The organism is Paucilactobacillus nenjiangensis (assembly GCF_005405445.1).
In the GTDB taxonomy this organism is placed as follows: domain Bacteria; phylum Bacillota; class Bacilli; order Lactobacillales; family Lactobacillaceae; genus Paucilactobacillus; species Paucilactobacillus nenjiangensis.
Genome location: NZ_BJEB01000004.1, coordinates 1 through 52,477 on the forward strand (window position 1 = coordinate 1; position 52,477 = coordinate 52,477).

The following is a 52,477-nucleotide window of genomic DNA, read 5'->3' on the forward strand; positions in this document are numbered from 1 at the left end:
AAATCTTGAGGGCAGTTTTATTTCTTGATATGGTTACGAGGAATGGAGCGTAGCGACATCCTCAGAGAGTTTTTTGTACAAATATTTTTAGAATTGGTTCTACAAGTCATTTTTATCCCGCTAAACCATCCTGGCGTAATTGTTCTGCATAGGCATTCAGCTTCCGCAGTCGATGATTTACTCCAGATTTAGAGATAGCCCCACTCGGAATCAATTCCCCTAGTTCTTTTAAACTGACTTCTTCATTTGCTAAACGAGTCTCTGCAATTTCGCGCAATTTAACTGGCAAACTGCCAAGACCTACTTTTGAATCAATTAATTTAATATTTTCAATCTGTTGGTTCGAAGCAGTGGCAATTTTGTCCATATTTGCTGTTTCACAATTAACCAGTCGATTCACGGAGTTGCGCATGTCGCGGACGATTCGAATATCTTCAAATTTCAACATTGCGTTCGTGGCACCAATTAAAGATAAGAAATCAGCAATTTTTTCTGCCTCTTTCAAATAAACAATGTAACCACTTCTCCGCGGTGTCGAACGCGCATTTAAGTCAAATTCATTCATCATATCAACCAACATGTTGTTATGTTCTTCATATAATGAATAAACCTCCAGATGATAACGTGATGTTTCTGGATTATTGACCGATCCACCTGCCAAAAATGCACCACGTAAATAAGAACGTACCATTCCTTCATCAGACAGCATCTCAACGGGAACTTGTTCTTTAATTTGTAAGCCTTGTAAAATCCCTAAGTCGTCCAAAACACTCTCAGCATCATTTCGAAGTCGGACAATATAGAGATTATTTTTTTTCAATTTCATTTTACGCCGAACCACTAATTCACTTTCAGCGTGATAAAAATCTTTCAGCAATTGATAAATACGTCGAGCAATTGCTGGATTTTCAGTTTGGATATTCAATACCAATTTGTGATTGGCAATATTTAACGAGCCGTTCATTCTAATCAACGCCATCAATTCTGCTTTAGCATTGTTCAAATGGACTTCTAAGCCAGTTAATTCTTTTTTCACTTCACTAGCGTATGACATTTTGTCACCTCCTACTTAGCTACAATTTTTAACCGCATGCAGCCGATTCATTAATTCAGCGACAACCATCTTACTGTCATGAAAGGCACCATTATCTTCTAATCGAAGAAAATCATTAGAAATTACACGGACATTTTGTTCTCGCAGACCCTGAAAGTCGTGTTGAACCTGTTTCGATAGTTCATTCCACTTATGATAATCCATGTAATCTTCAGGGACCTCCGTGGTATTCACTAAAATCGTATTGACGAAGTTTTGGCCCAAATGACGATTCAAAATGCGGACATGGTCTGCATCCGTCATTGCATCAGTTTCGCCCAATTGAGTCATAATATTGCAAATATAAATTACTTCGGCCTGTGTTTCACACACTGCCTTTCCGACATTCTCAATCATTAAGTTGGGTAAGATACTAGTAAATAAACTACCCGGTCCAATCACAATCTGATCTGCATTCATAATTGCATCAATCACTTCTTCGACAGCTTCAGCACTATGTCCATCACTATCATCAGAAGGGGTGACCCAGACGCGCTTAATCTTATTGTGCGCTGCCGTAATTTCGGATTCTCCCGCAACAAAACTACCATCCATAAACTCAGCGTTCAACACCAATGGTTCATTGGCCGCAGGGTAGACGTGACCATTCACGTGCATCATTTTTGACAATTCTTGAACCGCTTCAAACACCCCGGACTTCATTTCCGCCAGTGCCGCAATAATTAAATTACCAATCGCGTGGCCGGCAAAAAACGAATCTGAACTATCAAATCGATATTGAAAAATATCTAACGTCAATTGAGGCATATCTGACATTGATACCAAAACGTTGCGGATGTCCCCTGGTGGAACCACGTTAATGTAGTTTCTCAAAACGCCAGAAGACCCACCATCATCTGCGACCGTAACGACTGCAGTGATATCAACATTTTGATTTCGTAAACCCTTTAAAATAACAGGTAAACCTGTTCCTCCACCAATCACAACAACTTTAGGACGGTGAAACTTTTCTATTTTTGTCATGACCGATTACTAGATTCCTTTCTCTTTTCAATGTCGCGATTACTTAGATTGACTTGATATTTTTGTTTGATATCATTGGTTAATTTTGACGCGATTGCCACTGACCGATGTTGACCACCGGTACAACCAATCGCGATGGTTAGATTTTGTTTGCCTTCTTTTTCATATCCAGGCAAGGTGGTTTGAATTAAACTCAAAAATTGATCATAAAATTTATCTGCGTTAGGTTGGCTAAAAACATAATCACTGACCGATTGATCAAGACCAGTTAAATCTCGCAGTTCCTTAACGTAGTATGGATTGGGCAAGAATCTCACATCCATGACAATATCTGCATCTAACGGCAGCCCATATTTGAAACCAAACGACATAACTTCAACGTGAAAAGTGACCGCTTGATCTTCATTAAAATGGTCCATAATTCGCTGTCTGAACTCGCGCGGAGTTAGATTTGACGTATCAATCGTAACATCTGCTGCTAAACGAGTTTCAGCCAAGAGAGCCCGTTCCGTTTCAATCCCAACCAAAACTCTTCCTTGCGGTGCTAATGGATGTGATCGGCGCGTTTCCTTATAGCGAGAAACAATTTCTTCATCGGTGGAATCTAAGAACAGTAACTGCATATGCAAATCAGCTTGTTTGCGTAAATCATCAATGACTGGCATTAATAATGGATAAAAACCCTTTGATCTTAAATCAATGACCATCACAACTTTATTGACTTCACCCGCTTCTTTAATAATATCTAAGAAACGAACGACTAAATTAGGTAACATATTATCGACAACAAAGTATCCTAAATCTTCTAGGCTTTGAATTGCGACTGTCTTGCCAGCACCACTCATGCCGGTGACTAAAATAACTTCAAGTTTTTTATCCACAATCATTCCTCCGAATTCGCATTTCAATAATTGTAACATACCTGGTGTGTCTTTTTATATAGTTGGACTCAAAAAGCCGAGATTTTCATCTCGACTTCTCATTTATGCTTGCCAAAGTTGCTTGGCACGGTCAATATTTTGTTTGATTTGTTTAAACCCAGTCCCACCCAGTGAGTTCCGACGTTCTACCGCGACTTCACTTTGGAGATCATGATAGACATCTTCTTCAATTAATGGCGAAATTTTTTTATATTCAGCCAAAGGAATATCTTGCAAATTAGTTTCTGTTTCCAATCCCTTAAGCACTAACTTACCAACAATTGCATGAGCCTCACGAAAAGGAATTCCTTTACTAGCTAGATAATCAGCTAATTCAGTGGCATTTGAAAAATCATTCCGTGTGGCCTGTGCCATATGTTCCTTCTTAATAGTTGCAGTTGCCAACATCTGCGTGAAAATTTTAATACTAGGCATAACAGTCTTCACGGTATCAAAGACGCCTTCTTTATCTTCTTGCATATCCTTATTGTAGGCTAATGGCAAAGATTTCATGACCGTCAGTAAGCCCATTAAATCGCCATAGACACGGCCACTTTTACCACGAATTAATTCGGCCATATCAGCGTTTTTCTTTTGGGGCATGATAGAACTCCCAGTTGAAAATTGATCTGATAATTCCAAATAATTAAACTCATAAGAACACCACAAAATGATTTCTTCACAGAAACGAGAGAAGTGCATCATCATGATTGACGCATTACTCAAGAATTCTAGCGCAAAGTCACGATCTGATACTGCGTCCAAACTATTATGATAGACATCCCCAAACCCGAGTTCTTGCGCACTAAATTCACGGTCAATCGGGAAAGTCGTTCCTGCCAAGGCAGCTGCCCCTAATGGCAAAATATCTGTATGCTTCATATTGAATTCAAATCTTTCAATATCACGTTGGAACATATCGAAGTATGCTAACAGATAATGTGCATATGAGATAGGTTGCGCATGTTGCAAATGCGTATAACCCGGCATAATCGTTTCCACGTTAGCTTCCGCCATGTCAATCAACACCTTTTGGAGAGCCTTTAACTCTTCAATGACTGCTGGTATCTGTTGCTTAACATACAAATGAAAATCGGTAGCTACCTGATCATTTCGACTACGGGCAGTATGCAGTTTACCTGCGACTGGTCCAATTTGTTCAGCTAAAATGGCTTCTAGATTCATATGGATATCTTCATTTTGAATCGTGAATTCCAATTCACCTGCTGCCAATTGCTTTTGTAAACTTTCCAATCCTGCCACGATAGCATCAGCATCTGCTGCTGGCAAAATCTCAGTTTTCTTCAGCATTTTTACATGTGCCAAAGAGCCCTCTAAATCTTGCTTTGCTAATTGTTGGTCAAACGGAATTGATGCGCCAAATTGATCGACCCATTGTTCAGTTGATTCGGCAAACCGGCCGCCCCATAGTTTCTTAGTGCTCATTATTGAATCCCATCTTTCTCTTTCGCCACTTTATCTTGGACTTGTGAATAAACCGTCGTTGGTAGTCCCCATAACTTGATGAAGCCAACTGCTGCTTGTTGATCAAATTCGTCAGCTGATGTGTAAGTTGCTAGGTTCTTATTGTAAAGTGAGTTAGCTGATTTACGTCCTTGTGTAATGACATTACCCTTGAATAACTTCAAACGAACAGTTCCATTGACTACTTCTTGCGTTGATGCCAAGAATGCTTTCATTGCGTCCATCAATGGTGAGAACCACAAAGCGTTATAGATTGTATCAGCTAATTTCTGTTCAATGATTGGCTTGAAATGAGCTAAATCACGTTCAAAGGTCAAATCTTCGAGGTCCTTATGTGCATGCATTAATACTGCAGCTGCAGGTGCTTCGTAAACTTCACGAGATTTAATTCCAACCAAACGGTTTTCGATATGGTCGATTCGACCAATTCCATGTTTGCCGGCAATCTTTTCAAGTTTTTGAATTAATGCTGCGACACTCATCTTAGTATCGTTTAAAGCAACTGGAACACCTTTTTTAAATTCAATGGTAATGATTTCAGGTTCATTAGGTGTTTTAGCAATTGGTGTCGTGATATCAAAAGCATCTTCTGGAGCTGATTCCCAAGGATCTTCGAGCACTCCGGCTTCATTGGCACGTCCCCAAAGGTTTTGGTCAATTGAATATGGACTATCCAAATCTATAGGAATTGGAACATTGTGTTCCTTAGCGTATTCAATTTCTTCTTCACGTGACCAGTGCCAATCACGAATTGGTGCTTCAATCGTCATTTCTGGTGCTAAAGCTTTGATAGCAACTTCAAAACGAACTTGGTCATTTCCTTTACCGGTACAACCATGAGCAATGGCTGTAGCACCTTTTTCCTTTGCAATTTCTACTAGTTTTTTCGAAATTAAAGGACGTGAAAGAGCTGACAACAAAGGATAGATTCCTTCATACAATGCGTGTCCTTGTAAGGCTACCATGACATAGTCACTGGCAAATTCTTCTCTGGCATCAATCACGATTGATTCAGTTGCACCAACTTTAAGTGCTTTATCATGAATGAAATCCAAGTCTTTACCTTGTTCACCAACGTCGATACAAACTGCGATTACGTCATAATTTTTGTCCTTCAACCAATTAATTGCAACCGATGTATCAAGTCCGCCTGAATATGCTAATACTACTTTTTTATTTGCCATTTAAACTTCTCCTTGTTTTCATGAATTATTATACAGAGAATATTAACATTAATAAAATAAGTAATCAAGTATTTATTCATTCTTTTCTGAAAAAAGGTGCGTTTTATTCAAAATAATTGAATGTATTCACTTTTTACTGCATAAAAATAAACCAATCATTATTCATAATTGGTTTATTTTTTTAATTGTTAAATTTCTTTACGAACATATGGATCAGTAGAAATTTTTTCACTCAAAATCTTTTTTGCCCATTCTTGTGCGGAAAATAGTGAATGATCCTTGTAATTACCACAGCTTTCAATTGCTGTGCCAGGAACATCATCCCAAGTTGCTTCATTACCAATGAAATCTAATGATGACTTCAAAGCCTTAGCCACCTCAGTTGTGGTGTGTTCACCCCACATGATTAAATGAAACCCTGTTCGACAACCAAATGGTGAACAATCAATCACTCCTTGCATCCGGTCTCGCAAAAGGCCAGCAAGCATGTGTTCAATTGTGTGCAATCCCGCTGTAGGAATTGCATCAACATTTGGTTGGACTAAGCGTAAATCAAAATTAGAGATTTTATCGCCGTTTGGTCCTTCTTCTACTGTAATTAAACGAACGTATGGTGCTAAAACTTTAGTATGATCTAATTCAAAACTTTCAATTTTTGCCATTCTCAATCGCTCCTTTTTTAGTACACTATCATTTTACGAGTCTGAAAATAAAATTCAAGACTAGTTTCGAGCTGCATCTCGTTCCAGAACTGGTTTTAAATATTGACCTGTATAACTTTCTGGTACTTCTGCAATGGTTTCTGGGGTCCCAGTGGCAATCACAGTTCCACCGCCAGCGCCACCTTCTGGGCCTAAGTCAATGAGCCAATCAGCTGATTTAACCACATCCAAATTGTGTTCAATGACTAAGACCGTGTTACCAGCATCTACTAAACGCTGTAGCACGCCCAATAATCGCTTGATGTCTTCTGTGTGTAAGCCAGTTGTTGGTTCATCCAAAATATAGAAACTTTTACCAGTTGATTGCTTGTGCAATTCTGAAGCTAATTTCATCCGTTGAGCTTCACCACCAGATAAAGTGGTGGCTGATTGCCCCATGCTGACATAACCAAGACCAACATCCACGATAGTTTGCAATTTACGTGTAATTTTTGGCAATGCACTAAAGAATTCCAATGCTTCCGCCACAGTCATGTCTAGCACATCAGCAATTGTCTTACCTTTATACTGAACCTCTAACGTTTCAGAGTTGTAACGTTTACCATGACAGACCTCACATGGTACATACACGTCTGGCAAAAAATTCATCTCAATCTTGAGAATTCCATCGCCTTTACATGCTTCACAACGTCCACCCTTCACGTTAAAACTGAACCGACCTTTTTGATAACCACGTAACTTGGCCTCATTAGTTTGAGCAAATAATCCACGCACGTCATCAAATACTCCAGTATAAGTTGCGGGGTTACTCCGAGGCGTCCGGCCAATTGGTGATTGGTCAATATCGATAATCTTCTCAATATTTTTAACACCCTTGACTGACTTATACTTACCCGGTTTTTCAGAATTACGGTTAATTTTTTGCGCTAATACTTTTTTCAAAATTGAATTAACTAAAGTCGATTTACCAGAACCAGATACTCCAGTAACGGCAATGAATTTGCCTAAAGGAAAATCAACATCGATATTTTTTAAGTTATTTTCAGTAGCCCCAGTAATAGTGATTTTTTTACCATTACCAACGCGTCGCTCTGACGGAACTGGAATAAATTTCTTACCGGCCAAATATTGACCCGTTAAAGATTTACGTGATTTTTCAACTTGTTTAGGAGTACCAGCAGCCATCACTTCTCCACCCAGTTCACCAGCTCCAGGACCGATGTCGACTAGGTAGTCTGCTGCTCTCATTGTATCTTCATCATGTTCGACCACAATTAGCGTATTGCCTAAATCACGCATTTTTTTCAAGGATTCAATTAATCGATCATTATCACGTTGATGCAACCCAATCGAAGGTTCATCCAAAATATACATCACACCCGATAAATTAGAACCAATTTGGGTGGCTAAACGAATTCGTTGTGCTTCCCCACCAGATAACGTTCTAGCGGACCGACTCAAATTTAAATAATCTAATCCCACATTTTGTAAGAATGACAGTCGATCTCGAATTTCTTTTAAAATAGGTTTGGCAATCATTTCATTTTGTTCGGACAATTTCAATGAACTGAAAAATGGAATTTCATCACTAACAGGCTTTTCTGATGCTTCACCAATATGAATTCCACCAACTTTGACACTGAGTGCTTCACGATTCAAACGATATCCATGACAAGTTTGACACGTTAATTCTGTCATGTATTTGCGCATTTGATCACGAGTGAAGTCAGAATTAGTTTCTTTATAACGCCGTTCAACGTTTCTCAAAACACCTTCAAATTCAACATCGACATCGCGCACGCCGCCAAAATCATTTTCATAATGGAAATGGAAAGTATGTCCTGGATGACCATTTAAAACCATATTTTGCTGACGCGTGGTTAACTTATTAAATGGCTTATCCATGTCAATTCTAAATTGAGTGGCAAATTGTAAGAGTAATTCTGGGTAATATTGTGACGAGATTGGGTTCCAAGGTGCAATCGCCCCTTCTCGTAAAGTCAAAGTAGGATCAGGAACAATCAAATCTTGGTCGACTTCAAGTTTCATCCCCAAGCCTTCACATTCTGGACACGCACCCAAGGGCGCATTAAAAGAAAATAGTCTGGGTTCCATTTCACCCACAGTAAAGCCACAAACTGGGCAGGCATAAGATTCAGAAAATGGAATTTGTTCACCATCGATAATGTCGGCCACCGCATAACCGTCACTGAGGCGCAGTGCTGCTTCAAATGAATCAAAGAGGCGAGAACGAATTCCTTCTTTGACCACAATTCGATCAACCACAATATTAATATTGTGACGTTCATTTTTGTCTAATTCAGGCACTTCATCAACATCATAAGTTTCACCATCAACTTGCACACGAACAAAACCTTCGCGTTTAGCTTTGGCTAAGTTCTTTTTTTGTCCACCTTTTTTATCACGAACAATTGGTGATAAAATTTGTAATTTGGTACGTTCTGGTAGATCTAACACTGCATCGACCATCTGCTCAGGTGATTGACTCGTAATTTCAGTCCCATCGTTGGGACAAATTGGAGTCCCCACTCTGGCCCATAATAAGCGGAGGTAATCATTAATTTCAGTGACCGTTCCAACCGTCGAACGTGGATTTTTCGACGTTGTTTTTTGATCAATCGAAATTGCGGGTGACAAACCATCAATTGAATCCACATCAGGTTTATCCATTTGACCCAAGAATTGACGAGCATACGACGAAAGACTTTCTACATAACGTCTTTGTCCTTCTGCGTACAGAGTGTCGAATGCTAATGAACTTTTCCCAGATCCTGAAAGTCCTGTCACAACCACTAATTTATTTTTTGGAATTGACACATCAATATTTTTTAAATTATGTGCTCGTGCTCCGTGAATCACAATTTTATCATTTGCCACTTTGTTTTCCCCCTACGAATGCAATTAACCAATCTGTGACTTCAGTTCCATCACGGTATCTCGAAGTGTTGCTGCTTGTTCGAAATCTAATCGTTTAGCTGCTGCTTTCATTTGTTCTTCTAGTTGCTTAATCATTTCTTTTTGATCATCTTTGGCCATATCAGCAAAGTCTTGTTGAGTAAATTCATCTTCAGTCCCAGTATCATCAGTTTCTTTGACACTCGAAATTAAATCACGAATTTCTTTTTTGATGGTATGTGGCGTAATTCCATGTTCAATGTTATAGTCTTCTTGAATTTTACGACGACGGCTAGTTTCATCCATTGCGGACTTCATTGAATCTGTCACTGTATCGGCATACATGATTACCATACCGTTTTCATTCCGGGCAGCCCGTCCGATTGTTTGAATCAATGAACGTTCATTCCGTAAGAAACCTTCTTTATCAGCATCCAAGATGGCGACTAAAGAAACTTCTGGAACATCAATACCTTCCCGCAACAAGTTAATCCCGACCAATACGTCAAATTTACCTAATCGTAAATCGCGGATAATTTGCGTTCGTTCCAGTGTTTTAATATCACTATGCAAATATTTAACTTTCAATCCTAAATCTTTGAGATAATCACTCAAATCTTCCGACATCTTTTTAGTCAAAGTCGTAATAAACACCCGTTCATTACGCTCAATCCGAAGATTGATTTCGCCAACCAAATCATCAATTTGTCCCATCACCGGTCGCACTTCAATCTTTGGATCCAGTAAGCCAGTCGGACGAATAATTTGTTGAACTACTTTATCAGTTTGCTCATATTCATATGGTCCTGGAGTGGCAGACATGTAAATAACTTGATTGATATGTTTTTCGAATTCGGGTAACTGTAATGGCCGATTATCCAAGGCGCTGGGCAAACGGAAACCATAATCAACCAGCATTTGTTTCCGAGAACGGTCTCCCTTATACATCCCCCGGACTTGTGGCATTGTCTGATGCGATTCATCTACCACTAATAAGAAGTCTTTTGGAAAGAAATCTAACAAAGTATATGGTGGTTCGCCTGGCTTGCGGCCGTCCATATGCCGAGAATAATTTTCAATTCCTGAGGTATAACCCATCTCACGCATCATTTCAATATCATATTCAGTCCGTTGCTTGAGTCGTTGCGCCTCTAATAATTTACCTTCTTTATCTAATTCTTTTAATCGATCTTCCAGTTCTTTTTCGATATTATCAATGGCTGTGGCCATGATATCATCGTTGGTCATAAAGTGAGTGGCCGGGAAAATAGAAACATGATCACGGTCACCAATTACTTCTCCAGTTAATGAATCAACTTCTCTAATTCGGTCAATTTCATCACCAAAAAACTCAATTCTTAACGCTCGTTCATCACGTGACGCTGGAAAAATTTCGACGACATCCCCATGGACACGAAAACGACCACGTTGAAAGTCAATGTCATTGCGTTCAAATTGAATATCTACTAATTCACGTAACAATTGATTCCGTTCGATTTCCATCCCAACTCGCAATGATAAGACATGATCACGATATTCATTAGGATCCCCTAAACCAAAAATACTAGAAACAGAAGCCACAACAATAACATCCTTACGTTCTAACAAAGAGCTAGTCGCAGAATGTCGTAATTTATCAATTTCATCATTAATAGCAGAATCTTTTTCAATATAGGTGTCGCTTGAAGGTACGTAAGCTTCTGGCTGGTAATAGTCATAGTAACTTACGAAATATTCGACCGCGTTATTGGGAAAGAATTGTTTAAATTCTCCGTACAATTGACCCGCTAAAGTCTTATTATGAGACAAAATTAATGTTGGTTTATTAACATTTTTGATGACATTTGAAATTGTAAATGTCTTCCCTGTCCCTGTTGCTCCAAGCAATATTTGTGATTTTTCACCCGATTCAATGCCATCGGTTAATTCTTGAATTGCAGTAGGTTGATCACCAGTTGGTTTATATGGTGATATAAGTTCAAAATCTTTATCTTCTTGACGATAAATCATTCTTTAATCCCCCTGAATCTTTTCTTAGTCGTAAAGAAAAAGGAAAGCACATGCTTTCCTTTTCATGTCAGTCAATCTTACCATACGAACATGCATTCGTCTAGCAATCAGATTAGTCCTCAATTTGCTTTAAAATTTGATTTGTAATTGCGTCCAATTGATTATTTTTATTCACATTATCCGCAATTAGTTCGGGTAAAATTTTATGAACAAAATATTGCACACTGGCCATCTGTTTAAATTCCAGCATCGTACTTAAACTTTCACGATAAATTTCCAGATAAACTGGCTCCGGATTGCCCTTTTGAATCTCACCGTACGATTCATACATTAAATCAATCTTATCTGCTAAAGACAAAATTCGGCCTTCAAGTGTATCATCTTTACCTTCTGACAACCGACGGCGATAAGCATCTTGGAACTCAGTTGGGATTTCATTATTAATAAAGTTTTCAGTCAATGAGTCTTCAACATCCGCTAACATTTGTCGCAATTCACTAGTGGCATACTTCACCGGCGTTTTGATATCGCCAATAAAACGTTCGGTATAGTCGTGATTGAGTGCTTTTTCGTATAATCTCCGCCAATCAACTTGATTACCGGCCTGTTCTTCGATATCACCCAACATCTGAGCAGCTTGCGCCACTTTAAATGAGTGAGCAGCGACCGTGTGCTTTTCAAATTTAAAGTAACCCGGTGCACGACTAATCATTTCTAAATCACTTAAACTATTTAAATATTGATGCATCCCCATCGTACATTTCTCCCTTCAAAAAAAGTCTGGTTTCCCAGACTAGTTGATTACTTACTAAAATCATTCAGTGCTTGTTCAAATTCAGTCACTTTTTGGTCAGCCGCATCCTTACTTTCAGCACTCGTTCCAATATAAAACTTCAACTTAGGTTCTGTTCCTGAAGGACGAATAGCAATCCACGTTTCGTCATCCAAAATATACTTCAACACATTCGCTGTTGGTAAGGCGAGTTTAGTCACATTACCTTGTGCGTCTGTTTCAGTTTGCAAACTAAAATCTTCAGTTTTAACAATTTGATGACCAGCAAAGGCCGTTGGGGCTTCTTCGCGGAACTTCTTCATTAACGCTTTGATTTCATCGGCACCGTTGATGCCATCATAGACATTTGAAATCGTTTTTTCACTGAAATAGCCATATTCCTTGAATAATTCTTGGAGGCCATCATACAGTGTTTTGCCTTGACTACGATAAAAGGCTGCCACTTCAGCCAACAAAACAAGTGATTGAATGGCATCTTTATCATGGGCAAATGGTTTCACCAAATAACCGTAACTTTCTTCAAAGCCAAACATGTATGTATGTTCACCGGTGGCTTCAAAATGTTCGATTTGTTCGGCAATGTATTTAAAGCCGGTCAACACATTAATCATTTCAACGCCATAGCTTTGAGCAATCTTAGTAGCAAATTCAGTTGAAACAATTGATTTAACCGCAGCAGCATTCTTCGGTAAATCACCGGCTTGCTTATGAGCTTCCAAAATGTAATGTAACATGACAGAAGCAATTTGGTTCCCGGTCAATAGTTGATATTCACCATTTGGTAAATGCACGGCGGTGCCCAAACGATCAGCATCTGGATCGGTAGCAATCAAGACATCTGCATTCACCTTTTTACCTAATTTGATAGCGAGATCAAAGGCAGCTGCATCTTCAGGATTTGGTTTTTTAATCGTGGGGAAATCACCATCTGCAATGGCTTGTTCTGGGACAATTTCATAATTTGTAAAGCCAGCATTTTGCAACGCTTTTTCACCAAGCATTTGGCCAGTTCCATGAAGTGGTGTATAAACCAACTTCATATCCTTACCTTGCTCTTTAGCTAAATCAGCGTTGATGGTGACAGTTTGAACCGCTTTTAAATAATCTTGATCAATATCATCACCAATAATTTTCATCGTGCCATTGGCTAATAATTCTGATTCAGCGACCGTTTTAATCGTAAACATGTTTTCAACTTTACGAATGTAGCTTGTGATTAAGTCTGATTCCTTTGGTGGCATTTGACCGCCATCTTCACCATAAATCTTGTACCCGTTATATTCTTTTGGATTATGACTAGCTGTAATCATAATACCAGCATAGGTATGCAAGTGACGAACCGTAAATGACAGTTCTGGTGTTGGACGCAAGCTTTCAAAGACAAATGACTTAATGCCATGGGCACCTAAGACGGCCGCTGCCGTATGAGCAAATTCAGTTGAGTAATGGCGTGAATCAAAGGCAATCGCCACTCCACGTTCTTTGACACTTTGATCCAGCGTATCCATGAATACTGCCAGACCTTCAGTGGCTTGGCGAACCGTATAAATGTTCATCCGATTGATGCCGGGTCCGAGCAATCCACGCATTCCCGCCGTTCCAAATGACATTGGTTCGTAAAATGCGTCCTCTAATTGTTCATCTTTACCATTTAATTGATCTAATTGTGCTTTTAAGTCAGCATCTAAATTTTTTTCATTGTTCCAAATTTGATAAGTATCTTTCCAGCTCACTAGTCTATCTCCTTTTCGTAACCGTTTTCGCTATTAAGTATACCGCATTTGATTTCGTCGGTACATAAAAAGCAGCCTTCAAATCAAAAGATTAAAAGCTGCTTCACATTAACAATTATTTTATTCGTTACCTCAAATCAATACTCATGAGCTACCCAAGGTAAATCGCACTTTTTTGAAACCGGCTCTTAACCTTAACTCATTGCGTTTAGGTACGGGTAGCTCGATTTCCAACTACATAATCCTTCGCTATCCTAGCCTATACTCATGAGCTACCCAAGGTAAATCGCACTTTTTAGTCTGCAGCCAAAGCATCAATTGGATTGAGCTTAGCAGCACTTCTAGCAGGAAGTAAGGCTGCTAAGAAGGAAATCACAATGGCGAGAATAAAGGTCGTCAAAATGTTTGTTGCGGATATTTGAATCAAATCGTACTTCGCAATTGTATACAAGAATTGATTCAATAAGTACCCTAGGCCAAACGCAAGCACAGTTGCGAGTGCAGCAGAGATGAGTCCAATCAGTAATGATTCACTTGTAAACAAACGACGCACATCTGCTTTACTTTCACCTAAAGCCCGCAAAATTCCAATTTCTTTGGTTCGTTCTGATACTGACATGTACATTGAAACAATAATCATCAAGGCTGAAACGACCAATGAAATTCCAGCAATCGCCATCAAGACATAGGTGGCCAAATCAACAATCGTATTAACTGTCTTCAGCGCACTACCAACTGTATTAGCTTTGAAGACCCGCTTGTTATCCATCTTGATACTATTAACTTTCTTTTCAACTGAATCAACATTCTTAGAATTATCAACATTGACAACCGTTGCAGAAGGCTTGGTTGTTGCACCTGCCGCTTTCAAAGTGTCCTTCATTGTTTCTCCAGACATCGCATTCATTGAAGCCCCACTTGAACCAGCATCAACAACCCCGGAAATCGTTAAATCTTTTGAAACTTGCACTGGCATGCCGTTGTCATCGGTAGTTGTCCATTTAACGGCAATCTTTTTACCAACGACTGATTTCCAATCCTTAGTATTATATACCTTAGCAACGGTCTTTTTATCAACCGCAATTTCATCTTTACCAGGTAAGGTCCCTGCCTTGAGCATGTCCTTTGAAAATAACTTGGTCCATGATTGAACGGTGGCTAAAGAATAATCACGACCACTCAAACTAAATTTCATATTGGCAGCGACATACATTGATTCAACAGAATCAACATGTTTCAAGTTAGCCATCTTTTTAATTTGTGCTTCACTAAATGAAGTCGTAGTTGGATCAGCTGATGCAGCTTGTGCCCAAGCCTCACTTTGACTCGATGCTGAGCCGGAAGTCTTTGTATATCGCTGAACCATCATGGCATTCGGATTGACTAAGGAATTAACTTGATCATTAATATAACCCTTAATTCCATTGCCTAACCCACTAAATAACAGGACAGCAAACAGTCCAATCGCCGTTCCTATCATAATCAAAGAGTTACGACCAAAATTATATTTTAGATGCTTCCACGCATTGCTATAACTGGCACTAGCTGGTAATTTGCGACTTTCAATTTTTGATTCATTGGATACTTCTGGATATTTTTCGCGGATTTGCTTGTCGTAATCCACTTTTCCATCTTCAAGATGCACAATTCGAGTCCCAAAATCAGCTACATCTTGTGAATGGGTAACCGCAATGACCAATTTACCTTCAGCAGCAATGTTTCTTAAAATTTCAAGGACTTCTTCAGTGTTAACCGAATCAAGTGCTCCTGTTGGTTCATCGGCAATAATAATTTCTGGGTCTGCCGCCAAAGCTCGCGCAATGGCAACCCGTTGCTTTTGTCCACCAGATAATTGATTAGGATGCTTTTTGATTTGATCTTCCAAACCAACTTTTTTCAGCATTTCTTTAGCTCGTTCAACTCGTTGAGCTTGGCTCAATTGTGCCATTTCCAGCGAAGTGAGCACGTTATCTAGGACCGTTAAATGACTAATCAAATTGTAAGATTGATAAATGTAACCAATCGTTCCACGACGGTATTCGTCCATTTCTTTTTCTTTATGATGATCAAGTGCTTTATCATTGACTAAGACTTGGCCCTCAAACTTTCGGTCCAAACCACCAATAATGTTCATCAAGGTAGATTTACCACCACCTGATTCCCCAAGAATTGAAACAAATTCACCTAACTCAAATTTTAAATTAATCCCTTTTAAAACGGGAAATTCTTCTTTTCCAAGAAAATACGATTTATGAATATCTTTAAGTTCTAAGTATGACATCGAATTATCTCCTTTTGTTTTTGAATACGAGTAATGATAACCCAAGCATTTTTTTAAGTCAAGAAAGGTTAACATTTTCTTCAAATGTTTAACTTTTCTTAGATTTATGATAGAATATAGCTTGTTAAAATATCGTCTATACTCAGTTAATCATAGTTAAACAATGTCTGTATAGTCTTACGCCTTAACTGGTTAATAATCTTGAGTAAGTGTTATCCATCTAGAGAGGAGCAGCCTATGAAACGCGAAGAAAAGAAGAAACTAACCCGCGCCAAAATCCTGGCAACAGCTGAAAAAATGTTTTCCGATAAAGGTATTAAAAAAACTGACATTCGGGAAATTGCCAAATCTTCCGGCGTTTCGGTTGTGACTTTTTACAAATATTTCGCCAGCAAAGAAGAATTACTCACAGAAATTACCATCAAGAAGTTAACTGAAGTCGCATCGTTAATTAAATTAAACTTAGCCACCTCTACTGATGATGTCATGTCAACTATGAAGCGAATTGATGATTTAGTAGAATCGCACACCAGCAATTTACACAACGCTGAATTTGATGAATTTATGAATATTGCCTTTTTCAGTAATCCCGAAGTCATCGCTGCACAAGAAGCCATGACTAAAGACATCGTGACCGCTGTTTATGAGCAACTCAAAAAGACCAATCAATTGCAAGACGGCGTCACACTAGAGGCAATGCTGATGTATGTAGATATGATTGTCCAATATAGTCGTTTACCCAAAAACCGTGGCATTCTGGGACCACATCCCCGCCATTCACACACTAATCTAGAACAAGAAGTACTGAATATCTTAATGTATGGACTAATCAAAAAAAATGATTAACGAAAAATTCGTTAATCATTTTTTGTTTTAAACCGCTGTTTTATTGTCTTTTAATTCTTCAATGTAATTGAAGACCCCTTGCCCGGCAATTCCACCATCACCGACCGCAGTGGTAATTTGACGTAACTTTTTGTCTCGCACGTCACCAATTGCAAAAATTCCAGGTACATTCGTCTCCATCTGATCGTTGGTGATTACCCAACCTTGGTCGTCAAGAATACCTAAGTTTTGGAATGAATCAGTCATTGGTAAGACTCCAACATAGATGAAAACACCGTTAGCATCAATATCAGATTCAGCACCAGTTTGGTTGTTCTTAATGTGCACACCGCCAACTTTTTGATCGTCATCTTTGATTTCAGTCACTTCACTATTCCAAATGAATTCCATCTTATCATTCGCAAAAGCGCGATCCTGAATTACTTTTTGGGCGCGTAATTTATCACGACGATGAACTACTGTGACTTTGTCAGCTAATTGAGTCAGGTAAATACCTTCCTCGATGGCTGAATCTCCACCACCGACAACGACCACGTGCTTATTCTTAAAGAAGGCACCATCACAGACAGCACAGTATGAAACTCCACGACCAGATAATTCAGCCTCACCTGGAGCCCCTAACTTCCTATATTGTGAACCAGTCGCAATAATAATTGCTTTGGTTTCATACTCTTCCATATCAGTCGTAACTGTCTTCACGTCGCCATGGTCTACAATACTAGCAACCGTTCCATATGCATATTCAGCTCCAAATTGAGTGGAACTTTCATACATTTCTTTGGACAAATCAGGTCCTAGGATTGATTTAAATCCGGGATAATTTTCGATTTCAGCGGTGTTATTCATTTGACCGCCATAAATTCCGCGATCTAACATTAATACGGATAGATTGGCCCGTGAAGCATATAGCGCAGCAGTCATTCCACCAGGCCCTGCCCCAATAACAATCACATCATAACTTTTTGCCATGTTCTTTCCTCCTAAAATTCCTAATCTAATTATTTTACAATACACTGAATTATGATTTTTGTCGACTACTTTAGCTCACAAAAAGTAAGTAAAAAAGTGGCGGAACAATTATTAATCTGCTCTACCACTTATTTGTAAAATTTGTTAATTATTATTTACTAGCTTTTTCATCTTCGGCAGTTAATTTCGCACCCAACGTCTTGATATAAGCACGGAGTTCATCTTTAACTTGAGGATGTTTGAGACCGTATTCGATATTAGTTTCAATCCAACCGAACTTGTTTCCAACGTCAAAACGTTGACCCTTAAATTCATGGGCGAAAACGCGTTGAGTTTTGTTCAATTCATCAATTGCATCGGTTAATTGTAGTTCTCCACCCTTACCCATTGGTGTTCTTTCCAACACATCAAAGATTTCAGGTGTTAATAGATAACGACCGATGATTGCCAAATCACTTGGTGCTTCATCTGGATCTGGCTTTTCAACAAAGTTTGAAACATTGTATAGTCCTGGTTTAACTTGTTCAATTGGATTGATAACACCATATTTTTCAGTTTCTTCATGAGGAACCTTCATTACAGCCAGCGTAGATGCACCAGTTTCTTTGTATGATTCCATCAATTGACGAGTTAAAGGCACTTTATCTTCCATTAAATCATCGCCAAGCATAACAACGAAAGGTTCGTCACCAATAAATGCTTTGGCAGTCAAGACAGCATCCCCTAAGCCACGAGGATGTGATTGACGAATAAAGTACAAGTTAATGTCAGTGGTCTCTTGTACCATCTTTAACATTTCTTGCTTATTTTTTTCTGCCAAGTTGTTTTCAAGTTCTGGGTTTGAATCAAAATGGTCTTCGATTGAGCGTTTACTTTTACCATCAACAACCACAATGTCTTCAATACCAGATTTACGTGCTTCTTCAACAATAAATTGAATAGTAGGCTTGTCCACGATTGGTAACATTTCCTTGGCAAGGGCCTTAGTAGCTGGTAAAAAACGAGTGCCTAAACCGGCAGCTGGGATGATTGCTTTTCTTACTTTTTTCATTAGTTAAAATTTCCTTTCAATCATTTCAATATACTTGCATTATATCATACCTAATCTAGCTCTGAGCGCATATCTCGTTGCATTAGACCATTGATCAGCACTTTTACGTCAGCGTTTTCATATAACACTTTATAAATTGATTCAATGATTGGCATTTCAACATGACGATCTTGGCTCATTTCATAAGCAGCCTTGGTAGTATAGACACCTTCAATCACCATGCCCATATCTGCCATCACATCATCCAAAGATTTACCTTGGCCTAGTTGATTACCTGCCCGCCAGTTACGTGAATTTACGCTAGTAGCAGTCACAATTAAATCACCGACTCCAGATAAACCAGTAAACGTGAATGGGTTAGCACCAAATGCAACGCCTAGTCGTTTAATTTCATTCAAACCACGGGTAATTAGCGCTGCCTTGGCATTGTCATGATATCCTAAGCCAACTAAAATTCCGGCAGCAATCGCAATAATGTTTTTGAGAGCCGCACCAAATTCAGCTCCTACAATGTCGTCATTTGAATAAATTCTAAAATAATCATTATTAAATAATACTTGTACCTCTTTAGCATGTGATTCATCAGCAGAGGCGGCAGTAATCGCAGTTAAATCTTTACGCGCAACGTCTTCGGCATGACTCGGACCTGTAATGGCCACGATACCACGACGATTAGTTTCGGGAATTTCTTCAGCTATCATTTCAGATGGTCGCTTATAGGTTACCTGCTCTAAACCCTTGGTTGCATGTAAAATCAGTGAAACTTGGTTTAATCTGGACAAAATGGTTCCTGCCTGATTCGCAACTTCACGAATTCCACCTGTTGGAATCGCGATTAAGATCACCTTAGCGTCCTGAATGGCATCTTCCATACTTTCAGTAGCAATCAATGTTTCTGAATATTTGAAATCTTTCATGTACTTGGGATTCTCGTGTTGATCATTGAGCACATTTACTTGCTCGGGATTATGTGACCATAACCGAACATCATGTCCGTTTTCGGCCAATAAATTTGCCAGTACACTACCCCATGAACCCGCACCAAGTACAGCAATTTTTTCTGTCATCTGTTGAAACTCCCTTCGAATTTCTACGATTTCTTTGTTTTTGCATCAACATAATACCAATCAATATTGTCTCGTTTACGTCTCACAATGATTGTCACAATTGCTCCGACAAATAAGATGACTGATAACAATTGAGATACACGAATTGTATTACCAATCATTAAACTGTCAGTTCGCATTCCTTCAACGAAAAAGCGCCCAACTGAATACCAGATTAGATAACACAAGAAAATTTCACCTTGTTTAAATAAATGAAATTTATGACGTAAAGTAAACAACACAATAAACCCGAGCACGTCCCAGACCGATTCATACAGGTACGTTGGCACCCGATAATGACCGTCGATATACATCTGGTTAATAATAAAGTTTGGTAAATGTAAGGACGTAAGAAAGCCCTTACTTGTTATTCTACCAAATGCTTCTTGATTCATAAAGTTTCCCCAGCGACCAATTCCTTGTGCCAGGATAACTGTTGGTGAAACAACGTCTAGCATTGTCCACATTGAGATAAATTTAGAGCGACAATACAAAAACATTACCAGAGCGGCTCCAATCAGTGAACCGTAGATGGCAATTCCACCATCCCACACCGCGATAATTTCACTGGTGTGCTGTGAATAATATCCCCATTCAAAAATTACATAGTATGCTCGGGCAAATATAATTGCCACTGGTAAGGCCCATAAAATATAATCATAAAAATTGTCGGCTTCAAGTCCAACACGAGTACCTTCACGCACTGACAACGTCAATGCAATAATGACGGCTGAAGCAATTATTACTCCATACCAATGAATTTGAATTGGTCCTAAATTAAAAAAAATCGGATTAATTGCGAGTACTGACATTAATTTTTAGTCCTTCTTTGAATTTTCTTTAATTAACTTATTTAGGTTGGCATCAAAGACTTCAGTCGCATCATATCCCATTGATTGAGCACGGAAGTTCATCGCTGCAGATTCAATGATAATGGCTAAATTACGTCCAGTTTTAACTGGAATAGACACTTTGGGTACAATAACGTCTAAAATCTTTTGACTATCACCTTTGTCACCGAGACGGTCAAATTGTACATCCGGGGCCCAGGTTTCAAGATTAACGATTAAATCAACATCATCTTCTTGCATAACTGCACCAGCACCATACAAGTTCATGACGTCAATAATACCGATGCCACGAATTTCCATTAAGTGATTTAAGATTGCAGGGGCTGAGCCAACCAGTGTTTGTTCATCTTGAGCGTACACTTCAACTCGATCATCGGCGACTAACCGATGTCCACGACGAACTAATTCAAGCGCGGTTTCACTTTTACCAACTCCAGAATCACCAGTAATCATGACCCCAACACCATTAATGTCCACTAACACACCATGCACAGATTGACGCTCTGCCAACTTGCCACTTAAATAGTAAGTCATATTACTCAAGACACGTGAGGAGGTGAGACTCGTGCCGAGAATTGGAATATTATTTTCTTTGGCAGCCTGTTTCAATTCCTTTGGTACTTCTAAATCGGTGGACACCACAAAAGTTGGTGTTTCGGGTGCACACATTTTTCTCATCACCATCAGTAATTCGTCATGGGTCATATTTTTGGCGAATGAGGTTTCGGTAATGCCAAGTAATTGGATTCTCATTGCTGGATAATATTTAAAATACCCAGTTAATTCCAATCCTGGTCGAGAGATATCACTAGTAGTGACCACCCGATCCAAATACTTGTCTCCTTGTAAAACTTTGAGTCTTGTCTTCTTAACTAAATCTGCAACCGTTACTTCATTTGCCACTAGTAACCCCTCCTTATGCTAATCACGATGTAAAAGATGTCCTGAAATAATTGTGTTACAAATGGAAATAATTATCGCAATGAGAATTGTTATTCCAAATGACGAAAACCGAAAACTATCCGTTCCAACTAACGTTGACGTTAATTGCAACATAATGGCATTGAGAATCACACTGAACAATCCCAAGGTAAAGACAGTTATTGGTAAGGATAAAATAAATAATATTGGCCGTACAAATGCGTTCAAAATTGCTAGCACCAAGCTTGCGACAAATGCAGTCCCAACACTTGCTACATAAAAACTTCCGCTTTGTGCAAAAAATCCAGCGATTGCCACAAACAGAACTGTATTAATCACTATTCTCATCGAAAAGCCCATGCAAATACCTTCTTATTTCTCATCATGTTCATCAACATCATGAATTACTTTACGATCCGTTTTACTTTTAGTTTCTGTTTTATTTCCAGTATTAAATCCAAAATTACTAAATAATGCGCTAAAGTCAGGTTTATTAGGATCTGCAGGCATTATGACAATCAACAAGATATAGATCAAAATTCCTGGAATAAAATGTGTTAAAGCTGTCAGAATAATAAACCCAACACGCAAATAATTTGCATTAATTCCAAGAAATTCTCCAAATCCTCCGATTGACCCTGTCAGAACCCGATTACTTGCTGACTTCGTTAAACGACGTTTTGACTTTGATTTCATCGATCATCCCACCTTCCCGTGTATTAATAGCTTAATCTTACTGGTTTCACTTATTTATCGCAACTATAACTACCATCTGGCTACGGTTGTTAAGGTTTTCATAATTATTTTAATCTGGATTTTTTTGGCTCAGTTTCCATTGCAAATATGCGTCAATAAATGGATCCAAATCACCATCCATCACTGCATTTCCATCATGGGTTTCGTAATTCGTTCGGTGATCTTTAACCATGGTGTATGGATGAAAAACATACGATCTAATTTGCGAACCCCAGCCAATATCAAGCTGTTCACCTTGAATTTTAGCACGTTCTTGTTCCTTTTTTTGGACTTCTAATTGATACAACTTGGATTTCAACATGTTCATCGCAGTTTCACGGTTTTGTAATTGAGACCGTTGTGCCTGTGAAGAAACTACAATTCCAGTTGGTAAATGCGTCAAGCGAACCGCGGAAGAGGTCTTATTGATATGCTGGCCCCCAGCACCACTGGAACGAAAAACATCGACCCTTAAATCATCACTATTCACTTCAATATTGGTGGTATTATCCAATTCTGGCATAACGTCAATCGAAGCAAATGAGGTATGGCGACGACCGGCAGAATCAAAGGGCGAGATACGCACCAGACGATGAACACCACGTTCAGAGCGCAAGTAGCCAAATGCATTATGACCATTGATTAACAAAGTCACACTTTTAATCCCGGCTTCGTCCCCGGCTTCATATTCAGCAATTTCAACCTGAAAATTATGGGCACTGGCCCAGCGAGTATACATTCTTAATAGCATTGAACCCCAATCCTGAGATTCGGTGCCCCCGGCCCCCGGATGAATTTCTAAAATTGCATTGTTAGCATCATATGGTTCATCCAGTAGTTGTTCTAATCGATAAGTTTCCAATAGATGCTGAGTCTGATCCAATTCAGTTTCAAATTCGGTTCGCATTTCTGGATCATTTTCTTCTTGCAACAAACTTTGTGTAACTTCCAAATTTTCCACGCTATCACGTAACACGACAAAATTGTCACGTTTGGCCTTATGGTCGTTATTTTCATCAATTAACTTTTGTGCTTCAACCCCATCATTCCAAAAATTGGGTTCCGCCATTTTGGCTTCATTTTCGGCGATTCGTTCATTCAACAAATCGAGGTCAAAGAGACCTCCCGAAGTTAGCAACCTCTTGTTGCATCTCTTCTATTACTTTTTTGGTTTCGCTTAATTCCATTTTTCCCTCCGAAGGCTAAAAAAGAAAGCACCCAGAATAATCTTAGGAGCTTTCTTTTTATTCTTAGCGTGTAACGTTTTGTCTAATTTCTGATTTCATAAATAAGCGTGTTGTTTCATACTCAATATCTGCAATCATTTCTTGGAACAAGGTATACCCCGCAGTTTGATATTCAACTAATGGATTTAATTGACCATATCCACGTAGACCAACTGATTGACGGAATTGATCCATCGTATCAATATGATCAGTCCAGTGAGAATCAATTACTCGTAGCAAGACCACTTTTGAGAATTCAAGTACTTGGGCCTTGTCATTTAGTTGACTTGCCTTTTCGTCGTAGACTTCTTTGGCAAAGCCATTGAGTTTTTCTTTGATTTCATCACTAGATAGACCCTTCAAGTCATTTTCAGTAATTTTGTCTGGATGAACTAGTGTCGTTGTAGCAAAATTAACAATTTCATCCAGTTTCCAATCAGGTTCATTACCAACTGTAAATGAGTCCACGGCCCGTTCGATTGAACGACGGAAGATTGGTTTCATGATGTTTTCGAGTGATTCATCTTCTACAATCACTTGTTGACGTTGTGAATAAATAATTTCACGTTGAGAACGTAACACATCATCGTATTGCAGCACATTTTTACGTGAATCAAAGTTATTACCTTCAACTCGTTTTTGCGCTGATTCAACTTGGCGTGACAATAAACGACTCTTAATGACAGCATCTTCATCATCAACCTTCATCCGATCCAAGAAGGATTTGATTCGGTCGCCACCAAATCGGAGCATTAAATCATCTTCCAATGATAGATAAAATTGTGAGAACCCAGGGTCCCCTTGACGTCCGGAACGTCCACGTAATTGATTATCAATCCGTCGTGATTCGTGTCGTTCAGTACCAATAACGGCTAATCCACCAACTTCAACCACACCGGGTCCAAGTTTGATATCAGTCCCACGACCAGCCATATTAGTGGCAATCGTCACGGCACCTTTTTGACCAGCATTTTTAATAATTTCAGCTTCACGCGCATGGTTTTTCGCATTCAAAACTACGTGAGGAATCTTTGCCTTATCTAATAAGTTAGACAAGTATTCAGAGGTTTCAACGGCCACAGTACCAACCAAGATTGGTTGACCCTTATCGTGCAATTCTTCAATCCGTTTGGCAACGGCATCGAACTTGCTCTTCAAAGTTGGGTAAAGCAAATCAGGTTGGTCATCACGTGCAACAGGACGGTTTGTCGGAATCGTGATGGTTTCCATGTTGTAAGTTTCACGGAATTCTTCTTGTTCAGTCTTGGCAGTCCCAGTCATCCCGGATAATTTTTTATAAATCCGGAACAAGTTTTGATACGTGATGTTAGCCATTGTTTTACTATCATCTTGAATTTCAACATGTTCTTTGGATTCCAAAGCTTGATGCAATCCATCACTAAAACGACGACCTGGCATTGTCCGACCGGTAAATGAATCAACAATCAAGACTTCGCCTTCAGAAACCACATAATCTTTATTATTAAACATGATAAAGTTAGCCCGCAAGGCTTGGTCAATATGATGAGTTAAAGCGGTATTATCGGCGTCATACAAGTTATTCAGTTTGAAGTAACTTTCTGCCTTTTCAATTCCTTCGTTAGTCAAAGCAACTGTTTTAGATTCCAAATCAACCTTGAGATCATCGTCTTCTTTTAATGTTTTCGCAAAACGGTCGGCAGTGTCATAGAGTTGAGATGTTCCCGTACTTGGTCCAGAAATAATCAATGGAGTTCTCGCTTCATCAATCAGAATTGAATCCACTTCATCAATCAAGGCATAATTCATTTTACGTTGAACTTGATCAGCTTGGTAAACAGCCATGTTATCACGAAGATAATCAAACCCAATTTCCGCATTAGTTGAGTACGTAATATCAGCAGCGTAAGCTTCACGTTTTTCATCTGGAGACTTTTCAGAGCCATTAATCCCAACTGAACAGCCGAGCCAGTTGTATAACTCACCCATTTCAGTGGCATCACGTTCTGATAAATATTCATTAACGGTGACAACGTGCACGCCATCCCCACTAATTGCATTCAAATAAACTGGCATGGTGGCCGTCAAGGTCTTACCTTCACCAGTTTTCATTTCGGCGATGTTACCTTCATGTAACACGATTCCACCCATGATTTGAACATGGAAAGGTGTCATTCCCAATACTCGCTTGGCCCCTTCTCGAGCCACAGCAAAGCCCTCTGGTAATAATTCATCCAGAGTTTCGCCGTCTTGATATCGTTTCCTAAATTCATCTGTTTTTGCTTTTAATTGGTCGTCAGTTAGCTTCTCATATTCATCGTAGTATGCTTCAACCTTGTCGGCTAAGCGACTAATGCGACGAAGCTCACGTCGATCGCTTTCAATCCATTTTTTTAGAACGTTTGCCATGAATAAATCCCTTCTAAATCTGTCTTTTCGTACGCTGGTGTAACTACTCCTCGCGTATTATAATTTCTTAAAAATATCACACTTTATCATACCATTATTTACTAATAATTAAAACCGAACTATTCAGCAACCAAAAAACGTACTCGGAAATTAATCCAAGTACGCTGTTGTATTTCATCATTTTTTATTCGTCAGCATCTGTTTCAATCAGGCCGTAACGACCATCATTACGTCTGTAGACGATGCTAACACCGTTCGTTTCAGAGTCTTCAAAGATAAAGAAGTCATGTCCAAGCATATCCATTTGTAAAATTGCTTCTTCATTATCCATCGGTTTCAAAGAAAATTGTTTTGTACGAACAACTGCCAATTCATCAACTGGCTCGTCTGAAACTTCTCCTGCCGTAAAATCAAGATTCTTGAATCCTTTTTCACGAGATTTGCGATTAACTTTCGTTTTGTATTTACGAATCTGACGTTCGAGCTTGTCAGTTACCAAGTCCACACTACCGTATAAGTCTTGTGATGTTTCCTCGGCTCTTAGTGTTAAATATGGAAGAAGAATAGTTACTTCAACCTTTTCTTCGCGATCCCGGTTGGAGTACACTTTGAGGTTTACATTTGCTGTAGCATCTGTATTTTCCCCGAAGTATTTTTCTAACTTACTAATTTTTTTCGTTACATACTCACGAATTGAATCTGTTACCTCAATGTTTTCACCACGAATATTGAATTTAAGCATAGAAATCTCTCCCTTCGACTACATCTGGAATCGGAAGGACCACTCTTCCGATATCCTTATACTAATTGTAAAGGAGTTCCCGCCCCGTTGCAATTAATATGTCAGCGATTTCTTAATTTTTATCTGGCCAAAGTTAAACTACAAATTTTGTGAGCACCTGCCGATTTCAAAAGATTAGCCGCATGGTATAAAGTCGTCCCGGTCGTATAAACATCGTCAATCAATAAAATATTTTGCTCAGGCAACTCATCTTTAAATTTATTTACCATCGCAAATGGCTGTTCCAATTGTATTCTTTCTTGCCTAGTCTTGTGTGATTGGGGTTCAGCTTTTTCACGTTCTACCGTCGATATGGCGGCACTCAATTCAAGATTTCCCAGCATGCCTGTAACTTGGTTAAAGCCCCTTGAACTCCAGGTGGCTTCAGTGACGGGAATGGGAACAATCAAGTCACACTCAATTAAACTTGCTGCTGATTTGAGCTGTGATTCAAAAACCAGTCTCAAACGATAATCACCATTAAACTTGTACTGTTTCATAAAATCTTTCATCGCTTCATCGTAATGAAACAATGCTTGATTGTGTAGCACATAGCCAAACTTATTTTCCCAGCGAATACACTCATCACATAGGGCGCCATTGGTATCAGTGCGACCACATCCTTGACATCTCGGTCCAGTAATTGGTTCAAACCCTTGATTACATTGTTCACAAATTAAAGGCGCTGGCAGTTTTTTCCAAGCTAATAATTGATTCAAATTGAATAGTTGATTGATACGTTGATTACAAATCATGCATTTCACGTTGAATAACCCGTCCTTTCTGATTCACAAATTTGATTTGATGAATGGCAGAGCGAACATTTTGCGCATATTGTCCAATCCAAAAGATGACGTCACCCGTTGGTCTATCCGTTGAACGACCGGCACGTCCGGCAATTTGGACAAGTGCTGAGTCCGAGAAAACATCATCTTCTGCTCCCAAGACAAACACATCTATGCCCGGAAAAGTGACTCCGCGTTCCAAAATTGAGGTCGTCACTAAAAACATAATCTTTTCTTCACGCATTGCCTGCACCTTTTCTAACCGTTGTGGATCAGCTGCATGAACCGTGACACATCGCACACCTGAAATTTTTCTTTCAATTGCTATCTTAATCAATGGGAGATCAGCAATTCGAGGTACAAATAGCAAAAATCGTTGTTGTTTAGCAATTCGTTCTTTCATCGCTCTAATTAACGATGGTGGCAACTGTTTCTTTTTTATTTTTAGTTGCCAATTTGGGACTAATTTAATTTTAATTTCTGGTAACAAATGGCCATGATATCGCAGTGGTAAGTAACTAATCCCCAGCTCACCGCGCTTTGCTCGTGCTAGCAACTTTTTCCCAGGGGTTGCCGTTAAATATAAAATTCCGCCTTCTTTTTTTACCGCTTGCTCCGTTGCAAAATAAAGTTGCGGGTTATCTGCATAAGGAAATGAATCCACTTCATCCACGATTAAATTATCAAAAGCATGGTAAAATTTAAGTAATTGATGGGTGGTGCAAATCGTCAATTGAGTATAACGATAAGGGTCAGTTTGTTTTCCATGTAACAAACACATCTCCGTGTTGGCAAATGCCGATTGAATTCGTGGGAATAATTCAATGCAAACATCCACTCGTGGTGAAGCAATCGCCACCCGTTCATTTCGCTTTAATGCTTCGCTAATCGCATTAAATAACATTTCTGTTTTACCAGCGCCGGTGACCGCCCACAATAAATGGCGTTGGTGTTGTTGCAAGCACTCGGTAACTTGCTGTGAACATTCTTCTTGTAGTTTCGACAACTGTCCCGTCCACGTTAACGGTTGAGTTTGCAATTCAAATCGATTCTCTTCAGGTAAATGGTAAAATTGAGTTAGCGTTGAATTGCGTCCTAACATAATACAATTGGCACAATAATAATTTTCGCCAGGCAATTGGGTTTGTAGCGGTTCAATCACTGAATTACATCGACCACAGCGCCAAGGCTTTTGACTTTGATTAATCGATGGCGAAATAATGACATCATTTGGATACTTAGTCTGTTGATTACAATTATCGACGATTCGTCGACCAAACAATAAATTACGGTCCATAAAATTCTCCCTTTACTAACTACATACGTAAAAAAACTTAAAATCTACTTGAAAGGTCAAACAATGAACGATTTATTATTAACCATCGCCAACAACCATACATTTGAACAAACCATTAAAAAGTCCAGATTTATTTGTTCACTAGCCAAAGTCCATTCAGAAGATGAAGCACAGGCATTCATCAACAGTGTGCAAGCAGCGAATAAAAAAGCCAATCATAACTGTTTCGCATATACGATTGGTGATCATTTTGAAATTAAGCGCGAAAGCGACAATGGCGAACCCAGTGGTACGGCTGGATTACCAATTTTAAATACGCTCGAAAAAGAAAATTTACACGATGTTGTAGCAGTAGTGACTCGTTATTTCGGAGGTATCAAATTAGGCGCAGGTGGATTGATTCGAGCATATGGTGGCACTGCCTCCCTTGCTATCAATGAAGTTGGCTTAGTACAACGTGTCCTTCAAAAACAAGTAATCGTTACCGTTAGCTATTCTAATCATGAAAAGCTAAAATATTACCTCGCACAAAACAACCTAAGCACCGCTAATGAAGAATTTGGTACCAACGTACAACTCACAATTTTGGTCAACGAAGAGTCTGTTGATGATACTATTCAGGACTTAACAAATCAGTTTAACGATTCACTCAGTTTTCAAATTGGTGAGCCTCAAATGATTGAAATTCCATATGAAAAGTAAAAGGTTTCTGCAAAATTGCAGAAACCTTTTATTATTACTCTTTTAGATGATAACTATAAGTGGATACAATCACGTTTTCACGAGAATTCAATAATCCTCTCAAACGTAAACTAGTTTGATTATGCAGTGCCATTTGCCAAGGATGCTTTGGAACAAATTGCGGTACAAGCACAGTGGTCGAATAGTTTCTCGCAGCAGCTCGTTTCGCAATTACATCGACGAATCGCAATGTTGGTGCCGCGATTGAACGATATGAAGAATGAATATCTACAAACCGAACGTCTGGGAATTCTGCCTTAAATTCATTGGCTGTCTTATGTTCCTTGCCTGGATTCTCATCAAATGAGATATGCATTGCAATCACATAATCACCAATCGAACGGGCATAGTTGATTGCACCAGCTGTCACTTTCGTCACATTGCTGACAAGTACAATAACCGTTGCTCCATCAAAGTCTTTAATCTGAACAGTCGATTTAGCTGCCACTCGTAATTGTTCAGCAACTTTTTTATAATGCTCATGGATTTTATGAAATAGCATCAACAGTAAGACCATGATGATGATGTATGGCCAAACTTTTTCGAAATGTTGCCAGAATAGGGCAACGACTAGTAGCAATGAAATCAAAGCACCAATCAAGTTAATAAATGATTTACCAAGCCAGAAGCCCTCGCGAGTTCTGAACCAATGAATAATCATCCCCGATTGCGACAGCGTAAATGGTACGAACACACCAACAGCATATAAAGGAATCAAATCAGTTGTTTTACCATGGAAAATTAAAATTAAGATTACGGCACCAACTGCTAAAGAGATAATCCCATTGGAATAACCTAAGCGGTCTCCGCGATCCATAAATGCATGTGGCATAAACTTATCTTTCGCCAGATTATAGGCCAAAATTGGGAACGCTGAGAAACCAGTATTAGCAGCAACTGCTAGAATTAAGGCAGTTGAAACTTGAAGTAAGTAATAACCAACCCCATGCCCACCATAAACGGCTGAACCAATTTGTGAAAGGACAGTTGCATGTTCATTTGGCATGATTCCTAAGTAGAAACTTAAGAAGATTACTCCAGCGAAGAAGCAAGCCAAAATAAAACTCATAATTGATAAAGTAGCGGCCGCATTTTTAGAACGTGGCGCATTAAAGTTTGGTACCGCATTACTGATGGCTTCAACCCCAGTTAAGGAAGAAGAACCAGCAGAGAAAGCACGAATGAGTAAGAAGATTGATACCCCTGGTACAGCAGTCCCAACAGGTGTTGGCGCATGGAATTCAATGTTCCCAGTCATAATATTGAACAGTCCCCACCCAATGGTGATAAACAAAGCCACCACGAAAAAGTAAACAGGTACCGTCAAAATATTGGCACTTTCACTCATCCCACGCAAATTCATCGCCATAATCAGAAAGACAATTACAATCGCAATTGGCACTGAATATGGATAAAGTGCTGGTACAGCTGAAGTGATGGCTTCAGTTCCAGAAGTTGTCGAAACGGCTACGGTTAACATGTAATCAACCAGTAACGATCCTCCGGCAACCAAACCACCATTTCTGCCCCAGTTAGCACTGGCAACCATATAGGCACCACCACCTGGATATGCATGAATAATTTGACGATAAGATAACGTAATCGCCAATAACAGAATTAAGACCACGCCGGCAATTGGAATAGAATACCACAGAGCGGCCGCAGATAAGCCAACCAAAACAGTTGTAATAGTTTCAGGTCCGTATGCCACTGATGAAAGTGCATCTGAAGACAACAAAGCTAAAGCTTTGAACTTAGTAAGATGCATCCCGCCTTCATCAAGTGTTTTCAACGGTTTACCAATTATCATGCGCTTTAAATAACGCCACATATTAAATATCTCCTTGAATTAAAAAATCGAACAATCGCTATTGTACTACTTTCAAAATTCAACTACTAGTACATTTCATTATTAAATCCAAGTATACCCTAAATTGTTGAAAAAACCGAGTAATGCTATAAAAGCAATACTCGGTTTTTTAGTAATCTTATTGGGATTAATAGAGTCAATATATTTACGATTTTAAATACTACTATTTTGGCCTAAACAAAATGCATTTTCAATCGTGCCCACTTATTATTAACTAATTAATCAAACTACATCATTCCGCCCATTCCTGGTGCTGCGGGAGCTGCAGGAGCTGGATTATCTTCAGGCTTGTCGGCAACAACAGCTTCGGTTGTTAATAACAAGGCTGAAACTGAAGCAGCATTTTGCAAGGCTGAACGAGTAACTTTGGTTGGGTCAACGATTCCGGCTGCAACCATATCTTCAAACTTGTCATCAGCAGCATTGTAACCAATTCCGCTTGCTTCACCCTTCAAACGTTCAACAATAACTGAACCTTCTAAGCCAGCGTTTTCAGCGATTTGACGAACTGGTTCTTCAAGTGCACGTTTAACAATCTTGATTCCTGTAGCAGCATCGCCTTCAGCTTCAAGAGCATCAACGGCATCAATTGCGTTAACTAATGCAGTACCACCACCAGCAACGAAGCCTTCTTCAACGGCTGCACGAGTTGCATTAAGAGCATCTTCAATCCGATACTTCTTTTCTTTTAACTCAGTTTCAGTTGCGGCACCAACTTTGATGACGGCAACTCCACCAGCTAATTTAGCAAGACGTTCTTGTAATTTTTCACGATCAAATTGTGAAGTTGTTTCGGCGATTTGGCCCTTGAGCAATTCAACACGTTCTTGAATTTGTTCTTTAGCGCCAGCACCTTCAACAATAGTTGTGTTTTCTTTAGTAACTGTAACTTTGTTTGCTTGTCCTAGTTGAGCAAGTGTCGTGTCTTTCAAGTTCAAGCCAAGATCATCAGTGATAACAGTTCCGCCAGTCAAAATAGCGATATCTTCAAGTTGTGCTTTACGACGATCGCCAAAGCCAGGAGCCTTAACAGCCACAACATTGAAAGTTCCACGGATCTTGTTCAAAACAAGTGTTGGTAAAGCTTCACCCGTAATATCGTCAGCGATGATTAATAATGAGCGGCTTTGTTCAACAACCCCTTGCAATAAAGGCAAGATATCTTGAATGTTACCAATTTTCTTATCAGTAATTAAGATATATGGATTATCTAAGTCTGCTTCCATCTTATCGTTGTCAGTAACCATGTATTGTGACATGTAACCACGATCAAATTGCATTCCTTCAACAACATCCAAAGTTGTGTCAACACCACGAGATTCTTCAATCGTGATGACACCATCGTTACCAACTTTATCCATTGCATCGGCAATCAAAGCACCAACTTCTTCGTTAGCGGCTGAGATTGAAGCGATTTGAGCAATATCATCCTTTGTCTTAACATCGTGTGACATTGAGTGTAGTGATTCAACAGCTGCCTTAGTGGCTAATTCAATCCCACGACGGATACCAACAGGGTTGGCACCGGCAGTCACGTTCTTCATACCTTCAGTAACGATTGCTTGTGTTAAGACGGTAGCAGTAGTAGTACCATCACCAGCAATATCATTCGTTTTTGAAGCAACTTCAGCAACTAACTTGGCACCCATATTTTCAAAATGGTCTTCCAAATCAATGGCCTTAGCGATTGTTACACCATCATTGGTAATTGTTGGTGAACCGTAAGTTTGTTCCAAAACAACGTTACGTCCCTTTGGTCCAATTGTAGTTTTAACTGTGTCAGCTAATTTGTCGACACCTTTGAGCATTTTTGCACGTGCATCTTCAGAAAATTCAATTTCCTTTGCCATGATAATTTTTCACCTCATAAAAATTTTTGAATATATTAGTTTAAATTTTATTGGTCATTTGCAGCTTAATCAATCACTGCAACGATATCTTTTTCATGTACGACTAAATATTTTTGGCCTTCATACTCAACTTCATTACCTGCATATTTGTCGAACAATACGCGATCATTTTCCTTAACTGAAGGAGCAAGTTTCTCACCGTTTTCAAGAACTCGGCCTTCACCGACGGCAATTACCTTACCAACAGTTGGCTTTTCTTGGGCATTAGATGCCAAGACAATCCCACCAATGGTTTTTTCTTCTTCTTGTTCAGCTTGTAAAACAACGCGATCTCCTAATGGTTTTAACACGTCTATCCCTCCATCATTTTATTTTTAGCACTCAAAACCTTTGAGTGCTAATCACAAAATCTACTATATCATTTTCAGATTAAATTGCAAGAATTAACCACATTTATCAAAAAAAGCCAACCCACGATTGGGCTGACTTAATTATGCTTGTTCGTCATTAGCATTGTAATGATCAATAAAATAAATTAATGTTTGCAATTCATTGGTTAAATCAACGTTTTGTACTCTGACATCTTTTGGCACTGCTAATCTGAGCGGTGTAAAGTTCAAGATACCACGTACGCCAACTTTAACAATTTGATCTGTTACTGCTTGAGCAGTTTCAGATGGCACTGATAAGATAACGACGTCAATTTGTTGGTCCCGTAATTGTTGATCCAGGTCATCAACAGAGTAGATTGGTACCCCGCTTTGAACTGTGTTAATGATTGAATCGTTCACGTCAAAGGCTGCACTAATCCGAACATTACTGTTCTTGTGAAAATTGAAATTCAAAAGTGCATGTCCTAAATTACCAACACCAATTAAAGCTGCGTTCGTTAACTTATCTTGATTTAGAATTTCTTTAAAGAAATTCAATAAATCCTCAACGTCATATCCGTATCCACGCTTCCCCAACTCACCAAAATAGGAAAAATCTCTCCTAATAGTTGCAGAATCAACTTGAACCGCTTGTGATAATTCTGTCGATGATACACGATGTTTATTAGCATCTAATAATATATTTAAATAGCGATAATAAATGGGTAATCGTTTGGCTGTGGCGCGAGGAATCTTCTTACTTGTCATAACTCATCCTCCTGCTTGTGAAATTTACTTCACCGTCAATTGTAGCATATGTAACTAGATTGTGAAACTTCTTTCAAATAAAACGCTATCATTTTTTTGTTTTGATACGGTTTACTGCTTAATTATGCTACAATTTTAGTATTATATTTCGAGGTAAACACATGATAATTTTACAAACACAAAACGTTGCTCGCAGATTTGGCAGCGAATATCTTTTTAAAAATGTTAATTTGCAAGTTCAGGATCGTTCACGAGTGGCATTAGTCGGTCGCAATGGTGCTGGTAAAACCACACTCTTAAAAATGCTTGCACAAATCACTCAACCTGACGAAGGCGAAATTAGTACCAAAAAAGATACCACCATCGGCTATCTAGCTCAAGATCAAGGCTTGGACAGTAGTTTAACCATCTGGAATGAATTAGACACCGTTTACGCAGATTTGCATGAACAGGAAAATAAAATCCATGTCCTAGAAAATAAAATTGCCACTCTTGATTCATCAACAGACGAATATGCTGACGTCTTACGTCAATATGATTTATTACAGTCCAATTATGCCAGTAACGGCGGTTTTGAAATTGAAAGCCAAATGCGCGGTGTGTTAAACGGATTTGGCTTTGCAGACGAATATCAAACTGTTGTCAGCAGTCTTTCCGGTGGACAAAAGACAAAATTGGCACTAGCTAAGTTACTTTTGCAAAAGCCTGATTTACTCATTTTAGATGAACCAACTAACCATTTAGATATGACCATTTTGGGTTGGTTAGAAGACTTTTTGAAAAATTACAGCGGTGCCCTATTAATCGTGTCTCATGACCGATACTTTTTGGATCGGGTCGTAAATGAAGTTTATGATATGAGCCAAGGAACATTGAAACACTATACCGGGAACTATTCACAATTTATGGACCTAAAGGCCGAAGATTTAAAGACTGAGATGAAACATTACGAACATCAGCAAGCTGAAATCAATAAGCTTGAAGACTTCGTTAATCGAAATATCGTTCGTGCTTCAACGACTAAACGGGCCCAGGCCAGACGAAAACAACTGGACAAGATGAAAGTCATGGATCGACCAACCACAGATGATCAATCCATTCACTTTACCTTCAAACAAGATTCGCCCAGCGGTAATATCGTCCTGAGAGCAGATGAACTTGCTATCGGTTATGATGACAAAAAAATCGCCGGCCCAATCAATTTTGAGCTGGTAAAACCCAATCGACTTGGTGTTATCGGGCCAAACGGGATTGGTAAATCAACGATGATTCGCACGATTTTATCAATGATTCCCAAAATTAGTGGTGACGTTAAACTTGGTGCGAACGTGAAAGTTGGTTACTACGACCAGGAACAACAAGTCTTGCATCCCAACAAAACCGTTTTGCAAGAAATTTGGGATGATTATCCAACCGTCGATGAACGTGAAATCAGAACCCTGTTAGGTAGTTTCTTATTCATCGGTGATGACGTCTTTAAAACTGTCAGTTCACTCAGTGGTGGCGAAAAAGCCCGTCTGCAACTGACAAAATTGTCATTTGAACATTCTAACTTTCTAGTGTTAGATGAACCGACGAACCATTTGGATATTGATAGTCGTGAAGTTCTGGAACACGCAATTAATGAATTTGATGGAACGGTTCTCTTCATTTCTCATGACCGTTATTTTATTAACCAAGTTGCCACTCAAATTCTAGCGGTGAGTGAAAATAACTCTGCCGTCTACGAAGGTGATTATGACGACTATCTGCTTGAATTAGAGAAGCATGCCGTCACAGAGACCGCCAGTTCCACGGAAAAAGGACCTACCACCAATTACCAACAAAACAAAGAACAACAACGTGAACGGCGAAAAGTTGAGCGCCGCGTTGAACAATTTGAAACTGAAATGAATCAATTAGAGGACAAAAAAACAGCCATTGAAACACAAATGGCTGATCCTGATAATGCATCCGATGGAACGAAATTAGGTGATTTACAATTAGAACTCAACGACTTAGCTGAAAAACTCGAGATTGTTGAAGCCAACTGGACACAAGCCGCTGAAGAATTAGAACAATTTGATTAAAATGATAAACCAGGAACCGCATTTAAACTCATGTCGGTTCTTTTTTTGTGGTCAAATGCCACTTGACCTGCTGCACCAATCATTGCGGCATTGTCTCCGCACAGCTTTAAGGGTGCCATTAACAATTGAACGTTGGGAAATTTAGTTTGTAAATCACGTTCAATTCGACTCCGCAATCCTTTATTAGCAGCTACTCCACCTGCAACGACAAATTGTTTGACTGGATGATCTAACAAAGCTCGTTCAACTTTGCTTGCCAAAACGTCCACAACACTTTGTTGAAAGCTAGCAGCTAAATCACGACTGTTTAACTCTTCATCCCGTTGTTCGGCATTATGCACTGTGTTGATGAAGGCACTTTTTAACCCACTAAAACTGAAATCATAATTATCTTCTTTAATCATTGCCCGAGGAAAATCAAATGTGTCACTACCTTCGTGCGCCCATTCATCAATCGTTTTTCCCGCTGGATAATTAACTCCTAAGACACGGCCAATTTTGTCATATGCTTCACCGGCAGCGTCATCTCGTGTCTCACCCAGAATTTCAAAATCATATTCAGATTTAATATACACGATTTCGGTATGACCGCCAGACACCAGCAGCGCCATTTGTGGATACTGAAATTGATCGACAAATCTAGCAGCATAAATATGGCCGGCCATATGGTTGACCGGTACTAATGGCAAATTATGTGCAAATGCAACGGCTTTAGCGGCCGTTACACCGATTAATAATGAACCAACTAGCCCAGGGCCATAAGTTACCGCCACAGCGCTTAAATCATCATAATCCACGTCGGCAACTTCCAGTGCTTCAGTCAGACAATGGGTGATTTGTTCAATGTGATGACGACTGGCAACTTCAGGAACCACGCCACCAAAACGTTGATGGCTATCAATTTGAGTCGCTACAATATTTGATAATATTTTTTCACCGTTTTCCACGACTGCGATACTAGTTTCATCACAACTAGTCTCAAACGCGAGGATTAATTTTCGTTTATCCATCTTTATTTTCCCTTCAAATAACTCAAATCAAGTTCCATATCTAGTGCATCTTCATGATCACCAAAATAGTAGCCGGCTTTTTTACCAGTCACAATGAACCCAATCTTTTTATATAACCGTTGTGCAGCCACATTACTACGACGAACTTCTAACGTCATCTTCTCCATATTAATCAAAGAAGCTTTACGAATTAGTTTGTGAATCAGGTAGCCGCCAATTCCCTTGCTTTGATATTCAGGACTAATCGCAATATTAGTGATATGTGCTTCATTGGTTTGTCGATTAAAAGAACAACCAGCAAAGCCCAATAATTTATCGTTTTTGCGCACGACTAAATATAACCGATCACGGCGACGACGGATTTCCTGAAGAAATGCTGATTCATTCCAGGGGGTCGCTCCATATATTTTTCTTTCAACTTCCAAGATTTCTGGCACATCCGTGACTTGGGCGCGCGCAACAAAATAATCGCAATCATTAATATTAATAATTGCGTTCTTTAACTCAATTGTTTGTGCAATCTCTTCACGTCTTTGTTTTTGACGTGTTAGATTCACCCATTTTTTAAACTTCGCGAACATATGATTTCTTTGATTCTCCTGGATGAGATTTTTGCCAATTCATTTCGGCTTCCGTAATTCTCAAATAATTTGGGACGAAGCCATCGATGTCTTCTACTGACTGTCTATCCGTTCCAATTAAGGCTAATTGAAAAGCTGATGGAAATTGTGATTGTGCATTGCCAAAGGTTACCAAATTAGTATTATTCATAAATTGGTCTTTAAATTCCGGTATGATTTCACCAACTACCATGACAGGCTGTTGATTAGCATTAATTTGGCTAATTAAATCTGCCAATTCATAATGAGCTTCTGGGATAAATGTCTGCAATTGATTATTTTTAAGTTGATATCCACCGGCAAAGGCAGTATTTCTACGTGCATTAAAAATGCTAACGACTGGTAAACCTGTTAACTCAATTGGTGCCTTTGCTAATACTTCTAAACTCGAAACACCAACTAATTCAATGTTCAAAGTACTAGCTAATGTTTTGGCCGTGGTGACTGCAATCCGCACACCTGTATATGAGCCTGGTCCTTGCGCCACTACAATTCGATTTAATTGTTGTGGCGTCCAGCTAGCCATTTGCATTAATTGTTCAATGACCGGCATCAGAAATACGCTATGATTTTTAGTGATATTTAGGGTTGTTTCAGCAACTAACTGCTTATCCTCAACCAAGGCAATGGCCATAGGTGCGTTAGATGTATCTATTGACAGAATCTTCATTAGTACGTCCTTTCAAGTAAACATCAACTATCTTACCACAACCATTAACATTGCAATAGTAACTTGATATCAAAAAAGAGTAAAGTTATCGAACTTTTTGTCCGGTAGCTTTACTCAAATAATTAATTATCTATCTTCATATCCATTTGGATGTGTTTCGTGCCACTTCCATGCGGTTTTGATGATTTCGTGGACGTCGTCAAATCTTGGCTTCCAGCCTAAAATTTCACGAGCATCTTTACTTTCAGCGACCAATGTATCTGGATCTCCACCACGACGAGGTGCATCGACAGTTGGAATTGGCTTACCCGTTACATCACGAGCGGCTTCCACCATTTGACGGTTCGAAAAGCCGGTTGAAGAACCGAGGTTAAATGCACGACTGTCATGGCCTTCACTTAGATACTTCAAAGCTAGGATATGAGCATCAGCTAAATCCATCACGTGGACATAATCACGGACATTGGTGCCATCTGGAGTGTCGTAATCAGTGCCAAAAATTTTAAGTTCGTCACGTTTACCTTGTGCGACTTGCAAAATAATTGGTACTAAATGACTTTCAGGTCCGTGATCTTCACCAATACTACCATCTTCTTTAGCTCCAGCCACATTGAAGTAACGCAATGGAACAAATTTAACACCGTAGGCAACATCTGCCCAGTGCATCATTGTTTCCATCATCAACTTACTTTCGCCGTAAGGATTGATTGGCTTTTGGGTATCTGTTTCTTTTATAGGAACAGAATCAGGAACACCATAGGTTGCAGCAGTTGACGAGAAGACAATCTTTTTCACGTCATAATCAACCATTGTTTCCAATAAGGTAATCATGCCACCTGTATTATTATCAAAATACTTCAAAGGCTTTTTCATAGATTCTGGAACAACTGAAAAAGCAGCAAAATGTACGACTGCGTCAATATCTTCAGTATCAAAGACATGATTTAGAAAATCTCGATCTCGCACATCTCCTTGATAAAATTTGGCTTTGGCATCAATAGCTTTTTTATGACCTGTTGATAAATTATCAACAACTACGACACTTTCACCTTTTTCGATTAATCTGGCCACCATATGTGAACCGATGTAACCTGCACCACCAGCAACTAAAATTGACATTCCGCCCAACCTCCTGAGAAATATTGTTCCTTTTTAGTTTACCACAAGAATGCGCTTACGCGCGTTTTTCCCACCAACAATTTGCTTCGGCATTTAATTCGCCTTTAGTACCAATTTTGTGTTTCGTCAACAGTGCTTGGTCATCTATGGATACCTCACTGCTAACCACATCTTTGCCATAGCGAACTTCTAAATCATATTTAATCAACATCTTTTTCAGCTGATGAGACTTTAGAAAGTCTTCCCCGAGCACGTCTAGCATCCAGTCAAAATAATGGGCATTGTTGACGTGCTGATTAGAGTCAATATCAAAATAGCGAACATGGTAGTCTTGTTGCAAAATTGAATCATCTTCAGTAAAGCCCTCTAATTTTCCCACTCGTGGAATACGTTTTACCTCTTCAGAATGAAACGGTTTGATAATTTCGGCTGGTATTTGCACAATTTTTCTCGTAGTCAAATCCATATAAACAAACATACTTGAGATATGGGCATATTCCTGCCCATTTTGGTCACGAATCCAAAATTCTCGAAAGGCAAAGTAGCGGTTATACGAAGTAGCTCGAGTACTCAAAACAATAGTTTCGTCTACTTTTGGTAATTTACTAATTTCAATATTATAACTGGTAATCACCCAACCACCGCCAAATTGAGCGACAACGTCAGGTCCTACCCCAATTGCTTGTGATTGTTCTTCAGATACCAGGATGGCGAGATTAATCAGCATTCCAACTGTTACTTCGCCTTGTGGATCACATTCATAATAGGTCACAGTATGATTCATTTTAAATTCATTGTCTGCCAATTTTTCTCACTCTCCATTTATTAAATTTCGTGATAATCCTTGTACAAATCTTGTCGGTTAATTTCTCTGCGCTTGGCCACTTGTTTAATTGCAGCATTAGTTGTCAAACCTGAATCAATTAAGTGGGATACTTCTTCAACGGGAGACAAATTAATCACTTCTTCATCAACCTCTTCAGCATCATTACCTGCCACTAACATGACGAACTCTCCACGAACGTTATCTTCGGTAGCCCACGCTTGCAGTTCGACCAGCGTTCCTCTCAAGAACTCCTCATGCTTTTTAGTTAATTCTCTGGCTAAAACAGCCTGCCGGTCAGCCCCAAAAATTTCAATCATATTGACTAAAGTTTTTGCGATTCGATGTGGTGATTCATAAAAAATTAAGGTTTCTTGATGCTTAGCCAATTCCGTTAATTCTTGTTTTTGGAAGCTAGGCTTTCGTCCTAAAAATCCATAAAAATAAAATGGTTGCGGTTCTAATCCAGAAGCAATTAATGCTGTCAAGCCGGCATTAGCACCTGGTAACGGCACGACCGGAATATCGTTTTGGATGGCCGCAGCGACTAACTCTTTACCAGGATCAGAAATGGAAGGCATCCCCGCATCACTCACTTGAGCAATCGAAATCCCAGTCAATAATTTTTCCACTAATTGTGGAATGCGTTGCGCCGTATTATGTTCATGGAAACTAATTTGTTTGGTTTCAACTTCAAAATGATTTAATAATTTTTGGGTATTACGTGTATCTTCGGCAGCAATCAAATCTACCGTTTTTAAAGTATCAACTGCCCGAAAAGTCATATCTTGGAGATTTCCAATCGGAGTCGGTACTAAATAAAGCGTGCCTAACTCGGTCTGATCAAAACTATGTTGACGTTGCAAAATATTTTCTCCTTTGACTAATAAGCTTTTAATTCAATAATAATAGCCCTACATCTCTTTAGTCGACATGCAGAGCTTAATTTTAATATTAACATAATTATTTTAGGAACCAATCAGTTGAACGTCATCTTACACGCTTTTTTGAATTTTGGTTATTGTCTACCAAAAATGACATCCAGGCAAAACGTGCATGATTCATTATAATCGAGCCGCTTACCGTAATATTCATTACAAACATGAAAGCCCTGTTCGTAAATCTTTTGCAGATTTTGACGTGGCATGGACAACCCATCATCTTCGGTACTTTCACCTTTAATATCTTTAATAACTGTATGTAAATGGTCGTTTTCAACAGACAGTTCAGCATTCTCTTCCAAGATTTCCGTCATGTCGGCCTTTAACTGTTCCATACTATCTAATAGCTCTTGCGTCTGTTTAGTTACTTGCGCAAAACGGTCATAAACTTCTCGCTTATCAATTCTGTCAGTCATTTTTATCCTCCGCGTTAGCCACGTAGTGTATCTAATATCTTAATCGTTAATTGTTCTACTATATTCTGAAAGCTAATATTTTGATCTAGCTTCCGGCGCAGTTCTAAAGTTAACTGCGCGATATTGGTAATTTTTTTCGTCGCTGTTTTACCAACAACTTGTTCAATCTGAGCTGTAGCAGCTTGATAACTAATTTCGCCAGTATCTCGTTGGTTCGCTTCAATAATTGTATCACGCCAAATTAACATAATCATATCCAACATGGTTTGTTGCCGGTCACGTTGCTTAGCGAGAGGCATCATTTCTTTTTGCACGGCAATAAAGCTTTGCAAATCATGATTCCCTAATAACACATACCAATCAATCACGGCTTTTTGGGCATTGTCGAGCCAATCATCTTCAAGCCACAACTTAATTTGATCAATTGAATTAGTCAATCCTGAAGCAAATTGGGATTGTGACTTAGTAATACCATCTTTTTGAAGTAACTCGATTAACCTAGTTTTACTAATAGGAAGAAACTCAACACTTTGACTGCGTGATTGAATCGTTGGTAGAATCGAGCTTTTGTTGGCAGTCATCAAAAAGGCAATAAAGTCGCCTTCGGGTTCTTCCAGAAACTTCAATAAACTATTGGCAGCATTGACTGTCATCTTATCAGCTTGCTTAATCATAAAAATTTTGATTGAGCCTTCGACAGCACTTTTAGAAAATTCGGACTTTAAATACCGAACTTGATCAACTTTGATTTGACGACCATCGGGTTCAACTTCGACAATATCTGGATGATTCCCGGATAAAATTCGTTGACACTCTTCGCAAGTTTCGTCAGGCTGATTATTTTCTACATGTAAACAAAATAAACGCATCGCAATCCATTGGGCAAGCTGAAACTTACCTGCTCCTGAAGGACCTGCAAATAAATACGCATGCGCCAATTCATTATTCTCAATAATTTTCTTAAATCGGGTAACAATCTGTGGTTGCGATTGCTCCAACTGATCAAGAATGGTCATTGTTTCGTTCATATTTGATTTACTATCCTCTAGAATTGATGGAACTGTTCGATAGGAAGTACAAAGACGGTTGCCCCTCCAACTTGAACTTCAACCGGATAAGCGGCAGATGCATCCATTGAGACATCCATATTAACCTGTGGGGTCATAAATTGACCGCGGGTGTGGGAAGTCTTTTTGATTAAACTTAACACTTCCTCAATCCGTTCATCTTCGATACCAATTAAAAAGGTCGTATTACCGGAACGCAGAAAGCCTCCCGTTGATGATAATTTAGTTGCACGAATATTTGCTTCAATAAATTCATTACTTAAAATATTACTATCTTTGTCTTGAACAATTGCTATAATCATTTTCATCATTGTCACACTCCCTTTACCAGTATTGTTTAATTAATATTAAAACAGGTTCGGATACTTTTGCAACATTGTTTCTTTAACATCTTGTAAAACTTTGTCTAACGGTTGGCTCGCATCAACTAATTTAATGCGTTCTGGATTTTGTTCCAAAAGATTTAAATACGACTTCCGAACCCGTTGGTGAAATTCTAATGCCTCGACATCAAGTCGATTAATTTCATCGGTGCGATGTGTTTTAATCCGGCGAATTCCTTCTTCAGATTCAATATCCAAATAAACCGTCAAATCAGGTTCCAATCCATCAATGGCAAATTGGTTCATTTGCCACACGGCTTGTTCACCGATTTCACGGCCGCCACCTTGATAAGCCACTGAGCTATCAACATATCGATCGGAAATCACTAATTTTCCTGCCTTCAAGGCTGGAATCACGGTTTCCATTAAATGTTGACGCCGGGCCGCTGCATAGAGTAACGCTTCAGTTCTGACATCCATTTCGGTATTAATGGGGTCTAAGATAATATTACGGATTGATTCGGAAATTTTGTTTCCACCGGGTTCACGAGTTAACATCAAATTATCCCCGTATTTTACCCGTAATTCTTCCCCAATAGCCTTTAAAACACTGGTTTTTCCAGCGCCATCAGGTCCTTCAAAAGAAATAAATTGTCCGTTCATCAAATTACACCCCATCTTTAAGTTTAGCCGTGTACTTCGCGCCGCCGTGCTTCACGAAATAAATACATATATTTCTGCTTTTGCAATAATGTCTGCATTTCTAGTTCATTAGTAACATTGCTTTCATAAACTGCTTGCTCAGTTTCTTGTGCTTGGTCCCAACTAGCCTTCGCATTGTAAACCAATTCGAGCAATTGATCGTCATATTCAGCTTTGATGCGTTTATTAACTCTGTTAAACATCAGCCATCACCTTTTCTACAGTTCAGTTCGTCCTTCAACAGCCTTAAATAAAGTCATTTCATCGGCGTAATCGATATCTGCTCCGACCGAAAGCCCGTGTGCCAAACGAGTGACCTTAATCCCAGCAGGCTTAATTAATCTCGACAAGTACATTGCCGTGGCTTCACCTTCCGACGAAGCATTCGTCGCTACAATTACTTCTTTCACCGTGTCGTCTTTTTGCAGACGAGTTAATAACGACGGAATATTAATATCCTCCGGACCGGTTCCTTCAATCGGAGACAACACACCATGTAAAACATGATATAAGCCATGATATTCTTTCATTTTTTCCATTGAAATAATATCTTTTGGTTCTTCAACCACTAAAATCGTCGACTGGTCTCGTGACTTATCTTGGCAAATTGGACATGGATCATCTTCTGTTAAGTTGCCACAAATACTGCAGAAATGTAAATCTCGTTTCGCCGATAGCAACGATTTTGCAAAATTAGTCACATCATCATCTTGCATTGAAATAGTATAAAAAGCTAAACGGGTCGCGGTTTTATTACCAATCCCCGGTAGCTTCATATAGCTTTCAATTAGTTGTGCAATTGGTTCTGGATATTGCATAAATTTCTCCTACATACCTAAGCCGTTAGTATATTTACCCATTGTTTTTTGGGTGGCATCATCAATTTTAGCAATGCCATCATTAACAGCAGCAACCACTAAATCTTCAAGCATATCTACATCATCAGCATCAACTGCTTCTGGATTGATGGAAATATCTTTAAGCTTCTTATCACCTGTAAAGGTAGCTGTAACCATATCATCTGGTGCGTTACCAATAAATTCTTGGGCATTTAATTTTTCTTGTTCTTCGCCCATTTGTTTTTGCATCTTTTGAGCTTGTTTCATCATTTGTTGCATATTTCCCATTCCGCGCATCATATTAATTTCCACCTTTTTTTATTAGTCATTTTTAATTTCAACAATATCTTCGCCAAATAATTCTTGGGCTTCACTAACTATCTTATCATCTTTTTGTGTTTGAACTGTGTTATTTTCTTCTGACTCAGTTTGTTCTTCGTCCGGTTGATCTTCATTGGTGGTTTCACCAGCTTGCTTTTTACCAGCCAATTGGTCGATATAGCCTTGTCGAATATGCGGCCACTGTTCTTTAGAAACAAAAATAATGTCTCGGGCGCTTCCACTGAGTTTTTCCAGATTATCGTGCATCATCGTTAACAATTCAGTATCATCTGCTGCTTCTTGATAGAGCAAGCTATATTCAAATGACACAATCACACCGGCTGCACTCGCAGCGACTGGCGTTGAAACGTGAAGCATCGACCGCTGCGGCACAGTCAGCATGTCCAACATATCGCCCCATAAATCTCGCAAATTAACCAAATCTTCTTTAGTCGCAGTCTCCAAGATTGGATATACCTTAGTGAGATTAACTTTGGGTTCTTTTTTATTCGTATTAACCCGTGGTTTTTTGGTAGCCTTTTGTGTAGCCACTGGTGCTTTGTTGTGCGCCAATTGTTTGATTTCAGCCTGCATTTTAACAACTTGTTGCTGCAATTGATCCACACGAGCGTCTTCAACCTCGCCAGCTGGTGCGGCTTGACTCGGCACTGGTTGACCAGTTAATTGAGCCAATTTAATGGTTAAAACTTCCAAATAGACATCTGGATGGGTTGTAAACCGCATTTCTTGTTGAATTTCATTTAACGTATCAATGGCTTGATACCACACTTCTTCTGAAACTTTCGTGCCTAATTGCGTCAACTCATCCGTCGTTAAGCCAGTACTTTCAACGTTCACCATCTCTGGTGCTTTTTGATACAACAAGATATCTCGAATAAAGGAAATTAAATCTTCAATGAACCGTTGGCCATCTTTTCCTTCATTCATAATACTTTGCATGGTTTCTAGTGCCTGTGCACCATCATGATCCGTGATTTGGGTCACGTATTGGTGTAACAAGCCTTTAGTCACACTACCTGTCACTAAGAGCGCATTTTCAATTTCAACTTTATTGTTACTAAATGAAATCACTTGATCCAAAATACTCAAGGCATCCCGCATTCCACCTTCAGCTGCGCGAGCGATGACCCATAAAGCTTGTTCATCATACTCGACATGTTTTTCTCCCAAAATATATTTCATTCGTTCGAAACTTTGGTCAGCAGAAATCCGGCGAAAATCAAAGCGTTGTGTTCTGGAAATAATGGTCAATGGAATTTTATGCGGCTCCGTGGTTGCCAAAATAAACACAACGTTTGCAGGTGGTTCTTCTAAGGTTTTCAGTAGCGCGTTAAATGCACCAGTTGATAACATATGCACTTCATCAATAATGTAAACTTTGTAATCAGCAATCGTCGGCGCATACTTTGCCTTATCCCGAATATCCCGAATTTCTTCAACCCCGTTATTAGATGCCGCATCAATTTCGATTACATCATTTAATTGTCCATTGGTAATTTCCTTACACGTTTCACATTCATTACAAGGCTCACCATCTTTTAAGAAATGGCAATTGATGGCTTTGGCAAAAATTTTTGCTGCGGATGTTTTACCCGTTCCACGTGGTCCGGTAAATAAATAGGCATGACTCGTTTGATTCGAAATTAACGCATTTTTTAAAGTTGTAGTAATTACTTGTTGCCCAACAATCTCGTCAAACCGTTGTGGGCGCCAAACTCGATACAATGCTTGATAACTCATCTACTTTTTCCTTTCCCGATAAAAATCTATGTAAATAATTATACTTCATTTTTACTTTTTTCGTGTGATGAAAATCTGCGGTTTCAATTTAATTTGTATAAAAAAAGATTGGCCGTGAGCTATCACGCCAATCTGCTAATTATCTTAAAAACTTAAGGCACAAGGTACTGCAAACTTAGTGCTGCTTCCTTCCGGACCTGACACGGTTCGTAAGAGCGCCCTCGCCCTAAGGCCTTTCGGCAATAACAATCATACTATATCTGATTAAAAAATGCTAGTCAGTTTGTCGTAATCGTTTGGCTTCTTTGCGTCGTTTACGAATCGCTCTAAAAAAATCAGTTAGCATTTGACTACATTCTGACTCTAACACTCCAGAGACCACCTGCACTTGATGATTTAAGCGCTGATCATTTAATAGATGATACAAGCTATCAACCGTCCCGGCTTTAGGATCACTCGCGCCATAATAAACCATCTTAATTCTGGAGTTGACAATTGCCCCGCTGCACATCATGCATGGTTCTAATGTGACATATAGTTCGCAATCTTCTAAGCGCCAACTATGCAAATTAGTACAGGCTTCCTCAATGGCTAACATTTCTGCATGAAAGGTCACATTTTGAAATCGTTCACGCATGTTATGACCACGACCGATAATAACCCCATCGTGGACCACAATCGCACCGATGGGCACTTCATCAACGAGCAACGCCTGCTTAGCCTCTTTGATTGCTTCAGTCATATAAAATTGACTTTGTTCCATGTTCATTAAAGCTAATCTCCTACCTTAACACTTTTTAAAATATAATAGCCCTTATCTCGTTTCACCACTTCACAATGGCCAAAGACACTGGTCATTAATTTTTTAGCAGAAGGGGCCCCTTGTTTTTTTTGTAAAACAATCCACAACGTTCCATCATCTATTAAATGTTCTTTAGCTTCCGTAATAAAATCGTCGACAACACTTTTCCCTGCTCTGACTGGCGGATTTGAAACAATGGACGCATATTGATCAGTCACATTTTCATAAGCGTTTGAGCTATTAATCGAAATATTCTTAATCTCATTAGCGGTGGCATTAGCCCGAGCCAACTCCAACGCCAGTTCATTTACATCAACCATATCAACGGTTCGTTCGGGATATGCGTGCGCTAACGATAGTCCAATTGGACCATAACCACAACCAAGATCTAAAATTTTACCGGCAGGTAAATCGGCTGTGTCAAAACTATCAATTAAAACTCGACTACCATAATCAACTGATTGTTTTGAAAAAACACCGTTGTCAGTAGTGAATTTAAAATTATGACCGCGTAATTCAAAATTCCAAGTTCGTTCTTGATGAATTACATCCGGATTTTGTGTATAATAATGGTTGTTCATTTTCTCGTCTCCAAATTAAGTATGGTTCCATCATATCTTATTAACGAAAAAAAAAATACAATTTAATTGCTGCTTACAAAATGTTAGTACACCACAATATGTGGTGTTTTTTATTTTAAAATGTAACAATATGTGGTGTTTTATGGTTGCTTTTTCAAATTCACGCGGTATACTTATAAGCACAGAACATTAAAAAAAAGCTGTTACGAGGGTGAAGAATATGGGTAAAGTAGTATTATTTTCAAAAAATAATTGCATGCAATGCAAAATGACAAAGCGTTTCCTTGATGAACACAATGTGGAGTTTGTGGAACATAACATCGACGAACAACCAGAATTTATTGATAGTTTAAAAGCTGAAGGTTTCCAAGCTACGCCAGTAGTTAAATTAGGCAACGGCGAATCATTCACAGGTTTTCGTCCAGATGTGTTAAGCAAATTGGCAATCTAGACAGTTAAATTTTTTGAATGCATGAAGACGGGTCTTACCGGATCCGTCTTCTTTTGTCTAGTTATATGAAGAAAGAGGTTAAAATTATGTCGTTAAAAGAATTGAGCGATGTTACATATTTCGATTTAAACAACGAAATCAACATCCCTGTCAACAACCAAATCCCACTCAACAAGGATAAAGAAGCACTGGATACCTTTATCAAACAAAACGTGGTGCCAAATACCAAAGAATTCACAGATTTACGCGATCGGTTTGATTACCTCATCGATAATGATTACATCGAACCTGAATTTTTCAATCAATACGATTTTTCATTTGTCGAAAGTCTCTATAATTATTTGAAGGGCGAAAACTTCCATTTCAAATCATTTATGGCAGCTTACAAATTCTATGCACAGTATGCCTTAAAGACTGATGACAATGCGTTTTATTTGGAAAACTACATTGACCGTGTAGCAATGAACGCTTTGTATTTTGCTGATGGTAATGAAGATTTAGCGATGTCATTAGCTGATGAAATGGTGCACCAACGTTATCAACCTGCGACTCCATCATTTTTAAATGCTGGTCGGAAACGTCGTGGTGAATTGGTATCTTGTTTCTTAATTTCCACGACTGATGATATGAATACCATTGGACGGACCATCAATTCCGCCTTGCAACTGTCACGTATTGGTGGCGGTGTTGGTATTAACCTCAGTAATTTACGTGCTGCTGGCGATCCCATCAAACATATCGAAGGCGCTGCTAGTGGTGTTGTTCCTGTGATGAAATTGTTGGAGGATAGTTTCTCATATTCCAATCAATTAGGCCAACGTCAAGGTGCCGGTGTGGTTTATTTATCAGTTTTCCATCCAGATATCGTGCAATTTTTATCTGCCAAGAAGGAAAATGCTGACGAAAAAATTCGTCTCAAGACATTGTCACTTGGTGTCACCGTCCCTGATAAATTTTATGAATTAACTCAAAATAACGAAGACATGTACTTGTTTAGCCCATATGATGTTGAACGTGAATATGGTAAGCCATTCTCATATGTCGACATTACCGCTGAATATGACAATATGGTGGCTAACGACACCATCAAAAAAACTAAGATTCCTGCTCGTGAATTAGAAGATGAAATTAGTAAATTACAACAAGAATCTGGCTACCCTTATGTTGTCAACGTTGACACTGCCAATCGTGCGAACCCTATCCAAGGTAAAATCATTATGAGTAACTTGTGTTCAGAAATTATGCAAGTTCAAACGCCTGGTACTGTTAACGACAAACAAGAATATAAAACTATGGGAACCGACGTTAGTTGTAACTTAGGTTCTACTAATATTGTTAACTTAATGACTTCACCTGATTTTGGTAAGTCAGTGAGTGCGATGACTCGTGCCTTAACTTTCGTTACTGATAATTCTCATATTGAATCAGTTCCAACTGTTCAAAACGGCAATGATTTAGCTCATTCAATTGGTTTAGGTGCCATGGGACTTCACAGTTTCTTAGCTAAAAACCAAATTGAATATGGTGCGCCTGAATCCGTTGAATTTACGGGTGTCTACTTCATGCTATTGAACTACTGGACATTAGTTGCTTCTAACGAAATTGCTCGCGAACGCCAAACGACTTTCCATAATTTTGAAAATAGTGATTATGCCGATGGTTCATACTTTGATAAGTACGTCGCTGACGACTTTGGTCCTCAATCTGACCGTGTCAAAGAATTATTCGAAGGCATCTTCATTCCAACCACTGCAGACTGGGCAACCCTGCGTGATAACGTTAAAAAAGATGGTCTTTATAACCAAAACCGTTTAGCCGTTGCACCAAATGGCTCAATTTCTTATATCAATGACACCACTGCCAGCCTACATCCAATCATCAACAAGGTGGAAGAACGTCAGGAAAAGAAAATTGGTAAAATTTATTATCCAGCTCCTTACCTTTCGAATGAAACTATGCCATACTATAAGTCAGCATACGATATGGATATGCGTAAAGTCATCAACGTTTACGCTGCAGCTCAAGAACACGTTGATCAGTCATTGAGTCTCACTTTATTTATGCGTTCAACCATTCCAGCAGGTACTTATGAATGGAAAGATGGTCATACTAACAAAATGACAACTCGTGATCTTAATATCCTTCGTCACTATGCTTTCCGTAAGGGAATCAAGTCAATTTATTACATCCGGACCTTTACAGATGGTGAAGAAGAAGTTGGTGCAAACCAATGCGAAAGCTGTGTAATCTAATTTAAGGAGTATTATCAATGTCCGATTTCAAACAAATTAAACAATTTAAAGCCGTCAATTGGGATCAAGTCAATGACGCCATTGACAAAGCCACTTGGGAAAAATTAACGGAACAATTCTGGTTAGATACCCGGATTCCAGTGTCAAACGACATGGATGACTGGCGCACCTTAGACGAAGACCATCAATGGTTAGTTGGTCATGTCTTTGGTGGACTCACCTTACTAGATACGGTTCAATCTGAACAAGGAATGGCCTCGTTACGCCAAACCGTTCGGACCCAACATGAAACTGCCGTGTTAAACAATATTCAATTCATGGAATCAGTTCATGCCAAAAGTTATTCAACTATTTTTTCAACCTTAAATACACCGGATCAAATCAGTGAAATTTTTGAGTGGACGGATACTGAAGAATTCTTACAAAATAAGGCTGTACGCATTACGAATATGTATATGGACCCTACCGTGGATCCATTGAAGAAAAAAGTGGCCAACGTCTTTCTAGAAACTTTCTTATTCTACTCTGGTTTCTTCACACCACTCTATTACCTAGGCCATAATAAATTAAACAATGTCGCCGAGATTATCAAATTAATTCTTCGTGACGAATCCGTTCACGGTACTTACGTTGGTTATAAATTCCAACTCGGTATGAAAGAATTAACCGATAACCAACAACAAGATATGAAAGATTGGATGTACAACTTCTTATATGAACTTTATGATAATGAAGAGCGTTACACTTCAATTTTGTATGATAAAGTTGGCTGGACAGAGGAAGTCTTAACCTTTATTCGTTACAACGCTAATAAAGCGCTGATGAATTTAGGTCAAGACCCACTCTTCCCTGACACTGCTAAAGATGTCAATCCAATTGTTATGAACGGAATTTCAACTACCACAGCGAACCATGATTTCTTCTCACAAGTTGGAAATGGCTATCGTTTGGGCGAAGTTGAAGCAATGGAAGAAAATGATTACTTTGTAGCTGATCCTAACGACAAGTAAAAATACAGGTTCTTTGTCAAGAAGTACTGATGACCTAGAATTTCACAATCATTAACATCAAGCTGCTAGTTTCTCCGTTGTCG

General features: G+C 39.0%; 49 protein-coding genes and 1 other RNA gene. 6 read left to right on the forward strand and 44 right to left on the reverse strand.

Annotated elements, in window-relative coordinates; translation table 11 throughout:
- Window positions 1-112: 112 nt before the first annotated feature.
- The 11 genes from whiA to FFM59_RS01085 all read right to left on the reverse strand — a co-directional run bounded on the left by whiA (window position 113) and on the right by FFM59_RS01085 (window position 16,061).
- Complete coding sequence (gene whiA, locus FFM59_RS01035) at window positions 113-1,054, reverse strand: DNA-binding protein WhiA (protein WP_137601209.1); 942 nt, start codon at window positions 1,052-1,054, stop codon at window positions 113-115.
- 15 nt (window positions 1,055-1,069) lie between these two features.
- The gene (mgfK, locus tag FFM59_RS01040) at window positions 1,070-2,077 is read right to left on the reverse strand and encodes a gluconeogenesis morphogenetic factor MgfK (RefSeq protein ID WP_137601210.1); all 1,008 of its coding nucleotides are present in this window, start codon (window positions 2,075-2,077) and stop codon (window positions 1,070-1,072) included.
- The gene (gene rapZ / locus FFM59_RS01045) at window positions 2,074-2,958 is read right to left on the reverse strand and encodes an RNase adapter RapZ (protein WP_137601211.1); all 885 of its coding nucleotides are present in this window, start codon (window positions 2,956-2,958) and stop codon (window positions 2,074-2,076) included. The genes mgfK and rapZ overlap by 4 nt, the downstream gene beginning before the upstream one ends.
- Window positions 2,959-3,060: 102 nt before the next feature.
- Window positions 3,061-4,443: an argininosuccinate lyase gene (argH, locus tag FFM59_RS01050; protein ID WP_137601212.1), complete on the reverse strand. Its 1,383-nt coding sequence runs from the start codon at window positions 4,441-4,443 to the stop codon at window positions 3,061-3,063.
- Window positions 4,443-5,666, reverse strand: a complete 1,224-nt coding sequence (locus FFM59_RS01055; RefSeq protein ID WP_137601213.1) for an argininosuccinate synthase — start codon at window positions 5,664-5,666, stop codon at window positions 4,443-4,445. The genes argH and FFM59_RS01055 overlap by 1 nt, the downstream gene beginning before the upstream one ends.
- 188 nt (window positions 5,667-5,854) lie before the next feature.
- On the reverse strand, window positions 5,855-6,328 hold the full coding sequence (locus tag FFM59_RS01060; RefSeq protein WP_137601214.1) for an S-ribosylhomocysteine lyase: 474 nt from the start codon (window positions 6,326-6,328) through the stop codon (window positions 5,855-5,857).
- A gap of 60 nt (window positions 6,329-6,388) precedes the next feature.
- Window positions 6,389-9,226, reverse strand: coding sequence for an excinuclease ABC subunit UvrA (uvrA, locus tag FFM59_RS01065; protein WP_137601215.1), 2,838 nt, complete (start codon window positions 9,224-9,226; stop codon window positions 6,389-6,391).
- 24 nt (window positions 9,227-9,250) lie between these two features.
- Window positions 9,251-11,254, reverse strand: a complete 2,004-nt coding sequence (gene uvrB, locus FFM59_RS01070; RefSeq protein ID WP_137601216.1) for an excinuclease ABC subunit UvrB — start codon at window positions 11,252-11,254, stop codon at window positions 9,251-9,253.
- Window positions 11,255-11,366: 112 nt separating this feature from the next.
- Window positions 11,367-12,008: a YfbR-like 5'-deoxynucleotidase gene (locus tag FFM59_RS01075; protein WP_137601217.1), complete on the reverse strand. Its 642-nt coding sequence runs from the start codon at window positions 12,006-12,008 to the stop codon at window positions 11,367-11,369.
- A 47-nt stretch (window positions 12,009-12,055) separates the two neighbouring features.
- Window positions 12,056-13,780, reverse strand: a complete 1,725-nt coding sequence (locus FFM59_RS01080; protein WP_137601218.1) for a phospho-sugar mutase — start codon at window positions 13,778-13,780, stop codon at window positions 12,056-12,058.
- 295 nt (window positions 13,781-14,075) lie between these two features.
- The gene (locus tag FFM59_RS01085; RefSeq protein ID WP_137601219.1) at window positions 14,076-16,061 is read right to left on the reverse strand and encodes an ABC transporter ATP-binding protein/permease; all 1,986 of its coding nucleotides are present in this window, start codon (window positions 16,059-16,061) and stop codon (window positions 14,076-14,078) included.
- A gap of 237 nt (window positions 16,062-16,298) precedes the next feature.
- On the opposite strand from FFM59_RS01085, the gene FFM59_RS01090 reads away from it, so the two are divergent.
- The gene (locus tag FFM59_RS01090) at window positions 16,299-16,907 is read left to right on the forward strand and encodes a TetR/AcrR family transcriptional regulator (RefSeq protein ID WP_137601220.1); all 609 of its coding nucleotides are present in this window, start codon (window positions 16,299-16,301) and stop codon (window positions 16,905-16,907) included.
- A gap of 27 nt (window positions 16,908-16,934) precedes the next feature.
- Here FFM59_RS01090 and trxB read toward each other — a convergent pair whose 3' ends face one another.
- The 12 genes from trxB to FFM59_RS01150 form a co-directional block, all read right to left on the reverse strand.
- A complete protein-coding gene (gene trxB / locus FFM59_RS01095) occupies window positions 16,935-17,876 on the reverse strand; it encodes a thioredoxin-disulfide reductase (protein ID WP_137601221.1) in 942 nt (313 codons plus the stop codon).
- A 151-nt stretch (window positions 17,877-18,027) separates the two neighbouring features.
- The gene (gene galU, locus FFM59_RS01100) at window positions 18,028-18,927 is read right to left on the reverse strand and encodes a UTP--glucose-1-phosphate uridylyltransferase GalU (protein ID WP_137601222.1); all 900 of its coding nucleotides are present in this window, start codon (window positions 18,925-18,927) and stop codon (window positions 18,028-18,030) included.
- A gap of 50 nt (window positions 18,928-18,977) precedes the next feature.
- The gene (locus FFM59_RS01105; protein ID WP_137601223.1) at window positions 18,978-19,994 is read right to left on the reverse strand and encodes an NAD(P)H-dependent glycerol-3-phosphate dehydrogenase; all 1,017 of its coding nucleotides are present in this window, start codon (window positions 19,992-19,994) and stop codon (window positions 18,978-18,980) included.
- Between the two features lie 23 nt (window positions 19,995-20,017).
- Window positions 20,018-20,845, reverse strand: a complete 828-nt coding sequence (lgt, locus tag FFM59_RS01110) for a prolipoprotein diacylglyceryl transferase (protein WP_137601224.1) — start codon at window positions 20,843-20,845, stop codon at window positions 20,018-20,020.
- Window positions 20,846-20,851: 6 nt separating this feature from the next.
- Window positions 20,852-21,787, reverse strand: coding sequence for an HPr(Ser) kinase/phosphatase (gene hprK, locus FFM59_RS01115; protein WP_137601225.1), 936 nt, complete (start codon window positions 21,785-21,787; stop codon window positions 20,852-20,854).
- A gap of 18 nt (window positions 21,788-21,805) precedes the next feature.
- A complete protein-coding gene (locus tag FFM59_RS01120; RefSeq protein ID WP_137601226.1) occupies window positions 21,806-22,165 on the reverse strand; it encodes a phage holin family protein in 360 nt (119 codons plus the stop codon).
- A 12-nt stretch (window positions 22,166-22,177) separates the two neighbouring features.
- The gene (locus tag FFM59_RS01125) at window positions 22,178-22,501 is read right to left on the reverse strand and encodes a PspC domain-containing protein (RefSeq protein WP_137601227.1); all 324 of its coding nucleotides are present in this window, start codon (window positions 22,499-22,501) and stop codon (window positions 22,178-22,180) included.
- Window positions 22,502-22,610: 109 nt separating this feature from the next.
- Window positions 22,611-23,727 (reverse strand): peptide chain release factor 2 gene (prfB, locus tag FFM59_RS01130; protein WP_174795632.1). Its coding sequence is split into 2 segments (ribosomal slippage): window positions 22,611-23,654 and window positions 23,656-23,727, totalling 1,116 coding nucleotides; the frame shifts between segments, so codons are not numbered across the junction.
- Between the two features lie 63 nt (window positions 23,728-23,790).
- Window positions 23,791-26,154: a preprotein translocase subunit SecA gene (gene secA, locus FFM59_RS01135; protein ID WP_137601229.1), complete on the reverse strand. Its 2,364-nt coding sequence runs from the start codon at window positions 26,152-26,154 to the stop codon at window positions 23,791-23,793.
- A gap of 184 nt (window positions 26,155-26,338) precedes the next feature.
- Window positions 26,339-26,896, reverse strand: coding sequence for a ribosome hibernation-promoting factor, HPF/YfiA family (gene hpf, locus FFM59_RS01140; RefSeq protein ID WP_137601230.1), 558 nt, complete (start codon window positions 26,894-26,896; stop codon window positions 26,339-26,341).
- Between the two features lie 119 nt (window positions 26,897-27,015).
- Window positions 27,016-27,690 (reverse strand): ComF family protein, encoded by a 675-nt coding sequence (locus FFM59_RS01145; RefSeq protein ID WP_137601231.1) that lies wholly within the window; start codon window positions 27,688-27,690, stop codon window positions 27,016-27,018.
- Window positions 27,680-29,017 (reverse strand): ATP-dependent helicase ComFA, encoded by a 1,338-nt coding sequence (locus FFM59_RS01150; RefSeq protein ID WP_137601232.1) that lies wholly within the window; start codon window positions 29,015-29,017, stop codon window positions 27,680-27,682. Before FFM59_RS01150 ends, FFM59_RS01145 begins: the two co-directional genes overlap by 11 nt.
- Before the next feature lie 63 nt (window positions 29,018-29,080).
- Here FFM59_RS01150 and FFM59_RS01155 point away from each other — a divergent pair, with 63 nt between their 5' ends.
- Entirely contained in the window at window positions 29,081-29,719 is a 639-nt protein-coding gene (locus tag FFM59_RS01155) for a YigZ family protein (protein WP_137601233.1), read from the forward strand.
- A 34-nt stretch (window positions 29,720-29,753) separates the two neighbouring features.
- Here the strand turns inward: FFM59_RS01155 and kimA are convergent, their stop codons facing one another.
- The 4 genes from kimA to FFM59_RS01175 form a co-directional block, all read right to left on the reverse strand.
- Entirely contained in the window at window positions 29,754-31,589 is a 1,836-nt protein-coding gene (gene kimA / locus FFM59_RS01160) for a potassium transporter KimA (RefSeq protein WP_137601234.1), read from the reverse strand.
- A 266-nt stretch (window positions 31,590-31,855) separates the two neighbouring features.
- On the reverse strand, window positions 31,856-33,478 hold the full coding sequence (gene groL, locus FFM59_RS01165) for a chaperonin GroEL (protein WP_137601235.1): 1,623 nt from the start codon (window positions 33,476-33,478) through the stop codon (window positions 31,856-31,858).
- A gap of 65 nt (window positions 33,479-33,543) precedes the next feature.
- Complete coding sequence (groES, locus tag FFM59_RS01170; protein WP_137601236.1) at window positions 33,544-33,828, reverse strand: co-chaperone GroES; 285 nt, start codon at window positions 33,826-33,828, stop codon at window positions 33,544-33,546.
- A 141-nt stretch (window positions 33,829-33,969) separates the two neighbouring features.
- A complete protein-coding gene (locus tag FFM59_RS01175; protein WP_137601237.1) occupies window positions 33,970-34,617 on the reverse strand; it encodes a redox-sensing transcriptional repressor Rex in 648 nt (215 codons plus the stop codon).
- 161 nt (window positions 34,618-34,778) lie between these two features.
- On the opposite strand from FFM59_RS01175, the gene FFM59_RS01180 reads away from it, so the two are divergent.
- Window positions 34,779-36,686, forward strand: coding sequence for an ABC-F family ATP-binding cassette domain-containing protein (locus tag FFM59_RS01180; protein WP_137601238.1), 1,908 nt, complete (start codon window positions 34,779-34,781; stop codon window positions 36,684-36,686).
- Here FFM59_RS01180 and tsaD read toward each other — a convergent pair.
- From tsaD to FFM59_RS01265, 17 genes are all read right to left on the reverse strand, one after another.
- Window positions 36,683-37,696 carry a tRNA (adenosine(37)-N6)-threonylcarbamoyltransferase complex transferase subunit TsaD gene (gene tsaD, locus FFM59_RS01185; protein ID WP_137601239.1) on the reverse strand — a complete coding sequence of 338 codons (1,014 nt, stop codon included), beginning with the start codon at window positions 37,694-37,696 and terminating at the stop codon, window positions 36,683-36,685. The two genes, FFM59_RS01180 and tsaD, sit on opposite strands and share 4 nt — an antisense overlap.
- 2 nt (window positions 37,697-37,698) lie before the next feature.
- Window positions 37,699-38,277: a ribosomal protein S18-alanine N-acetyltransferase gene (gene rimI, locus FFM59_RS01190; RefSeq protein ID WP_137601240.1), complete on the reverse strand. Its 579-nt coding sequence runs from the start codon at window positions 38,275-38,277 to the stop codon at window positions 37,699-37,701.
- Window positions 38,261-38,986, reverse strand: a complete 726-nt coding sequence (gene tsaB, locus FFM59_RS01195) for a tRNA (adenosine(37)-N6)-threonylcarbamoyltransferase complex dimerization subunit type 1 TsaB (protein WP_137601241.1) — start codon at window positions 38,984-38,986, stop codon at window positions 38,261-38,263. The genes rimI and tsaB overlap by 17 nt, the downstream gene beginning before the upstream one ends.
- A 126-nt stretch (window positions 38,987-39,112) precedes the next feature.
- Window positions 39,113-40,105, reverse strand: a complete 993-nt coding sequence (gene galE / locus FFM59_RS01200; protein WP_137601242.1) for a UDP-glucose 4-epimerase GalE — start codon at window positions 40,103-40,105, stop codon at window positions 39,113-39,115.
- A gap of 55 nt (window positions 40,106-40,160) precedes the next feature.
- Complete coding sequence (locus FFM59_RS01205) at window positions 40,161-40,910, reverse strand: acyl-[acyl-carrier-protein] thioesterase (RefSeq protein ID WP_137601243.1); 750 nt, start codon at window positions 40,908-40,910, stop codon at window positions 40,161-40,163.
- Between the two features lie 20 nt (window positions 40,911-40,930).
- Entirely contained in the window at window positions 40,931-41,794 is an 864-nt protein-coding gene (gene rsmI / locus FFM59_RS01210) for a 16S rRNA (cytidine(1402)-2'-O)-methyltransferase (RefSeq protein ID WP_137601244.1), read from the reverse strand.
- Between the two features lie 152 nt (window positions 41,795-41,946).
- Window positions 41,947-42,285: a DNA replication initiation control protein YabA gene (locus FFM59_RS01215; RefSeq protein WP_137601245.1), complete on the reverse strand. Its 339-nt coding sequence runs from the start codon at window positions 42,283-42,285 to the stop codon at window positions 41,947-41,949.
- A gap of 14 nt (window positions 42,286-42,299) precedes the next feature.
- Complete coding sequence (gene holB, locus FFM59_RS01220; protein WP_225420263.1) at window positions 42,300-43,313, reverse strand: DNA polymerase III subunit delta'; 1,014 nt, start codon at window positions 43,311-43,313, stop codon at window positions 42,300-42,302.
- A 17-nt stretch (window positions 43,314-43,330) separates the two neighbouring features.
- The gene (darA, locus tag FFM59_RS01225; protein ID WP_137601257.1) at window positions 43,331-43,660 is read right to left on the reverse strand and encodes a cyclic di-AMP receptor DarA; all 330 of its coding nucleotides are present in this window, start codon (window positions 43,658-43,660) and stop codon (window positions 43,331-43,333) included.
- Window positions 43,661-43,699: 39 nt separating this feature from the next.
- On the reverse strand, window positions 43,700-44,338 hold the full coding sequence (tmk, locus tag FFM59_RS01230) for a dTMP kinase (RefSeq protein WP_137601246.1): 639 nt from the start codon (window positions 44,336-44,338) through the stop codon (window positions 43,700-43,702).
- 23 nt (window positions 44,339-44,361) lie between these two features.
- Entirely contained in the window at window positions 44,362-44,580 is a 219-nt protein-coding gene (locus tag FFM59_RS01235) for a YaaL family protein (RefSeq protein WP_137601247.1), read from the reverse strand.
- 15 nt (window positions 44,581-44,595) lie between these two features.
- Window positions 44,596-45,195: a recombination mediator RecR gene (gene recR, locus FFM59_RS01240; RefSeq protein ID WP_137601248.1), complete on the reverse strand. Its 600-nt coding sequence runs from the start codon at window positions 45,193-45,195 to the stop codon at window positions 44,596-44,598.
- Between the two features lie 9 nt (window positions 45,196-45,204).
- The gene (locus FFM59_RS01245) at window positions 45,205-45,516 is read right to left on the reverse strand and encodes a YbaB/EbfC family nucleoid-associated protein (protein WP_137601249.1); all 312 of its coding nucleotides are present in this window, start codon (window positions 45,514-45,516) and stop codon (window positions 45,205-45,207) included.
- 21 nt (window positions 45,517-45,537) lie between these two features.
- Window positions 45,538-47,298, reverse strand: a complete 1,761-nt coding sequence (gene dnaX / locus FFM59_RS01250) for a DNA polymerase III subunit gamma/tau (protein ID WP_137601250.1) — start codon at window positions 47,296-47,298, stop codon at window positions 45,538-45,540.
- 141 nt (window positions 47,299-47,439) lie between these two features.
- Window positions 47,440-47,536: signal recognition particle sRNA small type (gene ffs, locus FFM59_RS01255), an RNA gene on the reverse strand.
- A 36-nt stretch (window positions 47,537-47,572) separates the two neighbouring features.
- The gene (gene tadA, locus FFM59_RS01260) at window positions 47,573-48,067 is read right to left on the reverse strand and encodes a tRNA adenosine(34) deaminase TadA (RefSeq protein ID WP_137601251.1); all 495 of its coding nucleotides are present in this window, start codon (window positions 48,065-48,067) and stop codon (window positions 47,573-47,575) included.
- Window positions 48,068-48,072: 5 nt separating this feature from the next.
- Entirely contained in the window at window positions 48,073-48,681 is a 609-nt protein-coding gene (locus tag FFM59_RS01265; RefSeq protein ID WP_137601252.1) for a class I SAM-dependent methyltransferase, read from the reverse strand.
- A 220-nt stretch (window positions 48,682-48,901) separates the two neighbouring features.
- Here FFM59_RS01265 and nrdH point away from each other — a divergent pair, with 220 nt between their 5' ends.
- The 3 genes from nrdH (at window position 48,902) to nrdF (ending at window position 52,394) form a co-directional block, all read left to right on the forward strand.
- Window positions 48,902-49,132, forward strand: coding sequence for a glutaredoxin-like protein NrdH (nrdH, locus tag FFM59_RS01270; protein ID WP_137601253.1), 231 nt, complete (start codon window positions 48,902-48,904; stop codon window positions 49,130-49,132).
- A gap of 86 nt (window positions 49,133-49,218) precedes the next feature.
- Window positions 49,219-51,384 (forward strand): class 1b ribonucleoside-diphosphate reductase subunit alpha, encoded by a 2,166-nt coding sequence (gene nrdE / locus FFM59_RS01275; protein WP_137601254.1) that lies wholly within the window; start codon window positions 49,219-49,221, stop codon window positions 51,382-51,384.
- A 17-nt stretch (window positions 51,385-51,401) separates the two neighbouring features.
- Entirely contained in the window at window positions 51,402-52,394 is a 993-nt protein-coding gene (gene nrdF, locus FFM59_RS01280) for a class 1b ribonucleoside-diphosphate reductase subunit beta (protein WP_137601255.1), read from the forward strand.
- The last annotated feature ends 83 nt before the right edge of the window (window positions 52,395-52,477 follow it).

Coding starts and splice junctions, on each gene's coding strand:
- whiA (WP_137601209.1), bottom strand. CDS start 1,054: ATGTCATACGCTAGTGAAGTGAAAAAAGAATTAACTGGCTTAGAAGTC.
- mgfK (WP_137601210.1), bottom strand. CDS start 2,077: ATGACAAAAATAGAAAAGTTTCACCGTCCTAAAGTTGTTGTGATTGGT.
- argH (WP_137601212.1), bottom strand. CDS start 4,443: ATGAGCACTAAGAAACTATGGGGCGGCCGGTTTGCCGAATCAACTGAA.
- FFM59_RS01055 (WP_137601213.1), bottom strand. CDS start 5,666: ATGGCAAATAAAAAAGTAGTATTAGCATATTCAGGCGGACTTGATACA.
- FFM59_RS01060 (WP_137601214.1), bottom strand. CDS start 6,328: ATGGCAAAAATTGAAAGTTTTGAATTAGATCATACTAAAGTTTTAGCA.
- uvrB (WP_137601216.1), bottom strand. CDS start 11,254: ATGATTTATCGTCAAGAAGATAAAGATTTTGAACTTATATCACCATAT.
- FFM59_RS01075 (WP_137601217.1), bottom strand. CDS start 12,008: ATGGGGATGCATCAATATTTAAATAGTTTAAGTGATTTAGAAATGATT.
- FFM59_RS01085 (WP_137601219.1), bottom strand. CDS start 16,061: ATGTCATACTTAGAACTTAAAGATATTCATAAATCGTATTTTCTTGGA.
- FFM59_RS01090 (WP_137601220.1), top strand. CDS start 16,299: ATGAAACGCGAAGAAAAGAAGAAACTAACCCGCGCCAAAATCCTGGCA.
- trxB (WP_137601221.1), bottom strand. CDS start 17,876: ATGGCAAAAAGTTATGATGTGATTGTTATTGGGGCAGGGCCTGGTGGA.
- galU (WP_137601222.1), bottom strand. CDS start 18,927: ATGAAAAAAGTAAGAAAAGCAATCATCCCAGCTGCCGGTTTAGGCACT.
- FFM59_RS01105 (WP_137601223.1), bottom strand. CDS start 19,994: ATGACAGAAAAAATTGCTGTACTTGGTGCGGGTTCATGGGGTAGTGTA.
- lgt (WP_137601224.1), bottom strand. CDS start 20,845: ATGTCAGTACTCGCAATTAATCCGATTTTTTTTAATTTAGGACCAATT.
- FFM59_RS01120 (WP_137601226.1), bottom strand. CDS start 22,165: ATGGGCTTTTCGATGAGAATAGTGATTAATACAGTTCTGTTTGTGGCA.
- FFM59_RS01125 (WP_137601227.1), bottom strand. CDS start 22,501: ATGAAATCAAAGTCAAAACGTCGTTTAACGAAGTCAGCAAGTAATCGG.
- secA (WP_137601229.1), bottom strand. CDS start 26,154: ATGGCAAACGTTCTAAAAAAATGGATTGAAAGCGATCGACGTGAGCTT.
- hpf (WP_137601230.1), bottom strand. CDS start 26,896: ATGCTTAAATTCAATATTCGTGGTGAAAACATTGAGGTAACAGATTCA.
- FFM59_RS01145 (WP_137601231.1), bottom strand. CDS start 27,690: ATGATTTGTAATCAACGTATCAATCAACTATTCAATTTGAATCAATTA.
- FFM59_RS01150 (WP_137601232.1), bottom strand. CDS start 29,017: ATGGACCGTAATTTATTGTTTGGTCGACGAATCGTCGATAATTGTAAT.
- FFM59_RS01155 (WP_137601233.1), top strand. CDS start 29,081: ATGAACGATTTATTATTAACCATCGCCAACAACCATACATTTGAACAA.
- kimA (WP_137601234.1), bottom strand. CDS start 31,589: ATGTGGCGTTATTTAAAGCGCATGATAATTGGTAAACCGTTGAAAACA.
- groL (WP_137601235.1), bottom strand. CDS start 33,478: ATGGCAAAGGAAATTGAATTTTCTGAAGATGCACGTGCAAAAATGCTC.
- FFM59_RS01175 (WP_137601237.1), bottom strand. CDS start 34,617: ATGACAAGTAAGAAGATTCCTCGCGCCACAGCCAAACGATTACCCATT.
- FFM59_RS01180 (WP_137601238.1), top strand. CDS start 34,779: ATGATAATTTTACAAACACAAAACGTTGCTCGCAGATTTGGCAGCGAA.
- tsaD (WP_137601239.1), bottom strand. CDS start 37,696: ATGGATAAACGAAAATTAATCCTCGCGTTTGAGACTAGTTGTGATGAA.
- rimI (WP_137601240.1), bottom strand. CDS start 38,277: ATGTTCGCGAAGTTTAAAAAATGGGTGAATCTAACACGTCAAAAACAA.
- tsaB (WP_137601241.1), bottom strand. CDS start 38,986: ATGAAGATTCTGTCAATAGATACATCTAACGCACCTATGGCCATTGCC.
- galE (WP_137601242.1), bottom strand. CDS start 40,105: ATGTCAATTTTAGTTGCTGGTGGTGCAGGTTACATCGGTTCACATATG.
- FFM59_RS01215 (WP_137601245.1), bottom strand. CDS start 42,285: ATGACTGACAGAATTGATAAGCGAGAAGTTTATGACCGTTTTGCGCAA.
- holB (WP_225420263.1), bottom strand. CDS start 43,313: ATGAACGAAACAATGACCATTCTTGATCAGTTGGAGCAATCGCAACCA.
- darA (WP_137601257.1), bottom strand. CDS start 43,660: ATGAAAATGATTATAGCAATTGTTCAAGACAAAGATAGTAATATTTTA.
- tmk (WP_137601246.1), bottom strand. CDS start 44,338: ATGAACGGACAATTTATTTCTTTTGAAGGACCTGATGGCGCTGGAAAA.
- FFM59_RS01235 (WP_137601247.1), bottom strand. CDS start 44,580: ATGTTTAACAGAGTTAATAAACGCATCAAAGCTGAATATGACGATCAA.
- recR (WP_137601248.1), bottom strand. CDS start 45,195: ATGCAATATCCAGAACCAATTGCACAACTAATTGAAAGCTATATGAAG.
- FFM59_RS01245 (WP_137601249.1), bottom strand. CDS start 45,516: ATGATGCGCGGAATGGGAAATATGCAACAAATGATGAAACAAGCTCAA.
- dnaX (WP_137601250.1), bottom strand. CDS start 47,298: ATGAGTTATCAAGCATTGTATCGAGTTTGGCGCCCACAACGGTTTGAC.
- tadA (WP_137601251.1), bottom strand. CDS start 48,067: ATGAACATGGAACAAAGTCAATTTTATATGACTGAAGCAATCAAAGAG.
- FFM59_RS01265 (WP_137601252.1), bottom strand. CDS start 48,681: ATGAACAACCATTATTATACACAAAATCCGGATGTAATTCATCAAGAA.
- nrdH (WP_137601253.1), top strand. CDS start 48,902: ATGGGTAAAGTAGTATTATTTTCAAAAAATAATTGCATGCAATGCAAA.
- nrdE (WP_137601254.1), top strand. CDS start 49,219: ATGTCGTTAAAAGAATTGAGCGATGTTACATATTTCGATTTAAACAAC.
- nrdF (WP_137601255.1), top strand. CDS start 51,402: ATGTCCGATTTCAAACAAATTAAACAATTTAAAGCCGTCAATTGGGAT.